47 protein-coding genes and 1 tRNA gene (2 of these 48 running past the window's edge) are annotated in these 57,671 nt (G+C 74.8%); 27 read left to right on the top strand and 21 right to left on the bottom strand.

Annotated elements, in window-relative coordinates; all coding sequences use genetic code 11:
* A protein-coding gene (gene eccCb / locus GV155_RS05745; RefSeq protein WP_236554051.1) for a type VII secretion protein EccCb crosses the window boundary here: on the bottom strand, nucleotides 1–3,353 show its 5' portion. The gene continues 463 nt to the left of window position 1, outside the view; only the first 3,353 of its 3,816 coding nucleotides appear in the window; it begins with the start codon at nucleotides 3,351–3,353; its stop codon lies off the left edge, out of view.
* A 226-nt stretch (nucleotides 3,354–3,579) separates the two neighbouring features.
* Here eccCb and GV155_RS05750 point away from each other — a divergent pair, with 226 nt between their 5' ends.
* The 14 genes from GV155_RS05750 (at nucleotide 3,580) to lepB (ending at nucleotide 22,477) form a co-directional block, all read left to right on the top strand.
* Nucleotides 3,580–3,900 carry a WXG100 family type VII secretion target gene (locus GV155_RS05750; RefSeq protein WP_160006070.1) on the top strand — a complete coding sequence of 107 codons (321 nt, stop codon included), beginning with the start codon at nucleotides 3,580–3,582 and terminating at the stop codon, nucleotides 3,898–3,900.
* Nucleotides 3,901–3,976: 76 nt separating this feature from the next.
* A complete protein-coding gene (locus tag GV155_RS05755) occupies nucleotides 3,977–4,285 on the top strand; it encodes a WXG100 family type VII secretion target (protein ID WP_160006072.1) in 309 nt (102 codons plus the stop codon).
* A 22-nt stretch (nucleotides 4,286–4,307) separates the two neighbouring features.
* On the top strand, nucleotides 4,308–5,651 hold the full coding sequence (locus tag GV155_RS05760) for an EsaB/YukD family protein (protein WP_160006074.1): 1,344 nt from the start codon (nucleotides 4,308–4,310) through the stop codon (nucleotides 5,649–5,651).
* Entirely contained in the window at nucleotides 5,648–6,796 is a 1,149-nt protein-coding gene (locus GV155_RS05765; protein ID WP_160006076.1) for a type VII secretion protein EccB, read from the top strand. Before GV155_RS05760 ends, GV155_RS05765 begins: the two co-directional genes overlap by 4 nt.
* A gap of 122 nt (nucleotides 6,797–6,918) precedes the next feature.
* On the top strand, nucleotides 6,919–10,188 hold the full coding sequence (locus GV155_RS05770; protein ID WP_201300074.1) for a M14 family metallopeptidase: 3,270 nt from the start codon (nucleotides 6,919–6,921) through the stop codon (nucleotides 10,186–10,188).
* A 100-nt stretch (nucleotides 10,189–10,288) separates the two neighbouring features.
* Nucleotides 10,289–11,959, top strand: coding sequence for an alpha/beta-hydrolase family protein (locus GV155_RS05775; RefSeq protein ID WP_160006078.1), 1,671 nt, complete (start codon nucleotides 10,289–10,291; stop codon nucleotides 11,957–11,959).
* A 1,123-nt stretch (nucleotides 11,960–13,082) separates the two neighbouring features.
* On the top strand, nucleotides 13,083–14,132 hold the full coding sequence (locus GV155_RS05795; RefSeq protein WP_160006082.1) for a YlbL family protein: 1,050 nt from the start codon (nucleotides 13,083–13,085) through the stop codon (nucleotides 14,130–14,132).
* Entirely contained in the window at nucleotides 14,129–14,794 is a 666-nt protein-coding gene (locus GV155_RS05800; protein ID WP_201300076.1) for a PPA1309 family protein, read from the top strand. Before GV155_RS05795 ends, GV155_RS05800 begins: the two co-directional genes overlap by 4 nt.
* Before the next feature lie 96 nt (nucleotides 14,795–14,890).
* The gene (locus GV155_RS05805; protein ID WP_160006084.1) at nucleotides 14,891–17,968 is read left to right on the top strand and encodes a UPF0182 family membrane protein; all 3,078 of its coding nucleotides are present in this window, start codon (nucleotides 14,891–14,893) and stop codon (nucleotides 17,966–17,968) included.
* A gap of 139 nt (nucleotides 17,969–18,107) precedes the next feature.
* Nucleotides 18,108–18,181, top strand: a tRNA-Met gene (locus GV155_RS05810).
* A 481-nt stretch (nucleotides 18,182–18,662) separates the two neighbouring features.
* Nucleotides 18,663–19,166: an anthrone oxygenase family protein gene (locus GV155_RS05815; RefSeq protein ID WP_160006086.1), complete on the top strand. Its 504-nt coding sequence runs from the start codon at nucleotides 18,663–18,665 to the stop codon at nucleotides 19,164–19,166.
* Between the two features lie 85 nt (nucleotides 19,167–19,251).
* The gene (locus tag GV155_RS05820) at nucleotides 19,252–20,196 is read left to right on the top strand and encodes an AraC family transcriptional regulator (protein WP_160006088.1); all 945 of its coding nucleotides are present in this window, start codon (nucleotides 19,252–19,254) and stop codon (nucleotides 20,194–20,196) included.
* A gap of 92 nt (nucleotides 20,197–20,288) precedes the next feature.
* Entirely contained in the window at nucleotides 20,289–21,995 is a 1,707-nt protein-coding gene (locus tag GV155_RS05825) for a multicopper oxidase family protein (RefSeq protein ID WP_160006090.1), read from the top strand.
* 77 nt (nucleotides 21,996–22,072) lie between these two features.
* Nucleotides 22,073–22,477 carry a signal peptidase I gene (lepB, locus tag GV155_RS05830; protein WP_236554453.1) on the top strand — a complete coding sequence of 135 codons (405 nt, stop codon included), beginning with the start codon at nucleotides 22,073–22,075 and terminating at the stop codon, nucleotides 22,475–22,477.
* On the opposite strand, the gene GV155_RS05835 is transcribed toward lepB, so the two are convergent.
* Nucleotides 22,423–24,336 carry a cytochrome c oxidase assembly protein gene (locus GV155_RS05835; RefSeq protein WP_160006094.1) on the bottom strand — a complete coding sequence of 638 codons (1,914 nt, stop codon included), beginning with the start codon at nucleotides 24,334–24,336 and terminating at the stop codon, nucleotides 22,423–22,425. The two genes, lepB and GV155_RS05835, sit on opposite strands and share 55 nt — an antisense overlap.
* 132 nt (nucleotides 24,337–24,468) lie before the next feature.
* Here GV155_RS05835 and GV155_RS05840 point away from each other — a divergent pair, with 132 nt between their 5' ends.
* The 8 genes from GV155_RS05840 to GV155_RS05875 all read left to right on the top strand — a co-directional run bounded on the left by GV155_RS05840 (nucleotide 24,469) and on the right by GV155_RS05875 (nucleotide 33,856).
* On the top strand, nucleotides 24,469–26,745 hold the full coding sequence (locus tag GV155_RS05840) for a PKD domain-containing protein (RefSeq protein ID WP_236554053.1): 2,277 nt from the start codon (nucleotides 24,469–24,471) through the stop codon (nucleotides 26,743–26,745).
* 170 nt (nucleotides 26,746–26,915) lie between these two features.
* The gene (locus GV155_RS05845; protein WP_160006098.1) at nucleotides 26,916–27,818 is read left to right on the top strand and encodes an AfsR/SARP family transcriptional regulator; all 903 of its coding nucleotides are present in this window, start codon (nucleotides 26,916–26,918) and stop codon (nucleotides 27,816–27,818) included.
* A 113-nt stretch (nucleotides 27,819–27,931) separates the two neighbouring features.
* Complete coding sequence (locus GV155_RS05850; protein WP_160006100.1) at nucleotides 27,932–28,663, top strand: response regulator transcription factor; 732 nt, start codon at nucleotides 27,932–27,934, stop codon at nucleotides 28,661–28,663.
* 133 nt (nucleotides 28,664–28,796) lie between these two features.
* Nucleotides 28,797–29,342, top strand: a complete 546-nt coding sequence (locus GV155_RS05855) for a copper resistance CopC family protein (RefSeq protein ID WP_160006102.1) — start codon at nucleotides 28,797–28,799, stop codon at nucleotides 29,340–29,342.
* A 127-nt stretch (nucleotides 29,343–29,469) separates the two neighbouring features.
* Nucleotides 29,470–30,942, top strand: a complete 1,473-nt coding sequence (locus GV155_RS05860) for a sensor histidine kinase (protein ID WP_160006104.1) — start codon at nucleotides 29,470–29,472, stop codon at nucleotides 30,940–30,942.
* Nucleotides 30,943–31,057: 115 nt separating this feature from the next.
* Nucleotides 31,058–31,714 (top strand): response regulator transcription factor, encoded by a 657-nt coding sequence (locus GV155_RS05865; RefSeq protein ID WP_160006106.1) that lies wholly within the window; start codon nucleotides 31,058–31,060, stop codon nucleotides 31,712–31,714.
* A gap of 335 nt (nucleotides 31,715–32,049) precedes the next feature.
* Entirely contained in the window at nucleotides 32,050–32,772 is a 723-nt protein-coding gene (locus GV155_RS05870) for an AfsR/SARP family transcriptional regulator (protein WP_160006108.1), read from the top strand.
* Between the two features lie 109 nt (nucleotides 32,773–32,881).
* Nucleotides 32,882–33,856 carry a LysR family transcriptional regulator gene (locus tag GV155_RS05875; protein ID WP_160006110.1) on the top strand — a complete coding sequence of 325 codons (975 nt, stop codon included), beginning with the start codon at nucleotides 32,882–32,884 and terminating at the stop codon, nucleotides 33,854–33,856.
* Here GV155_RS05875 and GV155_RS05880 read toward each other — a convergent pair.
* From GV155_RS05880 to GV155_RS05925, 10 genes are all read right to left on the bottom strand, one after another.
* A complete protein-coding gene (locus GV155_RS05880; RefSeq protein ID WP_201300077.1) occupies nucleotides 33,840–35,045 on the bottom strand; it encodes a vWA domain-containing protein in 1,206 nt (401 codons plus the stop codon). The two genes, GV155_RS05875 and GV155_RS05880, sit on opposite strands and share 17 nt — an antisense overlap.
* Nucleotides 35,046–35,063: 18 nt before the next feature.
* Nucleotides 35,064–35,930 carry an AAA family ATPase gene (locus GV155_RS05885; protein WP_160006112.1) on the bottom strand — a complete coding sequence of 289 codons (867 nt, stop codon included), beginning with the start codon at nucleotides 35,928–35,930 and terminating at the stop codon, nucleotides 35,064–35,066.
* Nucleotides 35,930–36,829 (bottom strand): XdhC family protein, encoded by a 900-nt coding sequence (locus GV155_RS05890; protein WP_160006114.1) that lies wholly within the window; start codon nucleotides 36,827–36,829, stop codon nucleotides 35,930–35,932. Before GV155_RS05890 ends, GV155_RS05885 begins: the two co-directional genes overlap by 1 nt.
* 6 nt (nucleotides 36,830–36,835) lie before the next feature.
* A complete protein-coding gene (locus GV155_RS05895; RefSeq protein WP_160006116.1) occupies nucleotides 36,836–39,244 on the bottom strand; it encodes an aerobic carbon-monoxide dehydrogenase large subunit in 2,409 nt (802 codons plus the stop codon).
* Complete coding sequence (locus tag GV155_RS05900) at nucleotides 39,241–39,729, bottom strand: (2Fe-2S)-binding protein (protein WP_160006118.1); 489 nt, start codon at nucleotides 39,727–39,729, stop codon at nucleotides 39,241–39,243. Before GV155_RS05900 ends, GV155_RS05895 begins: the two co-directional genes overlap by 4 nt.
* The gene (locus GV155_RS05905) at nucleotides 39,729–40,628 is read right to left on the bottom strand and encodes an FAD binding domain-containing protein (protein ID WP_160006120.1); all 900 of its coding nucleotides are present in this window, start codon (nucleotides 40,626–40,628) and stop codon (nucleotides 39,729–39,731) included. Before GV155_RS05905 ends, GV155_RS05900 begins: the two co-directional genes overlap by 1 nt.
* Nucleotides 40,629–40,723: 95 nt before the next feature.
* Nucleotides 40,724–41,245 (bottom strand): DUF5134 domain-containing protein, encoded by a 522-nt coding sequence (locus GV155_RS05910; RefSeq protein WP_160006122.1) that lies wholly within the window; start codon nucleotides 41,243–41,245, stop codon nucleotides 40,724–40,726.
* 81 nt (nucleotides 41,246–41,326) lie between these two features.
* The gene (locus GV155_RS05915; RefSeq protein WP_160006124.1) at nucleotides 41,327–41,974 is read right to left on the bottom strand and encodes a response regulator; all 648 of its coding nucleotides are present in this window, start codon (nucleotides 41,972–41,974) and stop codon (nucleotides 41,327–41,329) included.
* Nucleotides 41,971–43,266, bottom strand: a complete 1,296-nt coding sequence (locus tag GV155_RS05920) for a sensor histidine kinase (RefSeq protein WP_160006126.1) — start codon at nucleotides 43,264–43,266, stop codon at nucleotides 41,971–41,973. Before GV155_RS05920 ends, GV155_RS05915 begins: the two co-directional genes overlap by 4 nt.
* 37 nt (nucleotides 43,267–43,303) lie before the next feature.
* Nucleotides 43,304–43,705 carry a hypothetical protein gene (locus GV155_RS05925; RefSeq protein WP_160006128.1) on the bottom strand — a complete coding sequence of 134 codons (402 nt, stop codon included), beginning with the start codon at nucleotides 43,703–43,705 and terminating at the stop codon, nucleotides 43,304–43,306.
* A 179-nt stretch (nucleotides 43,706–43,884) separates the two neighbouring features.
* Between GV155_RS05925 and GV155_RS05930 the strand changes: the two genes are divergently transcribed.
* The gene (locus GV155_RS05930; RefSeq protein WP_160006130.1) at nucleotides 43,885–44,901 is read left to right on the top strand and encodes an alcohol dehydrogenase; all 1,017 of its coding nucleotides are present in this window, start codon (nucleotides 43,885–43,887) and stop codon (nucleotides 44,899–44,901) included.
* A gap of 32 nt (nucleotides 44,902–44,933) precedes the next feature.
* Here the strand turns inward: GV155_RS05930 and GV155_RS05935 are convergent, their stop codons facing one another.
* The 5 genes from GV155_RS05935 to GV155_RS05955 form a co-directional block, all read right to left on the bottom strand.
* On the bottom strand, nucleotides 44,934–45,299 hold the full coding sequence (locus GV155_RS05935; RefSeq protein WP_160006132.1) for a hypothetical protein: 366 nt from the start codon (nucleotides 45,297–45,299) through the stop codon (nucleotides 44,934–44,936).
* A 45-nt stretch (nucleotides 45,300–45,344) separates the two neighbouring features.
* Nucleotides 45,345–46,781 (bottom strand): sensor histidine kinase, encoded by a 1,437-nt coding sequence (locus GV155_RS05940; protein ID WP_160006134.1) that lies wholly within the window; start codon nucleotides 46,779–46,781, stop codon nucleotides 45,345–45,347.
* A gap of 141 nt (nucleotides 46,782–46,922) precedes the next feature.
* Nucleotides 46,923–47,906, bottom strand: a complete 984-nt coding sequence (locus tag GV155_RS05945) for an NAD-dependent epimerase/dehydratase family protein (protein WP_160006136.1) — start codon at nucleotides 47,904–47,906, stop codon at nucleotides 46,923–46,925.
* A gap of 7 nt (nucleotides 47,907–47,913) precedes the next feature.
* Entirely contained in the window at nucleotides 47,914–50,478 is a 2,565-nt protein-coding gene (locus tag GV155_RS05950; RefSeq protein WP_236554056.1) for an alpha/beta fold hydrolase, read from the bottom strand.
* 41 nt (nucleotides 50,479–50,519) lie between these two features.
* A complete protein-coding gene (locus GV155_RS05955) occupies nucleotides 50,520–51,545 on the bottom strand; it encodes a 3-oxoacyl-ACP synthase III (RefSeq protein ID WP_160006140.1) in 1,026 nt (341 codons plus the stop codon).
* A 174-nt stretch (nucleotides 51,546–51,719) separates the two neighbouring features.
* On the opposite strand from GV155_RS05955, the gene GV155_RS05960 reads away from it, so the two are divergent.
* Entirely contained in the window at nucleotides 51,720–52,175 is a 456-nt protein-coding gene (locus GV155_RS05960; protein WP_160006142.1) for a DUF309 domain-containing protein, read from the top strand.
* On the opposite strand, the gene GV155_RS05965 is transcribed toward GV155_RS05960, so the two are convergent.
* Nucleotides 52,167–52,424 carry a hypothetical protein gene (locus GV155_RS05965; RefSeq protein ID WP_160006144.1) on the bottom strand — a complete coding sequence of 86 codons (258 nt, stop codon included), beginning with the start codon at nucleotides 52,422–52,424 and terminating at the stop codon, nucleotides 52,167–52,169. The two genes, GV155_RS05960 and GV155_RS05965, sit on opposite strands and share 9 nt — an antisense overlap.
* A 61-nt stretch (nucleotides 52,425–52,485) precedes the next feature.
* Between GV155_RS05965 and GV155_RS05970 the strand changes: the two genes are divergently transcribed.
* Nucleotides 52,486–52,968, top strand: coding sequence for a nucleoside deaminase (locus tag GV155_RS05970; protein WP_160006146.1), 483 nt, complete (start codon nucleotides 52,486–52,488; stop codon nucleotides 52,966–52,968).
* 91 nt (nucleotides 52,969–53,059) lie between these two features.
* Here GV155_RS05970 and GV155_RS05975 read toward each other — a convergent pair whose 3' ends face one another.
* The 3 genes from GV155_RS05975 to GV155_RS05985 all read right to left on the bottom strand — a co-directional run bounded on the left by GV155_RS05975 (nucleotide 53,060) and on the right by GV155_RS05985 (nucleotide 56,031).
* Nucleotides 53,060–54,793 carry a CapA family protein gene (locus GV155_RS05975; RefSeq protein WP_160006148.1) on the bottom strand — a complete coding sequence of 578 codons (1,734 nt, stop codon included), beginning with the start codon at nucleotides 54,791–54,793 and terminating at the stop codon, nucleotides 53,060–53,062.
* A 120-nt stretch (nucleotides 54,794–54,913) separates the two neighbouring features.
* Nucleotides 54,914–55,753, bottom strand: a complete 840-nt coding sequence (locus GV155_RS05980; protein WP_160006150.1) for an FHA domain-containing protein — start codon at nucleotides 55,751–55,753, stop codon at nucleotides 54,914–54,916.
* A gap of 5 nt (nucleotides 55,754–55,758) precedes the next feature.
* Nucleotides 55,759–56,031: a hypothetical protein gene (locus tag GV155_RS05985; protein WP_160006152.1), complete on the bottom strand. Its 273-nt coding sequence runs from the start codon at nucleotides 56,029–56,031 to the stop codon at nucleotides 55,759–55,761.
* 100 nt (nucleotides 56,032–56,131) lie between these two features.
* Between GV155_RS05985 and GV155_RS05990 the strand changes: the two genes are divergently transcribed.
* Together GV155_RS05990 and fdhF are read left to right on the top strand one after the other, a co-directional pair.
* Nucleotides 56,132–57,025: a DICT sensory domain-containing protein gene (locus GV155_RS05990; RefSeq protein ID WP_201300078.1), complete on the top strand. Its 894-nt coding sequence runs from the start codon at nucleotides 56,132–56,134 to the stop codon at nucleotides 57,023–57,025.
* A gap of 72 nt (nucleotides 57,026–57,097) precedes the next feature.
* Nucleotides 57,098–57,671: the 5' portion of a formate dehydrogenase subunit alpha gene (gene fdhF, locus GV155_RS05995; protein ID WP_201300079.1), read on the top strand. The gene runs 2,795 nt beyond the window's last position; the window shows 574 of its 3,369 coding nt (coding positions 1–574); it begins with the start codon at nucleotides 57,098–57,100; the stop codon falls past the right edge of the window.

Below are 57,671 nucleotides of genomic sequence, written 5' to 3' on the forward strand. Positions count from 1 at the left end.
GCGACGTGGTCGAGCAGGTGCGCCCCGGGCAGGGCACCGAGCAGGGTGCGGCGTGGGTCGAGGACGAGCAGCTGCGCCTGCGACGCCGGCCGGGTCCGGACGACCTCGAGCGCGAGCGTGCGGAGCACGCCGGTGCGCCCCGACCCCCCGTCGCCGAGGACGAGCAGGTGCGGCTCGGTCGCGGGGTCGAGGCCGACCGGTGCCAGCCGCTCCTCGCCGACCCCCAGCCAGAGCCGCTCCGTCCCGGGGGCGGCCGCCCGGCGTACCTCCGTCAGCAGGACCCGGGCGGGCAGGAGGCGCAGGGCGGGGGCGGTCACCCCGGGCGATGCCGCGGCGACGCGACGGCGCAGTGCCTCCTCCGCGGCCTCCCGGGTCGTCGCCCCGACCTCGCGGGCCGAGGCCACGGGGAGCGCGACCAGCAGGCGGTGACCGCTCGCGGCGAGCCCGTGCCCGGGCCGGCCGGCTGGTACCCGTGCGGCGGCGCGGCGGTCGACCTCGGAGTCGAGCGGGTCGCCCAGGCGGAGCTCGACCCGGTGGCCGAACAGGTCGCGCGCGGCCGCCCGGAGGTCGGCCCACCGCGTCGCCGCGGCCAGGACGTGCAGGCCCAAACCGGGTCCGCGTGCCGTCAGGGCGGTCACCTCCTGCTCCCACTCGCCGTCGCGCAGCGCACCCCACCCGTCGACCACGAGCACCAGCCGCGGGGCCGTGGCGCCGGGCCCCGCGGCCTCGCGCTCGTCCAGGGTGCGGCGCAGCTCCGCGAGGAGACGCCGGACCACCTCGGGCTCCGCGCGGGTGACGACGGCGGCCACGTGCGGGAGCGTGGCCAGGGGCGCCAGCGCGCCGCCGCCGAGGTCGAGCACGTGGACGTGGGTCTGCGTCGGGTCGGTGGTCAGCGCCAGCGCGGTCACCGCGGTGCGCAGCAGCGTGCTGGTGCCGCTGCGGGGTCCGCCGACGACCACGAGGTGCCCCCCGGCCACGGCCAGGTCGACGAGGAGGGGCTCCCGCCGCTGCTCGCGCGGCCGGTCCAGCAGGCCCAGCGGGACCAGGACGGGTCCGGCGTCGTCGGGGCGGTCGAGGAGGAGCTCGCCGAGCGCCGGTGACGCGAGGAGCGGCGGCAGCCAGACCTGGTGCGCGGGCGGACCCTGGCCGGCCAGGCGGTCGACGACGGACTCCAGCAGCGTCGGCCCGGTCCGGTTCCGTGCCGCCGGGGTGGTGACCCGGGCCGGGATCGAGGGGGCGACCGCCGGGCGGCCGAACGGCCCGGTGAAGGCCACGACCAGGGGCGCCCGTGCGGTCCGGGGCGGCGGGACGGGGACGGGTCCGGAGACGTACGAGGCGGTGAACCGCACCAACGCCTCGGGGCCGGTGCGCAGGTAGCCGGCGCCGGGGACGGCGGGCAGCGCCGCCGCGTCGGGCACGCCGAGCACCGCGCGGGACTCGGCGGCGCTGAAGGTGCGCAGGCCGACGCGGTAGGACAGGTGTGCCTCGAGCCCGCGGAGCCGGCCCTCGTCGAGCCGCTGCGAGGCCAGCAGCAGGTGCACCCCCAGCGAGCGGCCCAGGCGGCCGATCGCCCCGAAGAGGTCGACGAAGGCGGGCTCGGCGGCCAGCAGCTCGGAGAACTCGTCGACCACCACGAGCAGCGAGGGCAGCCGGGGCAACGAGGCCGGGTCGGCCGAGGCGGCACGGGCGCGCTCGAGGTCGTGCCGGGAGGCGAAGGGCCCTGCGGCGCGGAGCACCTCCTGGCGCCGCTGCAGCTCCCCGGCCAGCGCGTCGCCCATCCGCTCGACGAGCACCGCCTCGTCGGCGAGGTTGGTGATCAGCGCCGAGGTGTGGGGCAGCGCCGCCAGCCCGGCGAACGTGGCACCGCCCTTGTAGTCGACCAGCACCAGGTTGAGGTCGCCCGGGGAGTGCGTGGCGGCCAGGCCGAGCACGAGGGTGCGCAGCAGCTCGGACTTCCCGGACCCGGTGGCCCCCACCACGAGGCCGTGCGGGCCGGTGCCGCCGTGGGCGGCCTCCTTGAGGTCGAGGTGGACCGGGCGTCCGCGCTGGTCGGTCCCGATCGCCACCCGCAGCCGGTCGGAGGCGGCCCGGGGCCGCCCGGGGTCCGCCGGGGCGTCGGGCGCCGGCAGGTCGAGCGCCGCGAGCACCGGGTCGGGCCCGCCGGGGTCGTCGGCAGCGCGGTCCGGCCCGGGACCGTACGGCGCGAGCCGGCGTGCGGCGGCCTCGGCCGAGGCCGGTCCGCACCGGTCGGCCGACCCGCGCACCTCGGCGGCGTGGACCCGCAGGTGCCGGTCGGACGCCGGCGCCCCGGGCGTGGTGGCGGGCCCGGCGAGGACGAGCCGGTCACCGGGCCACCCGGGGTCGCGCCCGACCGGGACGACCACGGTGACACCGGGAACCGGGACCGGGGGCTCCGTGGGCGACCTGCCGAGGTCGAGCACCAGCAGCAGGTGGGGGTCGTGGGGGCCTCCGCCGGCCGTGGTGGCCGTCGCGCCGACGAGGTCCGACGCCGGGTCGTCCGAGGCCGCGAGGACGAGCGGGAGCGGCCCGGTCGCGTCGCGGGCCGTGGGGTCCGCGGCGTGCGGGAGCCACTTGACCCACTCCCACGCGGCGAGCCGTCCGGGGTCGGCGAGGACCACCAGGCGCAGCCGTCCGGGCGGCAGGGCGTGGACCGACGAGACGACGATCGCGGTGACCACCGACGTGGCCTCGGCCCCGACCACGCAGAGCCGCGGGGTCGCGGCGAGGTCCAGCAGCAGCGGGAGCGCGGGCACCTCGCGGTGGGCTGCGAGCAGGCGCCGCAGGGCGTCGCCGGCGACGGGGTCGACGTCGCCCTCCGGCTCGGGGGGCGCGACCGGCACGAGGTCGGGCTCGCCCCGGCCCCACCCCCAGCGCACCAGGAGCGGGTCGCCCGGCCCCGCGGCGGTCCACCCGACCGGCCGGCGGCCACCGGCCGCGACCAGCGCCGCCATCCGCCCCGCCACCTGGGCCGGGTGCGGGTGCACGGTGCAGGACCGTTCCCGCTGGCGCGCGGCCGCGCCCTGCAGCAGGTCGCGCACCTGGGCCAGGTGACGCAGGTACGCCGTGCGCGCCCCACGGCGCTGGTGGTCCCGCTGGGTGCGCTGCCGGTCGACCTGGACGGCGACGAACCCCAGCGTGGTGAGCACGAACATGCCGCCCGCGACCAGCCGCAGCAGGCCGGAACCACCGGCGGACGTCGAGGTGACCAGCACGACCGAGCCCACGCTGCCCAGCATCGGCAGCGCGTTCATCGCCACGCCCGCGGCGCCGTCGGCCGGGGCGACCAACGGCGGTGGACGCGGCACGACCTGCTCCTGCGCGCTGCTCGTCACGTCGCCCTCCTCCCTCCACCGGGCCGGGCGGGACCAGGCCGGGCCGGGCCGTGAGCGTAGGGCGGGTGCCCCCGTCCGTGCCGGGCTCCTCCACAGGTCCTGGGGACAACGTCGGACCTGGTTTGGAACGGCTCCCGGTGGGTATCCCGACAGGTGGGTCCGGCACCGGACCGGCCCACCGTCCGCAGGTCACACGACACGGCGCCCCGCGCCGGGAGGAGCAGACATGTCCGTCGAAGGAGAGATGAGCCAGGGCGAGGGCACCCTCGCCACCGCCGCCGAGCGGGTCGGCGCGTGCCGCGCCGACGTCGACCGGCTGAGCGCCCAGCTCACCGACCAGCTCGCCGCCCTCCAGGGCCAGTGGCTCGGTCGGGGCGCCGGGGCGTTCGTGGCGCTGCACCAGACCTGGACCGACCGGCAACGCGTGGTGGTCTCCGCCCTCGACCGGTTCGACGCCTCCCTGCGGGTCACCCAGCGCGACGTCGTCGGCGCCGACGAGCAGCAGGGCTCGACCTACACCGCGCTGGCCGGCCGCCTCGGCGGCTGAGCCGGGTCCCGCCCGCACACCGTCACCCGTCCCACCGCACACTCCACCGCGATCCACGACACGACAGGAGCATCAGATGACCCTCGGAGACGGCACGATCCGCGTCAACCACGCCGCGCTGGACCAGGCGGCCGCCGACCTCGGTCGGCAGGTCCGCCAGATCGACGCCCGGCTCGACCAGCTGGAGAGCGAGCTGGCCCCGCTGCGTGCCGGCTGGACCGGGGAGGCCCGCGAGTCCTACGACACCGCCAAGCGGCAGTGGGACGCCGCCATGCTCGACATGCGCACCGTGCTCGACGAGGCCGGACGCGCGGTGTCGCAGTCCAACGCCGAGTACGCCGCCCGCGACCGCGCCGGAGCGGCCCGGTTCGACGGCGGCCGCTGAGGTGCGTGCCGATCCCCTGCGGGTGACCGTGCTCGTGGGGGGTCGGCGTACCGACCTCGCCGTCCCGGCCGGGCTCCCGGTGGCCGAGCTCCTGCCGGTGCTCGTGGGGTCCGTCGACGCTCCGGCCCCGGACGCCACCGGGCACCTCGCGCTGGCCGGTGGGCGACCGCTGGACCCGGAGGTCCCACTGGAGGACCAGGGGGTACGTCCGGGGGCGGTGCTCGTCGTGACCCCGGCAGCTCCAGCGCCCCTGGTGCGCGACGACCGGGCGGAGGCGCTCGGGGCCGAGGTCGCCCGCGCCGCGTCCTGGACGAGCCGCCAGCGCGACGCCGCGAGGCCGCTGGTCGCGGCGGTGCTCGGTCTGCTGGCGGCGGCCGGGGTCGTGGGCCTCCCCGACGCCGCAGCGGGTGGTGTCGTCGGGACGGTCGGCGTCCTGACGCTGCTGGTCCTGGCGGCGTGGTCGTCGCGCACCGGGCCGGAGGGAGCGACGCCCACCGCCGTGCTGTCCGCCGTGCTGGCCGTCGTGCTGGCCTGCCTGCTCGCCGCCGCGGCGGCCGCGGCCCTGGTCGGTGCGCCCGGCCCGGGTCCTGCCTGGCTCGTCACGGCGGGCCCGCCCGTCGGCGCAGCCGTCGTCGCGACGGCGCTGGTGGGGGCCGCCGCCCTGACGCGGCGCCGTGGCCTGCTGCTGGTCGCGGTCCTGCCCGGCGCGACCCTGACCGTCCTCGGGCTGCTGGCCCGGGCCCCCGCGGCACCGGAGGCGCTGCTCGCGGGTGCGGTCGTCGGGCTCGTCCTGCTCGGGGGTGTCGCGCCCGAACTCGCGCTCGCCGTGGTCGGGCGGGGCGGCGACGGGCTGGTCGACCCCTGGGCCGGTCCCGCCGCGGACGCCGCGCTCGCTGCGAGCCCCGGCGGCGGCGCCCCGGTCGATCACGGCGGCCTCGACGTCGACGCCGCCCGCGCCGCCGACCTGCTGGCCGGGACGGCGGGCGGGGTGGGTGTCCTGCTCGTCGTCGCGGCGCCGCTGCTCGCCGTCGTCGGCCGGTCGGCCGCGGCGCTGGGGGCGGTGCTGGCCCTCCACCTGGTCCTGCGCTCCCGCCGTTCCCACAGCGCGCTGCTCGTCGCCGCCGACCTCGGCTGCGGGGCGGTGGCCCTCGCGGGGATCGCCGGGGTGCTCCTGGTGAACGACCCGGCGGCGCGGGAGGTGCTGACGCCGGCGCTCGTCCTCCTGGTGCCGCTCCCGCTGCTCGTCGGCCCGGTGACCTCCGTCGGCGCGCGTCGGATCGGGGACCTGGCGGAGACCGCGACCGCGGTGGCACTGCTCCCGCTGCTGGCGGTCGTGACCGGCCTCCTCGACCTCGTCGGCGGGTGAGCGTGGTCGCGACCCGGGAGCTCGCGGAGGCGCAGGCGTGGTCCCGGCGCCGCCTGGCGCACGTGCTGGTCGCCGGTCCGGCCGGGGTGCGCGGCGAGGAGCCCCGCCGGCCCGGGCGAGCCGCCCTCGGCGGGGCGCTGCTGGCCGCGCTGCTGGTCGGCGGGGTCGGGGTGGTCGGCCTGGTCCGGGGCGCGGGCGCGGGCGCGGACCCGGCCGTGACCGAGGACCCCGTCCTGGACGTCGGCGTGGCGGTCGCGGCGGAGTCGGGCGCGGCCTACGTCGTCCTCGACGACGCCGGGCCACGAGCAGCCGGAGGTCTCGTGGCGCGCGCCGTGCTCAACCCCGTCTCGGCCCGGCTGCTGCTCCCCGACGGCGGCGAGGACGGGATGCCGCAGACCGCCCCGGCGGCCGAGCTGGCCGCCCTCGCGGCGCAGGTGCCGGGGCCGGCGGTGGGGATCCCCGACGCGCCCGCGGTCGTCCCGGGCGCCACGGACCTCACGACGACCGCCTGGACGGCCTGCCCGGACGCGCCCGTACCCGTCCTCCCGGGCCGTCCTCCCGACCCGCTCGGGGCCGCGACGGCCGTGCTCGTCACCGCCGGCGGCTCGTCCTGGCTGGTCGTCGACACCGGTGACGGCGCCCGTCGCTACCCGCTCCCGGCCGACCCAGGCGCCGCCGAGACGGCCCTCGCCGCGCTGGGAGGCCCCCCGCTCGCGACCGCCGCGCCGGTGCCGGCGACCTGGCTGGTGCTGGTGCCGCCCGGTACGGCCACCACGCTGCCGCCCCTGGCCGTACGCAGCGGCCCCACCTGCCTGCTGCTCGAGCCGGGCGCCGCCGGGCCCCGGCGCGCCCTCCCCTCGACGGCCCCGGTCACCCGGCTGGCCGCGCCGCCGACCGACGCGTCCGCCGGCACCCCGCCGGGAGCAGGCGCGCTCGTCACGACCCCGGAACGGCCGCGGGCCCGCTGGTTCGTCGACGACCGGGGGCGCGCGCTGCCGGTCGTCGGTGCCGAGTCCCGCGCCCGCCTGGGATGGGCCGGGACCGTGCCGGTCGTGGTGCCGGAGTCGTGGCTGGGCCTGCTGGCGCCCGGCCCCGTGCTGTCGGTGCGGGCGGCCGCGCGGCCCGTCCGCGCACCTGCCTCGTAAACGTTTCGTTACGGAACGGTGCGGGACGCGCATCGTCAGGCACCCTGACCACCCGGGGGGTCCGCCACGTCGTCGACGAGGTGGCCTCCTGCGTCCTCCACCCTGACGAAACGAGTCCCTCAGTGAGAAGAACACGCGCCCTCGTCGGCGTGACCGGGGTGGCGCTCGCCGCCACCTCCGCGTTGGTCAGCACCGGCACCACCGCCTCCGCGGAACCCTCGGGACCCGGGGCCGTCGGCTCCGCGGACCCCTCCGCCGCCACCGACGGCGGCCGCGGCGCGGGCACCGCGACGCGGGTGGAGGAACCGACCCGCGCGCAGGTCGTGCAGAAGGCGGCCGAGTCGGCCGTGGCCGGCGACCCGATCGCCATGCCGAGCTCGTACCCGTACCAGCCCGAGCTGCGGTTCTACCGCGACAACGCCGACGACGCCGCCGCGACGGCCGAGCTGATCACGCACCCCCAGATCGCGCCGCGCCTGACCGAGCTGATGCAGCGCAGCGACCGGGTCTCGGTGCAGGTGGTCGGGCAGTCCACCGAGGGGCGCGACCTCTACCTGGTGACGCTTACCGCGCCGGAGTCCGCCGAGGAGACCGCGCAGCAGACCGCGTGGAAGATCCAGATGAAGGCCGACCCGGAGGCCGCCGCGGCCGACGCCGCGCTGCTGCGCGACTACAAGACCCCGATCTGGATCAGCAACAACATCCACGGCAACGAGTGGGAGGGCACCGACGCGGCGATGGACTACATCGAGCACCTCGCCACCGCGCCCCTGAGCGAGGTCGGCGGGATCCTGGCCAACAACCGGGTCTACTTCTCGCCCTCGCTGAACCCCGACGGCCGGACGAACGCCACCCGCGCCACCGCCCTGGGCCTCGACCCGAACCGGGACATGATCACCAACTCCACCCCGGAGACCCGGTCCTTCATCCGCCAGGCGCAGGCCATCCAGCCGATCTACGCCGCCGACTTCCACGGCTACACCAACGTCCTGCAGATGGAGCCCTGCGGCCCGCCGCACGGCTCCAACTACGAGTACGACCTGACGATGCCGCACAACTACGCGCTGGCGCTCAAGGTCGAGAAGGACGTCGTCGCGGCCGACATCCCGGGCAACACCTACTACGACACCACCACCGGCGCGGTCGTGCCGGCCAACACTGGGCCCGACACCGCCCACATCAAGATCCCCTACCGCGACACCCCCGACGGCTGGGACGACTTCCCGCCGATCTTCACCGCGCAGTACGCCGCGTTCTTCGGCGCCGCCTCGGCGACCGTCGAGCTGCCGCTGACCCGCGGTGCCGCCGGCGGGCGCCAGACGCCCGAGCGGGCCGTGGTCAACACCGACGTGGCCTACCAGACGATGGAGAGCATCGTCGGCTACATGAACGTCGGCACCACCGCGCGCGACATGATCTCGAACCAGATCGAGACCTTCCGCCGCGGCGTGGCCGGCGAGGCCAAGGACAACCTGACCACCGAGGACGTCGCGGCGGTGCCCGGGCCGAGCCAGTGGAAGCCGCTGTGGGACGTCGTCGACGACCAGGACCCGATCGAGGTCCCCCGCGCCTACGTCATCCCCGTCGGCGCGGGGCAGCGCTCCGAGAGCGACGCCGACCGGCTCGTCGACCAGCTGCTGACCCACGACGTCGAGGTCGGCACGCTGACCTCCGCGACGACCGTGGACGGCACGGACTACCCGGCGGGCTCGTACGTCGTCGACATGCACCAGCCGATGCGCGGGCTGGCGAACTCGCTGCTCGACCTCGGGGAGGACATCTCCGAGAAGGTCCCCTCGATGTACGACATCTCCGCCTGGAGCTACTCCTACACGTGGGGCGCGACGGTCGACAAGGTCGGCCTGACCCAGGACCCCGCCCCCGTCGGTGACGTCGAGCCGATCGACGCGGTCCCGGCCGACTCGACCGTGCCGGACACGGCGACCTACACGACCTTCGACGTCGCGGGCGTGGCCGACCACCGGCTGCTCAACGAGGTGCTGGAGCAGGACGTCCCCGTCGCCATGCTCGAGGACGGGTCGGTCGTCGTGGACGTCGCCGGCTTCGACGTCGCGACCGCGGCGGCCGAGGACCTCGGGATCACCCTCGAGGCCGCCTCCGCGGAGGAGCTCGACGCCCTCGCGGCCGAGACCACCAAGGCGCTCAGCGACCTGACCGTCGGCTACGTCGGCACCCAGGACGACCGCCTCTCGCTGACCGAGCTCGGCTTCGACGACCTCGTCGCACTGAGCGTCACCAGCCTGAACGCCGACCCGACGCTGCTCGACGGCGTCGACGTCCTCTGGATCGGCGGCACCTTCGCCCCGGCGATCGGCTCCGCGGCGGAGGACGCGGTGGAGGCCTTCGTGGCCGACGGCGGGTCCGTCACCGGGCGGGACGCCTCGAACGGCGTCTTCACCTTCGCCAAGCGGATCGGTCTGCTCGACGGGACCGTGACACCCGGCAACCGGTCGGGCAACGGCATCGTGGACGTGGAGACGCCGGAGGACTCGGTGCTCGCGCCCCACGCCCAGGACTCGGCGTTCATCTACCCGGCGTTCTCCTACTCCGGTCTCGGCGGGACGACGACGGCCGCGCAGACCTACGGCGCCGACCCGCTGCTCGCGGGCCACTGGCGGGCCACGGACGCCGCCAACGGTCCGGCCGGCGCGGCCGGCGCGGCCTCGGCCGTCTCGGCGGTCGACGAGGAGACGGGGTCGCGCACCTTCGTCTTCGGCACCTCGCCGTTCTTCCGCACGCACCCCAAGGGTGGCCTGTCCCAGGCGGCGCAGGCCCTGCAGTGGGCCGGTCCCGAGGGCGAGCCGGTGGTGGCCCCCGGGGACAGCAGCGTCGCGATCACCCCGGTCGAGCGCGTGGTCTACCCGGGTGCAGCCACCGTCGAGGTGACCACCTCCGGGGACGACGGGACCCCGGCGGACGGGACCGTCGACCTCCTCGTGGGCGACGAGGTCGTCGCCTCCGGCCCGGCGACGGACGGCGCGGCCACCCTGACCGTCGAGGGCCTGGAGCCGGGGACCACCACGGTCGTCGCCCGGTTCACCCCGGCGGCCCCGGGCTCGCCGACGGTGCGCAGCGCCCCGGCCGACGTCCGGGTGGCCAAGGCGCGCTCGGAGCTCGACCTCGACGCCACCGCGGCCGGGGGCGAGCGGGCCCGCGTGGTCCTCGACCTGGAGGTCCCCGGGGTCCCGACCACGGGACGGGTGGTCCTGCGTGAGGGCCGCGAGCTGCTGAGGAGCGTGCGCGTCACCGCCGGTGAGCCGGCGGTCCTCCGGGTGGCGCTCGGCCGCGGGCGGCACCTGCTGAAGGCCCGCTTCACCGGCACGGACCTGGTCCGGGGCAGCACGGACCGGGACCGGGTGCGGATCGGCTGACCTCGCCGCACCGGGCCCGAGGCAGGACCTCGGGCCCGGTGCGCCGGGCCGGCGACCGGGCCACACTGGAGCCACGACGCGTCGGGCGGGGAGGTGACCGGTGGAGGCAGGCCCGGATCCCGACCGCACCCCGCCCCGCCGGGCCCGGCGCAGCGCCACCGGCGCCGTGCTGGCCGTGCTGATGCTGGGCGCCTCGCTGGACCCCTCCCTGCTCGCCCGGACCTGGGTCTTCCAGGGCGTCCTGAGCGGCGTCGGGGTGGCGGTCGGCTACGCCCTCGGTGCCGGCGTCGGCGCGCTCGGCCGGCGCCTGGCCGACCGCCTGGGGTGGCGGGGGCCGCGGATGGGTCGCCGAGGCGCCCTGGTGCTGGCGGTCATGGCCGGCGCCTGGACCACCTGGGTCGTCGTCGCGGCCGTCGACCAGCACCGCTGGACCTGGGACCGGCTGGGCTACTCGCCGACGCTGACCACGACGGCGTACGCCGGGGCGCTCCTGCTCGCGGTGGCCGTGGCCGTCGTGCTCTCCGCGGTCGGCCTGCTGGTCCGGCTGCTCTGGTCGCAGGTGGCCCGGCTCGGTGCGCGGTGGCTCCCCGGCGCGGTGGCCGCCGTCCTGGCCGCGGCGCTGGTCGGCTGGGCGGTGCTGTCCGCGGCGAACACCTGGGTCCTGCAGCGCACCCTCGACGGCATGAACGCGGCCTTCGAGGCCGACGACCTCGAGGTCGACGCCTCCGCCCCGGCCCCGCCACCGCCCGACGCGTCGCGCTCGGGCACCTCGGCCTCCGCGGTGTCCTGGGCCGACCTCGGCGACCAGGGCCGCCGCTTCCTCTCCCGCGGGCCCGACGCCGCGGAGGTCGACGACCTCGCCCCGGCCGGTGCCCCGGCCGCGGTGGACCCGGCCCGTGTCTTCGTCGGCCGCGCCTCCGCCGGGACCGTGGAGGGCCGGGCGGAGCTCGCGCTCGCCGAGCTCGACCGGCTCGACGCCTTCGAGCGGCGCGCGGTGCTGGTCGTCGTGCCGACCGGCACCGGGTGGGTCAACGAGCAGGTCGTGGCGCCGGTCGAGCACCTCCTCGGCGGTGACGTCGCCACGGTGGCCGTCCAGTACTCCCACCTCCCGAGCCCGTTGGCCTACCTGGCCGAGCACGACGCGGCGAGCCGGACCGGTGCGGCGGTGATCGAGGCCGTGCGCGAACGGGTCGCCGCGCTGCCGGCCGCCGAGCGTCCGATGGTGCTGGTGGCCGGGGAGAGCCTGGGCAGCTTCGGCGGGGCGCAGGCCTTCGACGACCTCGACGAGATGGTCGCCGACGTCGACCGCTCGCTGTGGATCGGTGCCCCCGAGTTCATGCACCTGCGGCGGCAGGCCGAGGCCGTGCGCGAGCCGGGCTCGACCCAGGTCCGGCCCGTGGTCGGGGACGGCGAGGACGTCGTCGTGGCCAACCGCCGCTCCGACCTCGACGGCACCAGCCCCCGCTCGGTCTTCCTGCAGCAGGCCGACGACCCGATCGTGTGGTGGGACTGGGGCACCGCCGTACGCCGCCCCGACTGGCTCGCCGAGCCCCTCGACCCGGCGGTCAACCCCGCGATGACCTGGCGACCGTTCTCCACCTTCGCCAACCTCACCGTCGACATGGCCGTCGGCAACGACTTCGACGAGGACCACGGCCACCTCTACGGCACCCAGCCGCTGGCGGCGTGGGAGGCGATGCTGGCGCCGGCCGGGTGGGAGCCGGCCGACGTGGAGCGCCTGCGCGAGCACCTGGCCCGGCTCCCGCGGTGAGCGGCCTCAGCCGGTCGGGGGACGGCCCGCCCGCGGTGGTCCCGGGGGCGGGAGCAGGGGGACCTCCAGCCGGCGCAGCCCGGCCGGCAGCGCCGAGACGGCGACCAGGGCCACGAACCCGCTGATCAGCTTGTCCCCGACCGACACCAGGAGGTTGGCAGCCCAGGTCCCGACCGCCGCGGTGCTGGTCAGGGCGGTCACCGTGGCCGCCAGCGTCTCCTGCCCGTGGCCGGTGCCACCGCTGAGCAGCATCAGGATCGGGACGGCCAGCAGGGTGCAGACCGCGGCGACGAGCAGGTTGAGGCCGAGGAAGCGGGGCAGGGTCCGGCCGAGGCCCAGCCGGCGCACGCCGTACCCCCAGACGAGGGCGCCGGCCACGTTGACCAGGGCGAAGGGCAGGGACACCGGTCCGCTCTCGGCGACCCCGAGGACGTTGGTGGCCAGCCCGACCCCGGCACCGTGCCACGGGCCGAGGGCGATCGCGGCGAGGGCCGTGCCGACCATGTCGAGGTGCACCGGGAGGTCGAGGAGCTCGACGAGACCGCGACCGGCGAGGTTGAGCAGGACGCAGGCCGTCAGCAGCGCGAGCACGTGGGTGCGCGGGGACCGGGGTGCGGGCGGCGGGGGCGCGCAGCAGGCCGGCCATGTCCTTGATGGCGAGCACGTGCGCACCGGCCCGACGATCCGCTCGGCCAGGCGCAGGTAGTAGTCGAGGGTGTAGAGCCGCTCGCCGGGGTCGGACAGGTCGCCGGTGTAACAGAGCGCCACCTCGGCCACCGACGTGCCGGTGGCACGCACCGCGTCGATCGCCGGACGCATCTGGTCGACGTCGTTGAGCGCGTNGGGTCGTGGTGACCGTGCTGGCGATGCTCTGGGTCGGCTGGCTCGGCCGCGAGGGTCGCGGCGAGGTCGACCGCGAGACCGCCGTCCGCCGGATGGGCGAGGCGCTGTCGTCCCCGAGCCGCACCCCGGGGTACGCCGTGGCGCCCCCGGAGGCCGACCGCAGCACCGGCGTCGCCGTTCGCCCGTCCCGCCGCGCCTCCTGACCACCGCCTCCTGACCAGCGCCTCCTGACCAGCGCCTCCCTGCCGGACCGGGTTGGGCGGGATGAGACAGTGGGGCCGTGAACCAGCGACTGATCGCCGCCCTCCTCGCGGCGCCGCTGGTCGTGGTCCTCGTGCTGGTGGCCGCCCTCGTGCCGCTGCCGTTCGCGACCTACGAGCCCGGTGACACCTTCGACGTGCTCGCCGAGAACGGCGGCTCCGAGATCATCCAGGTCGACGGGGCGAAGGTCTACCGCGACGACGGCCAGCTGCGGATGACGACCGTGCTGGTCTCCGTGCCCGGCCAGCGCAAGAGCCTCTTCGACGTGGTCGGCACCTGGTGGGACGAGGACGACGCGGTCTACCCCTACGACGCGATCTACGGCGAGGAGGACACCGCCGAGGAGAGCGACATCGAGGGTCAGGTCGAGATGGTCTCCTCCCAGGACACCGCCACCGCGGTCGCGCTGCGCGAGCTCGGCTACGACGTGCCGACCCGGATCCAGGTCAGCTACGTCGACGCCGACACCCCCGCCGACGGGGTGCTGAAGGCGCGCGACGTCGTGCTGCAGGCGGCGGGGGAGCGCGTACGCACCGGCGACGACATCGTCGAGGCCGTCCAGGCCACGCCGACCGGCGACCCGCTGAGCCTGACGGTCGAGCGCGGTGACGAGGAGCGCCAGGTCGAGGTCACCCCCGAGCAGGTCGACGGCGAGCAGCGGATCGGCGTCCGGATCGGGCTCGGCTTCGAGCTGCCCGTCAACGTCCAGGTCAACATCCCGCCGGCCATCGGCGGGCCCAGCGCCGGGCTGATGTTCTCCCTGGCCATCTACGACACCCTGACCCCGGGCTCGCTGACCGACGGCCGCTCGATCGCCGGCACCGGCACGATCGGCCCCGACGGGGCCGTCGGCCCGATCGGCGGCATCGCCCAGAAGGTCGCCGGCGCGCGCGCCGACGGCGCCGGGCTCTTCCTGGTCCCCCCGGCGAACTGCGAGGACGCCCTCGCCGCCGACAACGGCGCGATGCGGCTCGCCCGCGCCGACACCTTCGAGGCCGGCCTGGAGGCGGTCCAGGACTGGACCGCGGACCCCGACGCCGACCTCCCGTCCTGCGAGGACGCCGGATGACCGACGACGCACCCGACCACCCCGCCGACTCCCCGACGGGCGACCCGAGCGGCGCCCCGGGCGGCCCCACCCCGCCCGGCGAGCTCGAGGCGGACGTCGACCCGGCCCTGGCCTCGGCCGTGCTGGAGATCGAGCAGCACGTCGCCACCGCCGGCTGGGACCAGCCGGCCCGCCTCTACGCCCTGGTCGAGACCGCCCGGCTGGTGGCCGGCGAGCCCGAGCTGGCCGCGGCGATGGGTCTGGACGAGTCCGCCGCGGCCGGGTCGCTGACGCCGGTCGAGCAGGAGGACCTGCGCGCCGACCTGCCCCTGGAGCAGCAGCTGGAGCAGATCGGCTGGCCCGACGGCGTCGCCGGCTGCGCGGCGGTCGTCGAGCGCTTCGTGCTGCCCCCGGGCGTCGACGACGACCTCCCGGACGACCCGGCCGCGCAGGCCGAGTTCGCCCGCACCCACCCCGACCGCCAGGAGCTGCGGATGGTGGCCGGGGCGACCCGCCACGGGGCGTCGTACTGCGTGCTGAGGTTCCGCTCCCACGACGACGACGCCGCGGTCGTCGGCGGCACCGACCTCGTCCCGGGGCTGCTGGCGCTGGTGCGCGAGACCCTGGCTGACGACGGGGCCGACCACGAGGCCCCGGAGGGATCCGGGGACCTCTCAGGGTGACCCCGGCATCATGAGTACCACCGACCCCACCAGTCGCCGGGTCCTCCGCGCGACGCAGTCCCGCCCCCTGCCGCACCCCGCAAGGAGAACACCCACGTGAGCGAGCTCTTCGACGACGAGGACCCGCGCCGGACCGCGCCGCCCCCTCCGCCCGGCCCCTCCCGCCGCGCCAAGGCGCTGCTGGCCACCGCCGGCATCCTGGTGGTGCTCTTCTTCGCGCTGACCGCTTTCGCCGCGCTCTACACCGACCGGCTGTGGTTCTCCTCGGTCGGCTACACCGAGGTCTTCACGACCCTGCTGTGGACCCGCGTCGGACTGTTCGCGGTCTTCGGCATCCTGATGGCCGTCGTGGTCGGGCTCAACATGGCCCTGGCCTTCCGGTTCCGCCCCACCACGCGGATCGCGACCCCGGACCAGAACAACCTGGAGCGCTACCGCCAGACCATCGCGCCCGTACGCCGGGTGCTGCTGGTCGGCGTGGCCGCGGTGATCGGCATCTTCGCCGGCACCTCCGCGCTGGGGCAGTGGCGCGAGTACCTGCTGTGGCGCAACGGCACCGACTTCGGCAGCACCGACGCCTACTTCGACCGCGACATCGGGTTCTTCGTCTTCGACCTGCCGTGGCTGCACTTCATCACCGACTTCGCGATGGCCCTGATGGTGGTCTCGGCGCTCGCCGCCGGCCTCGTGCACTACCTGTACGGCGGGATCCGCCTCCAGGCCAAGCGCGACAAGATCTCCGGCGCCGCGCAGGTCCAGCTCTCGGTGCTGCTCGGCATCTTCGTGCTGGCCAAGGCCGCCGACTACTTCCTGGACCGCTACGACCTGGTCCTGCAGGACGGCAACCTCTTCACCGGCATGCACAACACCGACTTCAACGCGGTGCTGCCGGCGCGCAACATCCTGGCCGGCATCGCGCTGGTCTGCGCGCTGCTGTTCTTCGTCAACGTGTGGCGCCGCACCTGGCAGCTGCCGGCCGTCGGTCTCGCGCTGCTGGTGCTGTCCTCGATCCTGATGGGGATGATCTGGCCGGCCGTGGTCCAGCAGTTCCAGGTCAAGCCCTCGGAGGCCGACCAGGAGGCCGAGTTCATCGCCGCCAACATCCAGGCCACGCGGCAGGCCTACGACCTGGAGGACGTCGAGCCGCAGGAGTACGTCTCCGAGGCCGACGTCACCGCGACCGCCGCCCAGGGCGTCGCCGGGTCCATCTCGTCCGTGCCGCTGGTCGACCCGCAGCTGGTGCGCCGCACCTTCGAGCAGCGCCAGCAGGCCCGCAACTACTACTCCGTGGCCCCGGTCCTCGACGTCGACCGCTACATCATCGACGGGGTCGACCGGGCGCTCGTGCTCGGTGCCCGCGAGCTCGACCAGACCGGCATCCCGGAGGCGGACCAGAACTGGTCCAACCTCCACACCGTCTACACCCACGGCGACGGCATCATCGCCGCCTACGCCAACCAGCGCCCCAAGAACAACAGCACCGAGCAGACGGTCGCGACCGACGCGGACCCGGAGGCGTCATCGAGCTCCGACAGCGCCGACGGTGCCGTGTGGGCCGAGGGCATCGAGACCAACCAGGACGACCTGACCGAGCTCAACGAGGGCTACGAGAGCCGGATCTACTTCGGCGAGCAGTCGCCGTCGTACTCGATCGTCGGCAAGGCCGAGGAGGGCGACGAGGACGTCGAGCTCGGCCTGGCCGGCACGACCGCCGACCAGACCACGACCTACGACGGCGAGGGCGGCGTCGAGATCGGCGGCCTCTTCAACCAGCTGCTCTACGCGGTGAAGTTCGGCGAGCCCAACTTCCTGCTGTCGGGGCGCGTCAACGAGAACTCCAAGCTGCTCTACGACCGGGCGCCCAGCGAGCGCATCCAGAAGGTCGCCCCCTGGCTGACCCTGGACAGCGACGCCTACCCCGCGATCGTGGACGGCCGGGTGCTGTGGATCGTGGACGGCTACACCACGACCGACCAGTTCCCCAACTCCCAGCGCGAGTCCTTCGACACGATGACCGACGACTCGCTGCAGGACGCGACACCGGGCTTCCAGACGGTGCCGACCGACGAGATCAACTACATGCGCCAGGCAGTGAAGGCCACCGTCGACGCCTACGACGGCACGGTCACGCTCTACGCCTGGGACGAGGAGGACCCGATCCTCCAGGCCTGGACCTCGATCTTCCCCGACAGCGTCGAGCCCAGGTCGGCGATCTCCGACGAGCTGCTCGAGCACCTGCGCTACCCCGAGGACCTGTTCAAGGCGCAGCGCTACCAGTACGCCCGCTACCACGTCACCGACCCGGTCGACTTCTACCAGGGCAACAACCGCTGGGCGGTGCCGGACGACCCGAACGTCGAGGGTGCGCTGCAGCCGCCGTACCGCCTCTTCACCGGCCTCCCCGCCGCGGAGGGCGAGGAGGTCGAGGGTGCCGACGAGCCCGACCCGAACGAGGCCGTCGCCGAGCAGACGTGGTCCCTGACCTCGACGTTCGTGCCGTTCGAGCGCGAGGTCCTGGCGTCCTTCGTCTCGGTCAACTCGGACGCGACCTCGGAGGAGTTCGGCCAGATGTCGGTGCTGGAGCTCCGGGACCTGAACACCCCGGGCCCGGGCATCATCGCCAACGAGTTCAGCCAGGACCCGGGGGTCGTGTCACGACTGCTGCCCTACCGCGACACCGCGGAGCCTGCGTTCGGCAACCTGCTGACGCTGCCGGTGCAGAACGGCCTGATCTACATCGAGCCGATCTACGCCCAGCGCTCGGCCTCGGAGTCGGCGTACCCGATCCTGCAGTTCGTCACGGTGTCGTACGGCGGTGAGGTCGGCATCGACACGACGCTGACCGGCGCGCTCGCCAACGCCTTCGGCGTCGACGACATCGGCACCACCACCCAGGACCCGGGCACCGGGACCGGCGGCGGGGCCGGCGGCAACGGGAACGGCAACGGCGGCGGGAACGGTGGCCAGACCGACCCCGGCTCCCTCGACGAGCAGATCCTCGACACGCTGCGCCAGGCCCAGCAGGCGTTCGACGACGCCGACGCCGCGGCCGCCGAGGGCGACCAGGTCGAGTACGCCCGGCTGGTCGTCGAGGCGCAGCAGCTGATCTCGGACGCCACCGCCCTGGCCGACGAGCGTGACGCGGCCGCGGGCGACCCGGCCGCCGGGGAGTGAGGCACGCTGCCGCACGTTCGTGTGCCTGATGGGGCTTCCGGCCCCCACGAACGTGTGGCAGCGGCGGGTCGCATGACCCAGGCCACACCCACCCGATTTGGCCGCGGCACCCCCCGTCCCGTAATGTTCGATTCACCGACGCGGGGTGGAGCAGCTCGGTAGCTCGCTGGGCTCATAACCCAGAGGTCGCAGGTTCAAATCCTGCCCCCGCTACAAGAGAACCGAATGGTTCGCAGCCTGGCCCCCACGTCTCGTGGGGGCCATTGCTGTCTCCCGGCACCGCGGGTGCGGAGCCGCGCCAGGACGTTGCAGGACGTCGTCGTCCGCCCGGTCCCGGGCCGGGCCCTTCTCAAGGTGAGACACGTCACACCACCCGTTCTCGCTCGAATGGGCGGCGGCACGAACAGCCACGAGCGAGAGCTCGACGCGGCACCGAGACCCGCGTGCTCCCCGGCGGGTCGCGCCTTGTCCCGACGAGCGCGACCGCGCGTCGGATCACCTCGACGAAGGAACACGCACATGACTCCGAGACTGAAAGCCCTGCTGCCGCTCAGCGTCGCCGCAGGCCTGCTGGCCTTCCTCTGGCTGGAGGTGTCGCTCAACGACGCGGCGGGGGTGCCGCTGAGCGTCTGACGCATGCCGTCGAGCGGGGCAGCCATGGTCGGGCGCCCGCTCCGGGCTGTCGTATGGGGGCATGACCACCGCCACCACCACCGCCGGGACTGCGTCCCTGCTGGGCGCCACCCTCGCGACCGCCATGGTCGCCGGGCTGCTGTTCTCGTTCGCGCACTCGGTGATGCCCGGGCTGGGCACGCTCGACGACCGCGGCTTCCTGACGTCGTTCCAGCGGATCGACGCCGCGATCTCGAACCCGTGGATGATGCTGACGTTCCTGGGCAGCCCGGTCCTGACGCTGGCTGCGCTGCTCCTGCACCTGCCCGGTCGGAGCCCCGCGGTCCCGTGGCTCGTCGTGGCGCTCGTGCTGGTCGTGGCGACCGTCGTCATCACCGGCGCGATCCACCTGCCGCTGAACGCGGCGGTCCAGGACGCCGCCCCGGACCTCGTCGACAGCGCTGGTCTGCGGGCCCGCTTCGAGGAGCGCTGGATCCGCTGGAACGTCCTGCGCACGGTCACCTCCACCGGGTCGCTGGCCTGCTTGGCCTGGGCCCTGTTCGTCGCCGGCCGCGCGGCCGGCTGATCGTGTGCCACCGACGGTCGGAGCAGGTCCGGGAGGCGGACCTGGACTGCACCTCGCGGGGATCTCGATCGCTAGCCTGACCGGCATGGACGTGCTGGAGGCGTTGCTGGACGGCCCCCGGGCGCGGCGGGCCTTCCTGCTCCGCGCCCTGCTCGACCCGCCCTGGTCCCTGCGGATCGAGGACGAGGCGCCGCTGTGCGTCCTCGCCGCGCTGCGCGGCGACGCCTGGCTCTGCCCCGACGGCGAGCAGCCGGTCCGGCTTCCGGAGGGCCACGTGGCCGTCGTCCGCGGACCGGAGCACTACACGCTCGCGGACCGGCCGGACACCGCCCCGGACGTGGTGATCCACCCGGGTGGCCGGTGCACCAGCGTCGAGGACGGACGCGGGCTGGGGGACGAGTGGTCGCTCGGAATCCGTACCTGGGGGCGGGACGCGGCGGGGGAGTGCGTGCTGCTCGTCGGCACCTACGAGGGAGAGGGGGAGGCGAGCAGGCCTCTCCTGTCAGCCCTGCCCCGGGTCGTGCTGCTCGACCCGGACGATGCCGGGTCCGGCCTGCTCCGCGTGCTGGTGACCGAGATGCAGGTCGAGGCGCCCGGCCAGCGGGCGCTGCTGGACCGGTTGCTGGACGTCGTGCTCATCTCCGCGCTCCGCACCTGGTTCACCGGCCGGGAGGCGCAGGCGCCCGGATGGTTCCGTGCCCAGGACGACCCCGCCGTCGGCGCCGCCCTGGCGCTGCTGCACCAGCAGGTGGCCCACCCGTGGACGGTGGCCGAGCTCGCCCACCGGGTGGGCGTGTCCCGGGCCGCCCTGGGGCGGCGGTTCACGGCCCTGCTCGGCGAGCCGCCGATGGCGTACCTGACCGGCTGGCGCCTGGCCCTGGCAGCGGACCTGCTGTGCGCCTCGGACGCGACCGTCGCCTCGATCGCCGGTCAGGTCGGGTACGGCACACCGTTCTCGCTGAGCGCGGCGTTCAAGCGGCACTACGGCCTGAGCCCGCAGCAGTACCGGTCGGGGCGCGCCAGCGCCTGAGTCGGCGGCCCAAGGTCGGCACAAGGCAGGCACGTCATCGTCGGTGCTGAGAGACCAGGCGCGCAGACGGTGCGCCGGGAGGAGGAGCCCCGATGACATCCCTCAGCCGCCGTGACGTGCTCAAGATCAGTGTTTCGGGGATCGGGGTCGCCGCGCTCGGCCTGACGCTGCCGCTCGGGGAGTCCGCGAGCACCGCCGACTGGATCAGCACGGCGCCCAAGCCGGCGAGGTTCGCCCGGAGGCTCCCGCTGCCGCCGGTCCTGGTGCCGACCCCGATGAGCGACGAGCACGGCGACTTCCTGCACTTCGACCTGACCGAGCGCTCGGCGTCAGCCCAGGTGCTCGACCCGGGTTCGCCGTCGACCACGGTCTTCGGGTACGCGGCCCCGGGCGCGGCACCCACCGTGCCTGGCCCGCTGATCAGGGTCGACCAGGACACCCGGGTACGCCTCCGGGTCTCCAACGAGCTCCCTCCGGTCCACCCCACCTTCGGCCACCAGGTCGCGACGTCGGTCCACCTGCACGGGTCGGCCTCGCTCCCGCAGTACGACGGGTACGGCGACGACGTCTCGCGGCCGGGACAGGTCAAGGACTACTGGTACCCGAACCACCAGGGTCCGCGGACGCTCTGGTACCACGACCACGGAGTCCATCAGACCGCCTGGAACGTCTACAGCGGGATGGTCGCGCAGTACCACCTGAAGAACGCATGGGAGACCGAGAACCTCCCCCAGGGGGCCTACGACGTCCCGCTGGTGATCAGTGACGCGATCTTCGCCAAGGACGGCTCCCTGGCCTACCTGGACCGGGACCACTCCGGCCTGTACGGCGACGTGATCACCGTCAACGGGGTGCCGTGGCCCTACGTCGACGTCCAGCGCCGGTTCTACCGGTTCCGGGTCCTGATGGCCACGCTCTCCCGCTCCATGACGCTGCGCTTCGTCAACACCCGGACCGGTGCCACCCTGCCGACCTGGGTGGTGGCGACCGACGGCGGCCTGACGATCCCGCAGAAGGTCACGAGCTGGCGGCACGGCGGCGCCGAGCGCTACGAGGTGATGGTGGACCTCGGCACGTGCCGGGTCGGGGACCGGGTCGAGCTGCAGAACGCCAGCAACAAGAACAACCGCGACTACCTCTACACCGGCAAGGTGCTGCAGCTGAGGGTCACTGCCGAGTCGACCGACTCCCGGTGGAACGCGGTGCCCACACCACCGGCCGGCGAGCTGCACCCGGTCATGTCGATCCCGGTCACGGCCTCGCGGCGGACCCGGGACATCGACCTCGAGCACGACGACCTCACCAACGAGTTCATGATCAACGGCCGCACGTGGGAGGACGTCGTCGCCTCCGACTGGAACGTCTTCGCCGACGACAGCGGCGACCCGCCGAGACCGGGGGAGGTGGAGATCTGGCGGATCGAGAACAAGTCCGGCGGGTGGTTCCACCCCCTGCACATCCACCTGGTCGACTTCCGCATCCTCAGCCGCCGGGGTGGCGCCGGTCGGGTCCAGCCGTGGGAGCGGGGGCCGAAGGACGTCGTCTACGTCGGGGAGGGCGAGATCGTCGAGGTGCTGGTGCTGTACGGCATGGCACCGGCCACCTACCGGGACGGGCGCTCGACCGGTCCGGCCGGAGCGACCGGCGACCAGGGCGGTCGCTACATGATCCACTGCCACAACCTCGCGCACGAGGACCACGACATGATGAGCCAGTTCCTCGTCGCCGCGCAGGACGGGTCCGTCGACCTGTCGCCCACGCACCCCAACCACCCCGTCTTCGCGGCCCCTCCGCAGTGAGACCGGGGGCGGCGGCCCTGGCGCTGACGCTCGTGGTCGGAGGCTCGACCGGCGTGGTGTGGGTCGTGCGGACGTCCGTGGTCACCCCTGTCCGCATCGACTCGGCGAGCATGGCGCCCACGCTCGAGGCCGGGGACGTCGTCCTGGTCTCGCGGTGGGCGCCCGAGGTGGAGGACCTCGCGCACGGCGACCTGGTCGTGTTCGTCGACCCGCGCCAGGGCCGGCGCACGATCAAGCGCGTCGTCGGGCTCCCGGGGGAGGCCGTCGTGGTCCTCGACGGGGTGCTGCACGTCGACGGGGCGCCCGTCGAGGAACCGTGGGTGGACCCCGCCACGGTCGACGGCTACTACAGCCGGACCTTCGAGGTCCCCGACCACCACGTGTTCGTGCTCGGCGACAACCGGGGCAACTCCGTGGACTCCCGCGACTACGGGGCCGTGGACGAGGAGGCACTGACCGGCAGGGTGCTCCTCGGGTCCTGACCCCGAGGCTGGTCCGGAGCAGTGGCGTCCGGCCGGGCGGGCCGCGACCGGGCAGCGAGCACCCAGGTCACCACGGCGACGCCGGCCAGCGCCAACGCCGCCAGCCCAGCGATCGTGCCTGCGAGCCGCTGGTCCTCGACGGGGTCCACCCATCCCAGACGCAGCTCGAGGAACCAGGCGGAGGCCAGCAGGTCGTCGGCGCCCCGCAGCTGGATCGCCAGCACCGCGAGGCACGCCACCACCGGGAGCAGCCAGCCGGCCCACTCGGTCGAGGGTCGGCGTTCCGGCGCCTCTGCGGCGAGCACGGGCCACCACAGCGCGAGGCCGCACGCCAGGGTGAGGGCCACCACCACCAGGTGCCACCAGGAGGAGCCCAACGACTGGCTCACCACCGGGGTGCGGTGGACCACCGTCAGCAGGACGCACGTCGCGAGCGCACCGGTCAGCGGCACGGCCAGGAGGTGGCGTACCCCGGCGGGCAGGTCCCGGGCGCCGGCGCCCCGGGCGAGGTCGACGGGACGCCCCAGCAGCAGCAGCGGCGGCACGACGAGCAGCAGCACCAGCTGCTGCGCCAAGTGCACGCTCAGCAGGAGCGGGGCGTACGTCGCGATCCCCGAGCACAGCGTCACGGCCGCCACGGCGGTGCCCGTGACGAAGCACCGGGTCCGGTGCCGGGGCCAGTCCCGAGCCTCGGCGGATCGCCGGCGTCGGGTCGTGAGATAGGCCGCGAGGCCCGCCCCGAGCACGAGCAGCACCACCGCGTCAGGTCGCCAGGCACCCAGCAACGAGGTCAGTGACAGCGGGTCGACCGTCGCGATCTCGTGGACCACGACCCCGGGGTCCGGGTCCGGCGGCGGGGTGCGGGAGAGCGCGGTCGCCAGACCCGCGGCGGCGGCCATCAGGAGCAGCTCCGCGGCCGCCAGCCGCAGGAAGGCCCCCGGCTCCTGCGCCACCACCCGCGGCACCGTCACCCGACGGTGTCGTGCCCCGACCACGCCGAGGGCGACGAGCACCACCGTCTTCGCTGCCACCACCGCCGCGTACCCGCTGACCCAGGCCGTCTGCCAGCCGGCACCGCTCAGGGGGAGCGTGGCGGACACAGCGACGAGCCCGGACCCGGCGAGGGCGGTGTAGGCGACGAGCGCGAGCGCGCTGAAGCGCGGCACCGCGACGGCGAGACCGCCGGGGTCCGTGCGCAGGTGCAGCACCAGGCCGGCCAGCCCACCGGCCCAGACGAGGGAGGCGGCGACGTGGACGACGAGCCCGCCCAGGGAGAGCCCCCCGTCGTCGGACGAGGCCAGGTGGCCGGCCACGGGCGATGCCAGGGCAGCCGCCAGGGCGAGTGGCACCAGCGCGGCGGCGCGGCGACGGGTGGCCGAGGCGCCCGAGGCCGCCGCCACGAGGGCGGCGAGCGCGGCGGTGGCCAGGGTCGGGGTCGTCTCGCCGGTGGCCGACCACGGCAGCAACCGACCCGCGGGCACCGTCGTCAGGGTGGCCCCCACCGTGTCGCACACGACGAGGACGTGCCCGAGGACCGCCGTGACGGTCCACGCCACGGCGGCCCGTCGTGCCGAGCGGACCGCCCGCGCCACGGACACCGGGTCCTGCGGCCCGAGCACGCCCGCCACGAGGAGCGAGCCGACGGTGAGGGCCGCGGCGAGCAGGCCCGCCAGCCTGACCACCGGGGTGCCCCAGCCGACCACGGGCCCGGGGTCGGCGATGCCTGAGGGGAGGTCCGGGGGCGCGCCGCCCGCGGCGAGCAGCGCCACCACCACGCTCGTGCAGGCGACCGCCAGACATCCGGCGGCGACCACGCGGACGGTCGCTGCGGGGCGGGCCACCGGGCCGGTCTGATCCATGCTCCGACCGTCGCACCGCGCGGTGGGGAAAACCTCGGGGCCGCACCGGCCCGAGGTGAGCCCAAGGTCCCACCCGCACCCTGGCCGGGTCGTAGCGCTTCCGGCCGCGACCTGACGGAGGAGATGAGCACCATGGCACCACCGATGGCCCCCAGGGCCGGCACCCTCACCCGCACCCGGCGACGAGTGACGACCGTCGTCGTCGCGGGTCTCGTCGTCGCGTCCCTCTCGGTGGGTGCGCAGGGTGCCCCGGTCGCGCCCACGGAGCCGGACGGGACCTTGAAGGCCCGCACCGGGCGCCTCGTCGAGGCCGGCCCGACCGCCGAGCACGGCTTCCCGGCCTGGTACCGCGACAGCAACGGGGTGCGCCTGGAGGCCTGCACGACCCTGGACGACCCCTTGTGCTCGACCCTGCCGGACGAGGTCCCCGACCCCGGCTCACCGGTCTCCTTCCCGGACAACTTCCCGGGGGAGTTCTTCTACCAGCTGGCCGGGGCCGAGGTCACCGGGAACGGCGTGGACATGAGCATCGGGATGGACCTCGAGGGCGCCTGGGCAGCCGAGGAGGTGGTGGACGGGGACCAGATGGTCTTCGGCCGGATCCGGATCCGGGACCGGGGCCTGACCGACGGCGAGTACCGCGTGACCCACCCGTACGGCGTCGACGTCTTCGAGGTCGCCGGTGACGGCATCAACTACACCCAGGACATCGGGACCACTCCCGGGGCCTTCGGACAGGCCCTCAGCAGCAGGGTCGGCCCCTTCCTCGTCTGGGACCCGGCGGTGGCACCTGCGGCACCCGCCGGCTACGTGGGGGACCCCGGCGTCCCCCACTCGGTGGTCGGGAGCCCGTACGGGACGAACTTCGTGTCCGTCGAGCGCCGCGACGACACCGGCGGCTGGACCGAGCTGGCACGGACCGACCAGCTCAGCGTCCAGGGGCGGCACGCCACGAACTCCGGCGTCGACGTCCGGGCGGCGACCTACAGCGTCGGTGCGGACGGGCGTGGCTTCGTCGACGTGTACGCCACGTCCGACGCGGGGCAGTCGATCCGGGTGCGCGACGCCGGGCTGGGCTTCGTCGAGACCGGCATGGAGGGTGACCGCGGTGCCTACTACGGCCGCTTCGCCGTCGACCGCGAGCCCGACGGGCGGTCACTGACGGTGGTCAACGCCGGAGACCGCCCGGTCGCGCAGAAGCAGGCAGTGCTGACCGACGTCGTGACCGTCCACCGCGCCACCTACGACGCCGACACCGACCTGCTGACGGTGTCGGCGTCCTCCAGCGACCAGGACTCGACCCCCGGTCGTCTGCGGGTGCTCGGGGAGCCACTGGTCGACGGGAGGGTGGTCATCAGCACCGTGGCGCCGACCGCGACCGTCACGGTGACCTCGGACAAGGGCGGCACCACCACCGTGCCGGTCGACACCACCGGCGCCGGGATGCAGGCGGAGAAGCCGGTGGCGGCGGCCTTCGCGAACCCCGCCGACGCCGCCCCCGGCCAGCGCGTGACCCTGACCGGGACCGGGTCGACCGGCACCATCGGGACCTACGCCTGGCGCCAGGTGCCGGGCACCGTGACCGAGGACGTCGAGGTCACCCTGCCCGACGGGTCGACCGGGACGCAGCCCTCCACCGTGGAGGTGCCGGTGACCGACCTCAACCGGGTGTCCCTCGCCGGCGCCGACTCGGCCGTCGCCACCTTCGAGGCACCGGCCGGCGCGACCGGCCCGCTCGCCTTCGAGCTCGTCGTCTCCGGGCCCGCCGGCACCAGTGAGCCGGTGGTGGTCGCCGTCAACGTGGTGGCGCCCTCCCCGACCGACCCCCTTCCTGCGCCGACGGCCGACGCGGGCCCGGACCAGGCCGTGCGGCGCGCCTCCACGGTGCAGCTCGACGGCACGCGCAGCGCGCTGGTCGACGAGATGGTCTGGACCAGGCTCAGCGGTCCGGCGGTCACGCTGACGGGGGCCACCACGCCGCGCGCCTCCTTCGTGATGCCCTCGATGCCGCTGCCCACCAGCACCACCGGGACCAACCCCGGGTACGCCCCGACGGACGAGCCGGTGGTCCTGCGGCTGACGGTGACCGGTCAACGGGGCCAGCAGTCGACCGACGAGGTGACGGTGGTCCCCGCACCGGACACCCTGGCCGTCACCGCGGCTGAGTTCAGGGCGGGCAAGGAGTGGCGCGTGGCGGGCACGTCGAGCGTCCTGGCCGGCCAGCGGGTGGCGGTCGTGCTCGGCAGCACCCTCACCGGTCGGGTGCTGGGGTTCGCGACGGTCGACGCCACCGGCGCCTGGGTCTTCCGAGGGGCAGGCGCGGTCGTGCCGCCGGCGGCGACCACGACCGTCAGCGCCGTGAGCGCCCTCGGAGGTCGGGTGACCGGGGCCGCCTTCCGACGCCGGTGACAGGCACCGCCGTGCGCCGCGCCTGCACCGGCGGCGCACGGTGGTCCCGGGTCGGAGGACACCCCTCGATTGGGGGGCGTGCCCCCACCACCTTCGGGTGCCGGCCCCGCGCCGGGGAGACGACACTGAGTCTGCTGGTCCCGGGGGGGGACGCGGGGAGGGGAACAGTCATGCAGGTCAAGATCTTCGGACAGACCAGGGTCGTCACGCCGCGCGGCGAGGCCGACGGCGGGCGGCTGGGCGGGGTCAAGTCACGTCAGATCCTCGAGATCCTCGCGGTCTCGGCCGGGAGCCCGGTCTCGAAGGAGGTGCTGGCGGACCTGCTCTGGTCGGGACACCCTCCGCGGAGCTGGACCGGGACGCTCGAGAGCTACGTCTGCCTGCTCCGGCGCCACCTCGACCCGACGTCGCCCCGGACCGGCGGCATCGTCACGGTCCGCCAGGGCTACCTCCTCGACCTCGCCTCGGTCGACGTCGACCTGACGACGTTCCGCGCCCTGGCGCGGCGGGCCGAGGCCGACCGTGATCCGGCGACCTGCCTGGCCATCGTCCTGGAGGCGCTGTCCATCGCGACCGGCGACCTGCTGGCCGACGAGATGCAGGCCCCCTGGGCCGACGAGGAGCGGGAGGTGCTGCGGCAGGAGATGGTGAGCCTGCACGGACTCGCGGCGTCCTGCGGCCTGGCACTCGAGCAGACCGGTGTCGCGATCAGGCACGCCCGCGCAGCGTTGCGTCTGGACCCGTTGGCCGAAGGAGTGTGGCGGACCCTGATGAGGTCGCTGGCCGCGGCCGGCCGGCGGGCCGAGGCGCTGCGCGCGCACTCCGAGGTCCGCCGGCACCTCGCCGACGAGCTGGGCACCGACCCGAGCCGGGAGACCACGGACCTCTACCTCGACCTGCTGCGCGGCGCGGGCGCCCCCGGGACGGCGGCCGGCACGGTCCAGCCCCGCGAGGAGGTCAGGATCCTGCTCCGGCTGCTCCACGACGCCGTGCTGGCGGTGCCGGTCGGCGAGGTCCCCGACGGGGACCCCCACTGGTGGCAGACGGCCGTCCGGCTCGGTGCCGCGTCCTGAGGTGCAGGGCCGGAGGTCCCCAAGGTGCTCCGACCCGTTGACACGTCGCGCGCGTCCGGGGTGCCATGGAGCGTCCGCTCGGGGCCTCGTTTCCACACCGCACGGAGATGCGAATGCCCACCCATGATCCGCACGGTCGACCCCCGGCCGTCGTCCGCCGGGAGCCGCGCCGCGTCCTCGTCGTCGACGACCACCGCACGTTCGCCGAGCTGGCGTCCCTCGCCCTGGGGAGCGAGGTCGACCTCGAGTGCGTCGGGACCGCCCACGACGCCCAGGAGGCCCGCGCCGACGTGGCACGCCACGACCCCGACCTGGTGCTGATGGACGTCGATCTCGGCGCCGGCGACGGGGGCGAGGACGGGCTGGGACTGGCGGCCGAGCTGACCACGAGCCGCCCTTCCCTCCTGGTGGTGGTCCTCACCGGGCACATCGACCTCGGCGTGATGCGGCGGGCGGCCTCGGCGGGCGCCTGCGCCCTCCTGACCAAGGGCGGCTCGCTGCGCGAGCTGCTGGATGTCCTGCGCGACGCCCGCCCCGGAGAGTTCTTCGTCCAGACCGACCTGCTGCGCTCCCTCGTCAGCGAGCAGGGCGAGGAGGAGCGGCGCTGGGTGCGGCACCCCGCTCTGACTCCGCGGGAGGTCCTCGTGCTGCAGCTGCTCTCCGACGGACGCTACGTCGCCGACATCGCCCGCGAGCTGGGCATCTCGGTCCACACCTGCCGCGGCTACGTCAAGACCCTGCTCGCGAAGCTGGGAGCGCACTCCCAGCTCGAGGCGGTCGCGATCGCGAGCAGGCGCGGTCTCCTGGAGACCACGCCGCGGGTGCACCGACACCGGGTCGGCTGAGCCGGCACCGTGCTGGGTCCTGGACCACCGACCGCGTGGTGCGGACGGGTCCGGAAGCGGGTGAGGCCCAGGAGGATCCAAGGTCGGGCTGCGACGGTTGCCGGACCAGCCACCGGTCCCGGGGAGGACAGCCATGACGACGACACCGAGGGCCCGCCTCCTCGCGGGGGTCCTCCTCCTCGCTGCGCTGCTGCTGGGAGTGGCGGCGCCGGCGCTGGCTCACTCCGACCTCGTCGGCAGCACCCCTCGGGACGGCGACGCGGTGCTGATCGGCACCGACCGGCTGGTCCTGGTCTTCGCCGACGACCTGCTCCCCGGTTCCGAGCAGGTGGTGGTCCAGGACCCGGCCGGTGCCGACGTCGTGGCCGGGCCGGCGTCGGTGACGGGCGAGACGCTCGAGGTCCGGATCGACCTCACGAGGTCCGGCCGACACCTCGCGACCTACCGCGTGCTCTCCGCCGACGGCCACGCCGTCGTCGGGGAGCTGACCTTCGACGTGGCGGGGTCCGGCGCGGTGCGGTCGGCGGTCGTGCCCGTCGCGACCGAGCCCCCCGGCGACGGCCCCCTGCCCCCGCCGGTCTGGTGGCTGGTCGGGGCTGCCGTGGTGTCAGGGGTGGTGCTGCTGGTGCGCCAGCGCGTGGGACGTGCTCGGGACAGACCGGTCGTCGGCCAGGAGTGAGTCGCGGTGACGCCCACCGACCAGGGTCGTCGGTGTCTCGTCCCCGACATTGCCACCACGCGGGTCCGGGCTGGTGCGATACTGGAGCCTGCAGCCCGAGGAGACGGAAGAGGCACACGTGCGGATCGTGACCGGCTCCGATCCGACGTCGGACGACCCGGTGTCGCAGGACGTGGTCGCGGCCCTCCGGGACGCGGGGGACCACCCGCTGATGGACTCCTTCCCGCAGGGTGCCATCTTCGCCTTCGACCGGGACCTGCGCTACCTGTCGGCCGGCGGGCACGGACTCGAGGACGTCGGGCTCTCCCGCAGCATGCTCGAGGGCAGGACGATCTCCGAGGTGTTCCCCGCAGAGACGGTCGGCCTGATCGAGCCCTTGTACCGGGCTGCGCTCGACGGCACGTCGACCACCTGGGACGTCCCGTTCGAAGGACGCACCTACACCCAGCGCCTGGCGCCGGTCACCGACGCCGCCGGTGCGGTCGTCGCGGGCCTCGGCTTCACCCAGGACGTGACCGAGGCGCGCGCCGCCGAGCAGGCGCTGAGGGAGTCGGCGCTGCAGAACCGGCTCACCTTCGAGCACGCGCCGATCGGCAAGGCCATCGTCGAGCTGGACGGGACGTGGCGGCAGGTGAACGCGGCGCTGTGCGAGCTGACCGGGTACACCGAGCAGCAGCTGCTGGGGATGACGTTCCAGGACATCACCCACCCCGACGACCTGGACCTCGACCTGGACCACCTGGGCCGGCTGGTCGAGGGCGAGATCAGGTCGTACCAGATCGAGAAGCGCTACGTCACGGCGTCGCACCAGGTCGTCTGGGTGCTGCTCTCGGTGGCGCTGGTCCGCTCCGAGGAGGGCGCTCCGCTCTACTTCATCTCCCAGATCGTCGACATCACCGAGACCAAGCGCCAGTACCAGGCGCTGCAGGACCTGACCGCGATGGTCGCGCACGACCTCCGGACCCCCGCGGCCGTGGTCCGTGGCTTCGCCGAGCTCCTCGAGGGCAGGGCGGCGGCGGACCCGCAGAAGGTCCGCGACTACGCCGCCCGGATCGCTGCGAGCGCCGAGGCGATGATGGTCCTCACCGACAACGCGCTCACCGCCACGGCGATCAGTGACGGACACGTGGCAGTCCGACCGGCGGCGGTGACGCTTCGCGGCGCAGTCGACGCGGCCGTCCGGGCCGCCGATCTCGGCGCCACCTCGGTCGACACCGAGGCACTGGACGACCTCGCGGCCTGGGTGGACCCCGTCCATCTCGGCCAGGTCCTGACGAACCTGCTGACGAACGCCGCAAAGTACGGAGACGGCCGGATCGTCGTGTCCTCCACCTCGGCCGAGGGCCGGGTACGGATCTCCGTCACGGACGACGGTCGAGGGGTGGAACCGGACTTCGTGCCGTACCTCTTCGAGCGCTACAGCCGCTCCGCGGCTGCTCGCGCCGGTCGTCAGCGCGGGAGCGGGCTCGGCCTCCACATCGTGTCGGACCTCGTGACCGCGAACGACGGGCACGTCACCTACGCGAGATCCGCCCTGGGCGGAGCCGACTTCGTCGTCGAGCTGCCGGCAGCGCCGCACGGGCCCCTCACCGACAGGTGACGGGCGGCGGGACGATGGTCACTCTGCCCGTGGATCGAGGCCATTGTCCTCTGGGGGGTCCCCGGGATCCGTGCGACGCTGGTGCGGCGCCACCCGCAGCACGAGGAGGTAGGTCGTGCCCGACCAGCAGCGCACCGGACCCACGACGGTGCTGATCGTCGACGACCACCGCACGCTCACCGAGCTGCTGGCCGAGGTCGTCGGGAACGACCCCCTGCTGACCTGCGTCGGGGTCGCGACGTCCGCGGCCGGGGCGATGTCACGTCTTGCCTCGGTGCATGCCGACGTCGTCGTGCTCGACGCGCGGCTCGGCGAGGACGACGGCATCGCGCTGGTCCCACGCATCCGGGCAGGCTGGCCGGCGACGGCCGTCGTCGTGCTGACCGGCTTCGTCGACCGGTCCGTCGTCGACCGGGCGTCCGCTGCCGGGGCGTCCGCCGTGATGCCGAAGGACGGGGCGCTGAGCGACCTGATGACCGTCGTCCGGTACGCCAGGCCCGGCACGTTCACCGTGCCGGAGTCGGTCCTGCGGGTCCTCGACACGTCGACCTGGGCCCGACCCACCGACCGGTTGACGCTCCGCGAGGGAGACGTCCTGCGGCAGCTCGCCGCCGGACGTGACGTGTCCGCCCTGAGCCGTGACCTCGGGATCTCCGTCCACACGGCCCGCAGCCACGTCCGCTCCATCCATGCCAAGCTGGGGGTGCACTCGCAGCTGGAGGCGGTCGCGATGGCGCATCAGGACGGCTTCGTACCGCCCACCCCCCGCTGACCGAGGGGCCGCCCCAGCACCGGCCCGGGGGGAACGGGCCGGCGGGGCGGCCCCCGGAGCCGGGAGCGATCACGCTGGTCCCGGCCCGACCACGTTGTCCGGCCGACCTTGTGGAAAGCCTGGGTCGGGTGGGTGAGTCCCCACGATTGACCAGCCGGCATCCCACGCGTGGCCGATTCCCTGACCCCGGGCTGGCCCCGAGCATGGGGGGAGGAGCTGCACGAGGTCATCGGGGACCGGGGGATGACCGGGGGGTCGACGACATGGACGACGTGTGCTTGTTCGGGACGACACGGGCGGGTCGGGGCGTACCGCCGTCGACCGACCTGGGGGGTGTGAAGGGGCGGCAGCTGCTCGAGCTGCTGGCGCTGAGCCACGGTGCGTCGGTGGAGAAGGAGACGCTCGCCGACCAGCTGTGGAACGGCTCCCCGCCACCCCGGTGGACCCCGGCCCTGGAGTGCCACGTGTCGGTCCTGCGGCGGCGCCTCGCCGCCGCGGGCCTGGTCGGTGCCGTCGTCACGGTCTCCCACGGCTACCTGCTCGACCACGCGGTCGGCGTGGACCTGACCCGCGCACGGCGCGAGCTGGCAGAGGCTCGCCGCGACCCGGGGCGCGCGGCGCTCCGGCCCGATCTCTGGGGCCCGCCGTCTCCCGGCTCGCTGCTGGCCAGCAGCACCCTGGCGCCGTTCGCCGGACCTGCGCGGGCGGTCCTGGCCGAGGAGCTCGCCGCCACCGGCCTGGTGGTGGCGGAGGCCGCGCTGCGGCTGAATCGGGCCGCCACCGCGGTCGACCTCGCCCGGCGTACGGAGGCGCTGACACCGTGGTGCGAGCAGACCCAGCAGCTCCTGCTGCGGGCCATGTCGCTCCAGGGCGACCGGGCGGGGGCGCTGACGCTCTTCGCCGACTTCCGCGACCGCCTGCACCGCGACCTCGGGGTCGAGCCGGGAGCGGCCCTCTACGCGGAGTACCTGGCGGTGCTGGCGCAGGACGCGCCCTGCGTGGCCGCGGCGCCGTTCGAGCGTCGGCTGCTGCACCGCCTCCTCGCCCAGACCGCATGACCGGCAGGGTCGCCTCCGAGCCGGCCGGCGCAGGGTCTTTGGTCATCGACCTGGCCAGTCGGCCCGCTGCGGGCGGTTCGCAGGCACGCCGCGGCCTACAGTCGAAGAGGTGACCCCGACGCAGCTCCGCGCCTTCGCCACGGTGGTCCGGCTGGGCTCGGTCAAGGCAGCGGCCCACGAGCTGGAGGTGAGCGACGCCGCGGTGTCCATGCACGTCGCGCAGCTGCGCAAGGAGCTCGGCGACGTGCTCTTCACGCGGGCCGCGACCGGGCTGGCCTTCACCCCCGGCGGCCTGCGCCTGGCCAGCCGGGCCGTGGAGATCCTCGGGCTGCAGGACCGGACGGTGCGCGAGGTCGGTCTGGCCGGGCACGGTCGGCGGGTGCTCCGGCTCGCGGCGTCGAGCCTCTTCGCCGAGCACGCGGCCCCGGGTCTGATCGACCTGTTCGCGGCCCGGGCCGACGACCTGGAGGTCGAGCTCAGCGTCCGCCCGATGCGGCAGTTCGCCGCGCTCCTGGCCTCCCGCTCCGTCGACGTGGCGATCGGGCCGGCCATGGCCGCAGGCCCGGGGTCGGGTGACGGGGGAGGTGCGGTGGTGGGCGTGCCCTTCCTCAACTACGAGGTCGTCGCGGTCGCCCGTCCCGACCACCCGGCCGTGGGTCGTCCGTTGGGCGCGGCGGGCGTCCAGCGCACGGTCTGGCACCTCGGTCCTGCCGCGGTCGGCGACAGCGGCGCGATCCCGGCGATGCTGCGACGGATGAAGGTGCCCGAGACCCACCAGCGGATCTTCCAGAGCCAGGCCGCGGCGGTCGAGGAGGTCCAGAGGTCGGACGGGGTCGCCCTGGCGGTGCGGTTCACCGTCAGCGGTGAGCTCGCCGCCCACCGCCTCGCCCTGGTCGAGGGACCGGGCCTGAGGGTGAAGGGCTCGTGGTCGGCGATGTCCCTGCCGGCCCGGGACCAGACCCCGGCCGCCGCGGAGCTGATGCGCTTCGTGACCAACCCGCGCGCGACCCAGGCGATGGTGCGGGGTGCCGGGGTCGTGCCCGGCCGGTTCCGACCCACCGTCCACGTCACCCTCTGGAGCTGACCCCGACGAGGGCGTCCAGCACCTCGGTGAGGGAGCCGACGGTGTCGGCGGCCAGGAACGCGTCGCAGTAGGGCAGCGCCGCCGCCATCGGACCCACCAGCGGCTGGTACCCGGGCTGCGCGGAGCGGGGGTTCAGCCAGACGACCCGGCGCGCACGTCGGGCGGCGCGGGCCATCGCGGCGGCGAGCGCCTCGGGCGGGTCGCTGTCCCAGCCGTCGCTGGCGATCACCAGGATGCCTCCGCGCACCCCGCCCGCGTGCCGCGACCTCAGCAGCTCGCGCAGGCAGGTGGCCAGGTGGGTGCCGCCGTACCGGTCGGGGACCTGCTCCTCGGCGTGGGCGATGGCCGCGGCCGGGGAGGCCAGCCGCAGCGAGGGGGTCAGCCGCGTGAGGGAGGTCGAGAACACGAAGGTCTCGGCGTCGCGGCCCCGGGCCAGCGCGCGCATCAGGTGGAGGTAGGCCACGGAGAACGCCTGCATCGACTCGCTGACGTCGCACAGCAGCGTCACGGGCAGCGGCCGACGGACCGGACGGTTCCGGCGGATCTCCACCGGCTCCCAGCCGGTGCGTCGCGAGGCCGCGAGGGTCTCGCGCAGTGCGACCCGCTGCCCCGTCCGGGCGACCCGCTGACGGCGGCTGCGGCGGGTGGGCCAGACCTGGGCGTGCTCCTCGAGCCAGCGGCCGAGCAGCGCGACCTCGGCCTCGTCGAGCTCGTCGAGCGGGGTGTCCGCGATCCGGGCCACGGCGCTGGCCAGCCGCTCGGGCAGGCCCAGGACGTCCTCGTCGGCTCCGCGGTCGTCGGTGGCCCGGTGGCGCGGCAGGGTGTGCCACGGCAGGCCGTCGCCGCTCTCGTCGTCCTCGCTGCGGCCGCGCACCGAGGTGAACGCGTCGTCGGAGGGGGGTGCGGCCTCGCCGGTCCGACGCCGCGCGTGCGGGTCGACCGGCAGCAGCGCGTCCTCGAAGACGGCGCGGAACACCTCGTCGAAGGCCGCCAGGTCCTGCTCCCGGTCGACGAGGGTGACCCGCACCGTCCAGTAGAGCGCGCGCAGCCGGGCCGGCGGTGCCGCCTCGAGGGCGTCGACCAGGGCGACCGACGACGTCATCCCGACCGAGACGCCGGCCGCGCGCAGCCGGTGGGTCAGGGTCGCGGCGAGGACCGCGCGGTCGACGCCGGCCAGGAGCGGCGCCACGGCGTCCACCCTGCGACCTCAGCCGTCGAGGGCGGTCATCGAGGACAGCACGAGGTCGCGGTCGTCGGGTGTCTTGACCAGGGCGCCCAGCGTCGGGACCGCCGTGGAGCGCACCAGCTCGGTGGCACCGAGCGCGGACAGCGCCGCCACCCAGTTGATCGCCTCGGCGACCCCGGGGGGCTTGTCGACGTCGAGGGAGCGGACGTGGCCCACGAACTGGGCCACCGAGGTGATCAGCGGCTCCGCGGAGGCGGGCGACGTCCGGCGCAGGATCTGCGCCACGCGGGCGACGTCGGGATACTCCAGCCAGTGGTAGAGGCAGCGTCGACGCAGCGCGTCGTGCAGCTCGCGGCTGCGGTTGGAGGTGAGCACGACGACCGGCGGTCGGGCCGCGACGAAGGTGCCCAGCTCGGGCACCGTCACCGACGCCTCGCCCAGCGACTCCAGCAGCAGCGCCTCGAACTCGTCGTCGGCCCGGTCCACCTCGTCGATGAGCAGCACCGGCGGGTTCGGACCCTGGTGGCGCACGCACTGCAGGATCGGCCGCTCGACGAGGAACTCCTCCGAGAAGAGGTCGGCATCGCTGAGGCTCTCGTGCTGCGACTCGGCGAGGCGGATCGCGAGCAGCTGGCGCTGGTAGTTCCAGTCGTAGAGCGCCTCGGCGGCGCTGAGGCCCTCGTAGCACTGCAACCGCACGAGGGGAGCGTCCAGGACCTTCGCGAGCACCCGCGCGGCCGCGGTCTTGCCGACCCCGGGCTCGCCCTCGAGCAGGAGGGGCAGCCCGAGACGCAGCGCCAGGAAGACCGCCGTGGCGATGCCCTCGTCGGCCAGGTAGTCGTGCTCGTCGAAGCGTGCGGCGACCTCGGCCGGGGATCCAGGCCCCATCAGGGGGTCCTCGCGAGGTAGCCGTCGCGGCAGCCGCTCCCGCAGAACGCCTCCTCGACCCCGTCCACGACCGCCGTGGGCGTGTCGGGACCGACGGTGACCGTCATCCCGCAGGCCGGGTCGAGCGCCGTACGGGGCGCGGGGGCAGCTGCGGGTCCGCTGCCCGCGGGCGCGGTCAGCCCGTCGAGCCGTACCGCTCCGACCACCGCGGCCAGGACCGACAGGGCCATCTCCGCGGCGGTGCGGGCACCGATCTCCACGCCGACGTGCGGGTGCACCCGGGCCCTGTCCTGCGGACCGAGCGCCAGCTCGTCCAGCAGCGCGACGCCGCGGGTCCGGCTGCACACGACCCCGACGAAGCCGACGCCGGCCGCCAGCGCGGCCCGGACGGGGCCGGCCTCGTCCCCGTGCGTCGAGACGACCACGACCGTGGCGTCCCGGGGCACCTCGTCGGGCTCGCCGCGGTCGAGCGCGAACCCCAGGGAGGGCGCCAGCGCTGCGATCGCCTCGGCCGCCGGCGAGGTGCCCACCAGGTGGAGCACCGGCGGGGGCAGCAGCGGGTGGAGGTAGACCTCCACCGCGCCCCCGGACAGGCAGGGGTTGACCACGATGCTCGCGCCGGGTGACTCCGGGAAGACGTCGTGACCGTCGGGCAGCACCCGCAGCAGCACGCTCTGTCCGGTGGTGAGCGCACCGAGGGCCGCGGTGCGCACGGAGCCCTCGGCGCAGTGCCCACCCACGAAGCCCTCGAACGTGCCGTCCGCGAGCACGATCGCCTCGTCGCCGGGATGCGCCGAGGTCGGCTCCTGGGCGCGGACCACGGTGGCCCGCACGAACGGCACCCGGGCCCGCGCCAGCTCCTCGGCGCGCGCGGAGGTGGACGTGGTGACGGTGGTCATCGGTCCTCAGATCGGCGGGGTCGGGTGGCCCTGCATGGCGTCCCAGACCCGGGACGGCGTCAGCGGCATGTCGGCGTGCCGGACGCCGAAGGGCTTGAGGGCGTCGACGACGGCGTTCACCACCGCCGGCGGTGACCCCACGGTGGCGGACTCGCCGACGCCCTTGGCGCCGATCGGGTGGTGCGGCGAGGGGGTCACGGTGTGCCCGGTCTCCCAGTGCGGCACCTCGAGCGCGGTGGGCAGCAGGTAGTCCATCAGGGAGCCGCCCAGGCAGGTGCCGTTCTCGTCGAAGGAGATCATCTCCATGAGCGCCATCCCGACCCCGTCGGTCAGGCCGCCGTGGACCTGGCCCTCGATGATCATCGGGTTGATCCTCGTGCCGCAGTCGTCGACGGCGATGAAGCGCCGCACCGTGACCACCGCGGTGCCGGGGTCGATGTCGACCACGCAGAGGTAGGCGCCGAAGGGGTAGGTGAGGTTCTCGGGGTTGTAGCAGATCTGGGCCTCGAGGCCGCCCTCCACGCCCTGGGGGAGGTCACCGGCGCCGTGCGCCCGCATCGCGATCTCCTGGATCGTCACCGAGCGCCCGGGGTCGCCCTTGACCATGAAGGAGCCCTTCTGCCACTCCAGGTCGACCACGGAGACCTCCAGCATCCCCGACGCGATGATCCGGGCCTTGTCGCGGACCTTGCGGGCGACGAGCGCCGCCGCGGCCCCGGAGACCGGGATCGAGCGGCTGCCGTAGGTGCCGAGGCCGAAGGGCGTCTGGTCGGTGTCACCGTTGACGACCTGGATGTCGTCGGGGGAGATCCCGATCTCCTCGGCCACGATCTGGGCGAAGGTCGTCTCGTGGCCCTGGCCCTGGCTCATGCAGGAGACCCGCACCACGGCCTTGCCGGTCGGGTGGATGCGGAGCTCGCAGCCGTCGGCCATGCCGAGGCCGAGGATGTCCATGTCCTTGCGGGGCCCGGCACCCACCGCCTCGGTGAAGAAGGACAGGCCGATGCCCATCAGCTCGCCGCGGGCGCGCTTCTCGGCCTGCTCGCGACGCAGCTCGTCGTAGCCGGCCATCTCCAGCGTGAGGTCGAGGGCGCGCTCGTACTCGCCCGAGTCGTAGACCCACCCGGTCTTGGTCGTGTACGGGAACTGCTCGGGCTGGATGAAGTTGCGCCGTCGCAGCGCGACGGGGTCCATCTCGAGGTCGTAGGCCAGGCAGTCCACCATCCGCTCGACCAGGTAGACCGCCTCGGTGATCCGGAAGGAGCAGGCGTACGCGACGCCGCCGGGGGCCTTGTTGGTGTAGACGGCCGTCATCGAGCAGTAGGCCGCCTCGAGGTCGTAGCTGCCGGTGAAGACGCCGAAGAAGCCGGCGGGGTACTTCACCGGGGCGGCGGTGCCGTTGAAGGCGCCGTGGTCGGCCAGCACGTGGGTACGGATGGCCAGGATCTTGCCCTCCTTGGTGGCCGCGATCTCCCCGCGCATGATGTAGTCCCGGGCGAAGCCGGTGGAGACGAGGTTCTCGGTGCGGTCCTCGACCCACTTCACCGGCTTGTTCAGCACCAGCGAGGCCACGATGGCGCACACGTAGCCGGGGTAGATCGGGACCTTGTTGCCGAAGCCGCCACCGATGTCGGGCGAGATCACCCGGATCTTGTGCTCGGGCAGCCCGGAGACCAGGGCGTAGATGGTGCGGTGCGCGTGCGGTGCCTGGCTGGTGGTCCACAAGGTGAGCTGGCCCGAGACGCGCTCGTAGTCGGCCACCGCCCCGCAGGTCTCCATCGGGGCGGGGTGCACCCGGGGATAGACCACGTCCTCGGTCACGACCACGTCGGCGCGCGCGAAGACGGCGTCGGTCGCCGCCTCGTCCCCGGTCTCCCAGTCGAAGCAGTGGTTGTCGGCCTTGCCGTCGAGGTCGGTGCGGATGACCGGGGCGTCCGGGGCGAGGGCCCTGCGGACGTCGACCACCGGCTCGAGGACGTCGTACTCGACGTCGATCAGCTCCAGGGCGTCGCGCGCGGAGTAGCGGTCCTCGGCGACCACGAAGGCCACCTCCTGGCCCTGGAAGCGCACCTTGTCGGTGGCCAGCACCGCCTGGACGTCGTTGGAGAGCGTGGGCATCCACGCCAGCCCCTTCTCGGCCAGGTCGGCGCCGGTGATCACGGCCTTGACCTTCGGGTGGGCCTGGGCGGCCGAGACGTCGATCGAGACGATGGTGGCGTGCGCGACGGGCGAGCGCAGGATCGCCAGGTGGAGCATCCCGCGCAGCTGGATGTCGTCGACGTAGGTGCCCATGCCGCGGATGAAGCGGGGGTCCTCCTTGCGCAGCATCCGTCCGTGCCCGACGGGGTGCTGGTCGTTGTCGGCGGTCTCGAGGTCCTCAGTCGTGGCGGCCACGCCCTCGTCGAGGGTGGTCATGACTCGCTCCCCACGGTGGCCTCGTCGCCGGCGTTCGCCGCGGCCCACTGGATGGAGCGGACGATCGTGGTGTACCCGGTGCAGCGGCAGATCTGGCCCGAGATGGCCTCGCGGATCTCGCCCTCGCTCGGGTCGGGCACCCGGTCGAGCAGGGCACGGGCCGTCATCAGCATCCCGGGGGTACAGAAGCCGCACTGGAGCCCGTGGCAGCGCATGAAGCCCTCCTGGACGGGGTCGAGCACGCCGTCCTGCTCGAGACCCTCGACGGTGCGGACCTCGTGGCCGTCGGCCATCGCGGCCAGCACGGTGCAGCTCTTCACCGGCTCGCCGTCCAGCCACGCCACGCAGGTGCCGCAGTTGCTGGTGTCGCACCCCCAGTGGGTGCCGGTGAGACCGAGGTGGTCGCGCAGGTAGTGCACCAGCAGGAGCCGGCCCTCGATCTCGCTCGAGACCTGCTCCCCGTTGACGTTCATGCTCACCTGCATCAGGACTGCCCCTTCATGTCGCCGGCGACGCCGGCCTCGATACGTGTCACGGCCTGCCGCAGGGTGCGGCGGGTCAGCTCTCCGGCGAGGTGCCGCTTGTACTCGGCGGTCCCGCGGTTGTCCGTGGTCGGTGAGCAGGTCGACGACGCGATGGTCGCGGCCTCGGCGTAGAGCTCCTCGGTCGGTGCGCGTCCGCGCAGCAGCGCCGAGATCTCCGGGATGCCGGTCGTGTTGGGACCGACGGCGGCCAGCCCGACCCGCGCGTCGACGATGGTCGGGCCGTCCATCCAGACCGCCGCACCGGCCGAGGTCACCGCCCAGTCGCCCGCGCGGCGCTCGACCTTGGCGTAGGCGCTCGACCCGGAGGGACGCACCGGGATCCGGATCTCGGTCAGGATCTCGTCCTGGGCCACGGCCGTCTCGTACGGACCTCGGTGGAAGTCCTCCATCGAGACCACCCGCTCCCCGGCCGAGCCCCGGATCACACAGCTGGCGTCGAGGGTGGTGCAGACCGCCGTCAGGTCCTCCGACGGGTCGGCCTGGCACAGGGAGCCGCCGATCGTCCCCCGGTTGCGGACCACGGGGTCGGCGATCACCCGCTCGGCGTCGGCGAAGATCGGGAAGAGGGCGGCGAGCTCCGGGGAGTCCAGCAGCTCGCGGTGCCGGGTCATCGCGCCGATGCGCACCTCGCCGACACCGACCCGGATGTAGCCGAGCACGTCGTGCAGGTCGTTGATGTCGATGACGTACTCGAGGTCGGTGAGCCGGAGCTTCATCATCGGGATGAGGCTGTGGCCGCCGGCGACCAGACGTGCTTCGCTGCCGAGGCGCTCGAGCAGGTCGATGGCCTCATCGACGGTGGTGGCACGTTGGTACTCCAGGGGAGCGGGGACCTGCATGGTTCCTCCAGGTGACGGGTGTCACGTGAGGGTGGACCCCGCCGCCGGGACCGGCAAGACCGACTTCAGTGCTTTGTTGATCGGCCCGCTGACGGTCAGAGGAGGGAGAGGAGCATGGCGGCCATGGCCACCGCCATCAACGCCTCGCACGCCGCGTCGACGCGGACGGTCCCCACCGTCCCCGTCCGGGCGAGGCGGAGCACGCAGGTCGCCAGGACAGCGGCGAGCGCCACCAGCAGGACCACCAGCGCCGGCGCCGGGAGGGTCGTCATGGCGTGGGCGCCGTGACCCGTGTGCGTCCCGGTCACGGCGGCGGCGGGGTCCGGCGTCAGCATCGTCGCCATCGCCGCGCTCGCGGCCGCGAGCCGCAGGTGCGAGCCGCGCGGGTGTCCCAGCGCCGCCCGGGCCAGGGCCCACCCCGCGCCGACCGCGAAGACACCGACACCGAGAGCGGGCGGGCCGGGCACCGAGGTCAGCAGCATGGCGGCCATCGCGACGGCCATCAGCAGGTGCCAGGCCCCGAGCGCGCGACCGTGCCCCGGCGCTCCTGGGGCGACCAGCCGCGCCGCGCACCAGCCCGCGATCGCGAGCATCACGGCTCCGGTGACGACCTGCACGGCCCGACCTTCGACCCGCCGCCGGGAACCGTCAACGCCGACCTCAGCGGATGCTTGCGACGGTGCCTGTGGCGTCGTGCCTCAGTCCGCGGTCCGCTGGCGCTCGACCCACAGCGCCGCCTGGGTGCGGTCGACGACCCCGATGCGTTGGAACGCCGAGGTCAGGTGGCCCTTGACCGTGCGCTCGGTGATGCCGAGCCGTCGGGCGATCTGCTTGTTGGCCAGGCCCGCGGCGACCAGGTCGAGGACCTCGCGCTCGCGGCTGGACAGCACGGGTCGGGGGGTGGTGGCTCCCTCGTCGGCCCGGCGGCCGGTGGCGCGGGAGGTGAGCAGGTGACGGGCCGCCTTCGGGTCGAGGGGGGACTCGCCGCGCGCGGCGGCCCGGATCCCGGCCACCAGGTCCTCGGGCTCGGCGTCCTTGAGCAGGTAGCCGACGGCGCCGGCGTCGACGGCGGCGAGCAGGCGGGGCCCGTCGGAGAAGGACGTCAGGATCAGCACGTCGGTGTCCGTGGCCTCCGCCGTGATGGTGCGGGTGGCGGTGACGCCGTCCATCACCGGCATCTGCAGGTCCATCAGGACGAGGTCCGGGGCGAGGGCGAGCACGAGCTCCACCGCCTCCGCGCCGTCGGCGGCCACCCCGACGACCTCGACGTCGTCGAGCTCGCCGAGCATCCCGGTGAGTCCCCGGCGCACCACGGCGTGGTCGTCGGCGATGACGAGTCGGATCACGGCAGCGGCACCTGCATCCGTACGGTGGTGCCGGCGCCCGGGGCGGACTCCACCGTCCAGGAGCCACCCGCCTCCTCGACCAGCGAGCGCACCCCGCGCAGGCCCAGGTGCCCGGCCGGCAGCGGGGCGTCGACGTCGAAGCCGCGGCCGTCGTCGCGGACGACCGCCACCACCTGGTCGGGCTCCTGCCGGACGCTGACGTCGAGGTGCGACCCGCCACCGTGGCGGACGGCGTTGCGCACCGCCTCCTGGACCGTGCGCCAGGTGAGGGCGACCAGGTGCGGGGGCAGGTCGTCGGCGACCTGGACCTCGCGCGACGTCGTGACCCCGGAGCGGCCCAGCGGAGCGAGGAGGTCGTCGAGGGCACCGCCCAGCCCGGCGACGTCGAGGTCCGGCGGGTAGATCTCGACCAGCAGGGACCGCAGCGCCCGGACGCTGCCGCGCACCGACCTGCTCGCGTCGTGCAGCTCGTCGCGCAGGGTGGTGGCCGTGCCCGGTCGCGCGGCCATGGTGGTCAGCACGTAGGACGTGCCGGCGAGCTCCTGGACGACCCCGTCGTGCAGGTCGCGCGCGATGCGGGTGCGCTCGGCGTCCGAGGCGTCGACCGCGGCCTGGAGCAACCGCTCGCGCTGCTCGGCGGCCCGACCGAGACGGCGGGTGAGCAGCAGGATCAGCGGCAGGGCCACCGCGACGAGGGCCCCGAGCCCGACCAGGGTGACGGGACGGAACCTGCTGAGGATGGCATCGGCGCGTTCGTCGACGCCGTCGGTGGAGTAGTAGGCCTCGAAGAGGAGGCGCTCGCCCTCCGGTGCCGTGACGCGCGTGTAGACCTCGAGGACGCCGCCGAGGTCGCGCTCGTACCGGTTCTCGGGGCGGCTGACGTCGGACAGCTCGGCCTCGGTGCCGCCGCCGCGCAGCACGTCGAGCTCGTCCTCGTCGAGCTCGTAGCGGCTGCCGATCAGCCGGGTCTCGTCCGAGTAGACGATGGTCCCGTCCTCGGCCCAGATCTTGATCCGTTCGAGGCCCGGGACGTCGAGGCGGTGCCGCAGGGCCCGGTCGAGGCGGTCGACGGGGCCGGCCTCGCCCGACGACAGGCGGTACGGGAGCGCCGGAGCCGCCACGCTGCGGGCGAGGACCTCGGTGGTCGCCCGGGCGTCGTCGGTCGCCTCCTCGTCCGCGGCGCTGCGGCTCAGCTGCCCGGTCACGAGCACGACCACGAGCACGGCAAGGCACCCCGCGGCAAGGAACTGCACCGCGGGGTGCCGGGCCAGACGTCTCATCCGCGGGGCCACGGGGGGAGCGTGACCCTCGGGACGGAGTGCGGCAGCGTCAGAAGTTGATGCTGCCGCGGCACGTCTGACCGTTCCTGGAGGCCGCGAAGGTGACGCGGTCGGTGCCGGAGAGATCGGTGATGTGGCGCTCGACGCTGAAGGAGCCGCTGGGTCCGCGCGTGGTGGCGGTGCCGCGGGCGGACACCGAGCCGTTGTGCAGGATGCGCCAGCTCCAGGTCTGGCCGTTGACGTTGCTGTCGACCTCGCCCTCGACCTCGAGGCCACCGTTGTCGGTCTTGACCTTGAGGTCCCAGCGCGCCGAGCCGGAGCACTGTCCGGTGCGCTCGACGCGGTCGTCGCCGCTCGCGTTCGCCGGAGCGGTCGTGGTGAGCAGGCCGAGGGCGGTGGTGCCGGCGAGCAGCGCGGCGGCGGCGGTGCGGCGGGTGGCGAGGGTGTTCATGGGGTCCTCCTGTGGTGGGTGGTGAGTCCCATCGTGGGCGCCCGGCGCGGGGCCCGACAGCCGTCTGATGGTGCCGGTACCTCAGGCCCGGCGTCCAGGGTCGTGCGACCCCTTCGCGCGTCGGTCCGTGGCGGGCTCCTCACCCTTCCGGCGGGTGGCCGCCTGCTGCCATGGGAGGCATGACGACGACACGAGTGATGCAGGTGACCACCCCCGGCGGCAGGCCCGAGCTGGCCGAGCGCGAGCTGGGGTCCCCGGGCCGCGGCGAGGTGCTGGTCCGGGTCGAGGCCTGCGGCGTGTGCCACTCCGACGCCTTCACCGTCGAGGGGTGGATGCCCGGCATCGAGTACCCCCGCGTGCCCGGCCACGAGATCGCGGGCCGGATCGAGGCCGTCGGCGATGACGTCGTGCCGTGGACGGTCGGCCAGCGGGTGGGCGTCGGCTGGTTCGGTGGCAGCTGCGGGCACTGCGAGCCCTGCCGTCGGGGCGACCTGATCAGCTGCGAGAACGGCCAGGTGCCCGGCATCGCCTTCGACGGCGGGTACGCCGACCACGTCCTCGTGCCGGCCGGGGCGCTGGCCTCGATCCCCGACGACCTGGCCGCCGTCGACGCCGCGCCGCTGCTCTGCGCCGGCATCACGACCTTCAACGCCCTGCGCGAGAGCGGGGCCCGCCCCGGCGACCTGGTGGCCGTCCTGGGCGTCGGTGGCCTGGGCCACCTCGGGGTGCAGTTCGCCCGGCGGATGGGCTTCGAGACCGTGGCCATCGCCCGGGGGACCGAGAAGGAGGACCGGGCCCGCGAGCTGGGCGCCCACCACTACGTCGACTCGACCGCCACCGACCCGGCCGAGGCGCTCCGCTCGCTCGGCGGTGCGGTCACCATCCTGGCCACGGTCACCGCCCCCGACGCGATGAGCGCGGTGGTCGGCGGCCTCAAGCCGCGTGGTCGCATGGTGGTCGTGGGTGCCTCCGAGGACCCGATGCAGATCCCTCCGTTCGCCCTGATCCCGGGGAGCACCGGCGTCGTCGGGCACGCCTCGGGCACCTCGCAGGACTCCGAGGACACGATGCGGTTCAGCGTGCTGCACGACGTGCGACCGATGGTCGAGACCTTCCCCCTGGAGCAGGCCGCGGCGGGCTACGACCGGATGATGAGCGGTGACGCCCGCTTCCGGGTCGTGCTGACCATGGAGTGACGGTCCGCCCCGGCTGGTGAACCCGCTCCGGTTCAGCCGCCGGCGGGGAACCAGAACACGCCGCGCTCCTCGACCCAGACCATCGCGACGTCCTCCAGGTGCACCCGCCACGTGCCGCCGTCGACGACCCGGCGGACCTCGCCGAGCAGGCGACCCCACTCCGCCAGGGCGGCCTCGGCCGTCTCCTCCGGGCGCTCCAGGTCGACCGGCACGCGGGCCGCCCCCTCCAGGGCGGTGCCCTCGCTCGGGTCGTCCCAGAACGTGAACCGCTCACCGCCCATGAGGGGGTCGGCGAACCGGTCGAGGTCGTGGCGTGCGAGCACCTCGGCGACCCGCTCCTGCTCGGCGGCGGAGAGGCGTGCGTCGCGCTCGAGCGAGTAGTACAGGCTGACGCTCATGCGGTCCTCCGGGGTTCGGGGACGGGGGCGTCCGTGGTCGGCAGCCTACGGCCCGGCGTCGGCCGCGGGCAGTCGTACCTCGAACACCGCGCCCGTCCCCTCGGACGGCACCCGGTGGCAGACCGTGCCGTGGTTCGCGCGGGCGAGCTCGCGCACGAGGTACAGGCCGAACCCGGTGCCGCTCACCTGGGTGGCGACCCCCGTCTCGGCCCGGGAGAACCGCTCGAACATCCGGGGGAGGAAGGCGGGCGGGACGCCCTCGCCGTGGTCCCGCAGGGACACCACGACCTCGTCGCCGTCCTCCCCGACGGCGACCGAGTAGGGCGCGCGGCCGTAGCGCGCCGCGTTGGTCAGCAGGTTGTCGAGGATGCGGGCGGCGTGCACGGGGTCCACCCACGCCCGGGCCGGGGTCCGGCTCGTCACGGTGACCGCGATCCGGGCGTGGTCGGAGGCGTCGGTGAGCAGGGCGGCGAGGTCGACGGCCTCGGGACGGGTCGTGAGGGTGGCGGACCCGATGCTGACCAGCGCGAGGATGTCGGCCAGCAGCCCCTGCGAGCGGACGCCGGTCCGCGCGGCGCGTCGCACGATCGAGCGGCGCTCGTCGGGGTCGAGGTGGTCCCACTCCTGGTCGAGGACCTCGAGGTACCCGTTCGTCGCCGTCACGGGCTGGGCCAGGTCGTGCCCCAGCATCGCGATCAGGTCGGTCAGGAGCCGGTTGGTCGTCGCCAGGTCGTCGGCCAGGCGCTGGACCTCGGTCTGGTCCTGCATGACGCCCCGCAGCAGCACCACGGCGCCGTCGGAGCCGAGGACCCGGGACGTCCGGCTGTGGACGTGCCGCACCGCCCCGTCGGGACCGAGGACGCGGTAGCCGGTCTCGTACTCCTCGCCCAGCTCGGCGCGCGAGCGGAGGGTCTGGACCCGGCCCCGGTCGTCGGGGTGCACGGCCGCGACGTACTCGTCCAGGCTCGGGCTCGGGCCGGCCGGGTCGAGGCCGAGCATCGTGAGGACCTCGGACGAGAGCCGCAGGCTGCCGGTCGCGGGCTCGAAGGTGTAGCCACCGATCCCGGCCAGGGACTGTGCCGCCGCGAGGTCCTGCCGGGCCTCCACCTGCTCGGTGATGTCGGCGACCAGGACGAAGAACCCGGCGACACCGTCCTCGGCCAGGTGCGGGATGTACTCGGCCTGCGTGTGCCGGGTCTCACCGGCCGCCGTGACCAGGGTGCGGTCGAACCGCTGGTGGTGCCCGGCCAGCGCGCCGTCGATGTAGGGCTTGTTCGCGCGGTGGACCGCCGGCCCGAGCAGGTCCCTGATGTGCATGCCCCGCACCTCCTCGGGCGTCAGGCCGAACCACCGCAGGTAGGCCGCGTTGGCCACCACGTTGCGCAGGTCGTGGTCCCAGTAGGCGACGAGCGCCGGGAGGTGGTCGACGAGCAGCCGCCAGCGCTCGACCTGCTCCTGGAGGGGATCGGCGGGGCCGCTCACCGGCGGTGCGCGCCTGCCGGGAGGGACGTGATCGGGGGGTTCACCGGGTGATCCTCGCACCGCGACGGGGTGGCGCGATCACGGACCGAAGGGCCTCCAGTCGCGGGACCTTGTGCCCGGGTACGACGGGCGGCACCGGGGTCAGACCGGGGGGCAGCCCGCGGCGTACCAGCGTCCGAGCCTGGCGAAGCCCTCCTCCAGCCCCACGACGGGGGTCCAGCGGAGGCGTTCGCGGGTACGGCGCTGGTCGAACCAGTGCGCGGTGGAGAGCTGCTCGACCAGGAACCGGGTCAGCGGCGGCTGGTCGCGGCGGCTGGTCGCGGCCCAGACGGCGTCGACGGCGGCGCCCGCGGCCAGGCCGAGCGGGACCGGGAGCCTGCGTCGCGGCGGCGGGACCCCGGCGGCGAGGCACACCCGCTCCAGGACCTCCCCGACCGGCCGCGGCTCGCCGCCGCTGACCACCAGCGCCTCACCGTGCGCGTCGGGCCCGCAGGCGTCGACCGCCGCCACGAGGGCGTCGGCGGCGTCGGTGACGTAGGTGGTGTCGATCAGCGCGGTGGCCGGGCCGAGCAGGGGGAGCCGGCCGGTCCGGGCGCGGTCGACCAGGCGGGCGACCAGCTGGGTGTCGCCGGGGCCCCACACCAGGTGCGGGCGCACCGCGAGGACCGCCAGGTCGGGGGAGTCCGCCGCCAGGACCAGCTGCTCGGCGACCGCCTTCGTCGCGGCGTAGTGACCCCGGGCGTGCGCGGGGTCGGCGGGGTCGGCCGGCGCGCCGACCAGGGGTCGACCGGCGTGGGCGACCGAGGGCGAGGAGACGTGGACGAACCGGCCGACGCCGGTCCGGCGGGCGGCCGCGAGCACGGTACGGGTCCCCGCGACGTTGGCGCGCTCGTACTCCACCAGCGGGCCGACCACGTCGACCTTGGCGGCCAGGTGCAGCACGGCGTCCTGGCCCCGCACGGCCCGCTCGACCACGACGGCGTCGGCGACGTCGCCGAGGACCTCGCGGCAGCCGGTGCCCGACGGGCGGCGCTGGAGCACCGTGACGTCGTCGCCCCGGGCGGCCAGGGCCGTCGCGGTCGTCCGACCGAGCAGGCCGGAGGCTCCGGTGACCAGGACCCTCACGCGAGGATCACCCGCGCCCGGCGAGCACGTCCGAGGCCTGGCGGGCCAGCTCGGTGCGGTCGACCTTGGAGGCGTGCCGGATGTCCAGCGGCAGCCGGTCGGCGCGCAGCACGGCGGCCAGGGGCACGCCTGCCGCGCCGCGCACCGACTCGGCGAGGTGGTGCTCGGCCAGCCGCAGGCCGAGCGAGCCGCCGCGGCGGCGCGGTGCCGGGGCGGGCGGTCCGTCCGTGGCGGGCACGACCACGGCGGCGAGCACCTGCGCGCCCTCCGGCCCGACGCCGACGAGGCCGGCGGCGTGCACGGTGGCCAGGGCCTCGACCCGCTGCTCCGGCCCGACCGGCGTCACCAGGCCGCCGGCCGTGCTGATCAGGTGGGCCGTCCGCCCCTCCACCCAGAGCCGGCCCTCGTCGTCGAGGTGCCCGACGTCGCCGGTCCGGTGCCAGCCGGGGTGGCGGGCCGAGGCGCGCTGGGTCATCCACAGGGCGTCGTAGCGGTCCTTGACGTGCGCGGCGCGCACGCAGATCTCACCGGTGACGCCCGGGTCGGTGACCGGCTGGTCCACGGAGGGCCCGGTCAGGGGCACGATCCCGACGGAGACCCCGGCCAGGGGGTGCCCGACGCAGACGCCCTCCCCGGCGCCGGCGGCGGTGATCTCCTCCAGCGAGACGTCGGTGACCGGCAGCGCCTCGGTCATGCCGTACGGCGTGTGCAGGCTCGCCGACGGCAGCACCTCGCCGACCGACCGGAGCAGGGCGGACGGCACGGGCGCACCGGCCGACATCAGCAGCCGGACGCGGCCCAGCGCCTCCTGCTGGGCAGGGCTCACCTCGTCGCGGGTGGCCACGACGCGGCGCAGGGCGGCCGGCGAGGCGAACACCACGGTGGCCCCCACCGCGGCGGCGGCGTCGGCCAGCAGCGGCGCGGTCAGGGTGTCCGGGGCGGTCACGTCGATGGCCGGCAGCGAGGACGCCAGCCCCAGCGCGGGCCCGAGCAGCGAGAACGGCGCGAACGCGGCCACGAACGAGTCGTCCGGGCCGAGGTCGTAGGTGGCGCGGACCAGGCCGACCTGGGCGGCGGCCTGGCGGTGCCGGTAGGCGACGCCCTTGGCCGGGCCGGTCGCGCCCGAGGTGAAGAGCACCGCGCAGTCGGCGTCGAGGTCGGGCTCGGGCGGCATGGCGGTGCCCCGCCCGATCCGGGCCAGCTCGTCGAGGTCGTGCTCGGCGCCGAGCAGGCGGCGTACGGCCGGGGGCCCGGCGTCGACGGCGATCCGCGAGCCCGGCAGGCCCATCGCCGCGGCGGCGGCCAGGCCGGCCCGGCCCCCGACGACGTGGTCCAGCGACGCGCCGCGCAGCGCGCGACGCATCCCGGTGAAGCCCAGGCCCTTGTCGGCGACCACGACGACCGCGCCAGCGCGCCAGGCGGCGTACACGACCGAGGTGAGGTCGGCCGAGGGCTCGACGAGGACGCCGATCCGGTCGCCGGGGCGTACCCCGGTGGCGGCCATGCCCGCGGCCAGTTCGGAGACCCGGTGCGAGAGCGCCGCCCAGCTGACGAGCCCGCCGTCGACCGCGATGACGGGGGAGCGGTCCTCGCGCCGCCGCTCCAGGACCGACCAGAGCCGGTCGGACAGACCGTCGGCGGAGGCCACCGCGGCGGCGGGGTCGGGGCCGGGGTCGACGGGGCTCGCGTCGAGGTCGGTCAGCCACGCCGCGACGAGCCCGGCGTACTCGGGTGCGTCCTCGGTGACCAGGTGCGAGGCGCCCTCGTAGCGGTGGACCTCCGCCTGGGGGAGCCGGTCCTGCAGGTCGGCCAGGTAGCGCTCGCCGAAGACGGGGTCGCGCGGGCCCCAGAAGAGCAGTGCCGGGACGTCCAGGGTGCGCACGCCCTCGGCCAGGGCGTCGACGAACGGGAAGGACGGGTGCCCCTCGGCGAAGGGGATGTCGGCCACGAAGTCGCCCACGGCGGTGCGGCGCGCCGCACCGGAGTACGGCAGCGCCAGCGCGTCCCGGACCTCGCGGGGCAGGGCCGGCCGCGACAGGTTGGAGGTGGCGCGGACGAAGATCGGGGTGGCCACGCAGCCGAACGGCCGGAAGCCGGGCAGGTGGGCGAGCCGGATCAGCGGGGGCCCGAAGTCGCCGGGGGGCTGGGCCACGGCGGTGTTGCCGGTGACGACGCCCCGCAGCTGGTCGCGGTGGGCCTGCGCCCAGCCCAGCGAGATCGCTCCGCCCCAGTCGTGCCCGAGGGTGACGACGGGGCCGTCGATCCCCAGGGCGTCGGTCAGCGTGCCGAGGTCGGCGACGCGCTGCTCGACGGTCCGCGGCTGCTCGGTGCGCGCGGACCACCCCATCCCGAGGTGGTCGGGGGCGACCACGCGCCACCCGGGCGGGGCGGCGGCGAGCATCCCGCGCCACAGGTAGGACCAGGTGGGGTTGCCGTGCACGCACAGGACCGTGCCGTGGACCGGCTCCACGCCGTTGTCGAGGTAGTGCCAGGTACGGGGCACGCCGTCGGTGTCCTCGACGGTCACGGTGCGCGACCAGGACGGGTCGAGGCCCGGGAGGTGGTGGGGCACGGGGGACCGTGAGGCGTCCGGGGCGGTCAAGGGGCTCGTCGTCACCACTGGATCTCCAGGCAGCACGCGTTGAGGCCGGAGCCGATGCCCATCAGCAGGACCCGGTCGCCGGTCTCGAGGTCGGCGCTGTGCGTGGCCAGGGTGAAGGGGACCGAGGCGGGGCCGATGTTGCCGTGCTCGGGGAAGGTGCGTGGCACCTTGTCGGGGTCGATCCCGAGCCGTTCGCAGATCGCCTCGGTGTGCACCTGGGAGACCTGGTGCAGCACGTAGCGGTCCAGCCCGGCGTCCCAGCCGAACTCGGGTGCCGCCTCGGCCCACAGGCCGGAGGACAGCTCGAGGCCGGCGTCGAGCAGACCCTTCAGGTCGGTGATCATCGTGTCGTTGTCGCCCACGCAGAGCTCGTGGTGCTGGGTGGCGGCGCGGCTGACCGCGGCCACGACGCGGTGGCCCTCGGGGTGCTCGTCGGTCCGCCCGAGCACCATGCCCGCGGCGCCCGAGCCCAGGGTCAGCGCGGCGAACTGCGACATCACGTCCTTCGACGTCACGCCGTCCTCGGAGAGCCGGGCGATCGTCGACTCCTGCACCGGCAGCGAGTCCTCCGCGTCCACCACCAGCGCGTGCCGGACCATCCCCGCGTCGATCATCGCGCCGGCGATCTCGATGCCGTTGACGAAGCCGAGGCAGGCGTTGGTGACGTCGAAGCTCTGCGCCGACGGCGGCAGCCCGAGGGCGTCGTGGATGACCACGGCCGTCGACGGCTCCAGCCAGCGGCGGCTGAGCGAGGTGTTGATCAGCAGGTCGACGTCGGCGGCGGCCACGCCGGCGGCGTCGAGCGCGGCCTGCCCGGCCGCGACGGCACCGTCGATGAAGGTCTGCTCCTCGGTCCAGCGGCGTCGCTCGCGGATGCCGACCAGGCCCTCGAGGAGTCCGGGTCGCATCCGGGTCCGGCGGTAGACGTCGGTGAGCCGGTCGTCCAGCGCGGCGGAGGTGACGACCTCGGGGGCCTCGACCCGCTCGACGGCCAGGACGGCGATCCGGGAGAAACGGTGGGTGGAGTTCAGGGTCACGGGGCTCCTGCCGGGACGGGGTTCGCGACCCGCGCGTCACGGGTCGCGGCGGGGTCGCTCGGATCTGCCCAGGGGAGCACCGGGTGACCTCACTCAACCACGGGCGCCTGAGCGGGCGGCTGACGTAGGGGTGAGGCCGGACCCGCCGGCGGGACCGGTCCCTACGATGGCGTGATGGCCACCACCCGCGACCGCGACCCCGAGGGGCGACCCCGCCAGGCCCGGCCGCGGGACGCGCTCGGCCGCCCCCTGGCCTACGGCGAGGTCGGGGTCGAGCCGGTCTCCGAGGAGCCGCTGCCGCCGTACGAGACCGTGGCGTACGCCCGCGAGCTCCTCGACGCCGGCCGCCCGTTCTCGGCCCACGAGGTGCTCGAGGCGCGGTGGAAGGACGGTCCCGACGAGGAGCGCCCGCTGTGGCAGGGCCTGGCCCAGCTGTGCGTCGGGATCACGCACCTGGCCCGGGGGAACACCGCCGGGGGCCTGCGCCTGCTCGCGCGCGGGTCGGCGGCGGTGGAGGGGTACGCCGCGGGCGGCGGTCCGACGTACGGCCTGGACCTCGCGGACGTGCTCGTCTGCGCACGCGAGCACGCCGACGGCGCGGGCGGCCCCGACGGCCCGGGCTCAGGCTGACGGCAGCCGGGCGCGCAACCAGGTCTGGGTGCCCGGCCGCAGGTGCTTGAGCTTGGGTGTCGCGGCGAGCGGCGCGACCACCAGCGAGGAGTCGTCGGGCAGCGACCACTTCAGCTCGTGGAAGACCCGCGAGAGGGTGTCGTCGCTGTCGACGAAGCCGAGCCCGGGGGCCGCGGGCCGCACCTCGCGCCACGGGCCGGGCTCGTCGGTCGGCAGGTCGACGCTGCTCCACGCGATGTAGACGGTCATCGGGGCAGTCTGGCGCGCCGGTCGGTCCCGGCCACCCCTGCGGCCGGTCCAAGATGGGGCCATGAGCATCAGCGAGCAGGACCGGACCCACCTGGAGCGCTGCGTGGCGCTGGCCGCGCAGGCCGTCGACCAGGGGGACGAGCCCTTCGGGTCGATCCTGGTCTCGGCGCGCGGGGAGGTGCTGCTCGAGGACCACAACCACGTCGGGGAGGGTGACGGCACCCGCCACCCCGAGCTCGAGATCGCCCAGTGGGCCGGGGCGCACACCGACCCCTCGGAACGCGCGTCGATGACCGTCTACACCTCCGGCGAGCACTGCCCGATGTGCTCGGCCGCGCACGCCTGGGCCGGGCTGGGGCGGATCGTCTTCGCCAGCTCGACCGCCCAGCTGACCGGCTGGCTGGCCGAGCTCGGCGTGGCCCCGTCCCCGGTCGCGCCGCTGCCGATCAGTCAGGTGGCGCCGGGCCTGGTGGCCGAGGGGCCCGTCCCCGGTCTCGACGAGCAGGTCCGTGCCCTGCACGCGCGCTTCCACGCCCCCCGCTGACGCCGAGATGACGCTCGCGGACAGCCGAGATGACGCTTGCGGCGCCTCGAGGTGACGGTTCCGGACACCGGCGACCTGCGGCTGGGAGGAGTCAGGGGCGGTAGAAGTGCTGGTAGTCCGGCTCCGAGAAGGTGCCGCCCCACTCCCAGCCGACCTCGGCGAACGCCCTGACCACCACGTCGTCGGCGTGAACGACGCCGGCCGGGGGCTGGGCGTCGGAGGTGCGGTCGAGGTCGGCGAACCGGGCGCCCGCGGGCGGCAGCACACCTCCGGTGGTGAGGTACGGGTTCTCGACCGGGTTCACGTCGATCGCACGGCCGAACGCGTGGGCGGAGAGGGTGTCGGACCCGGCCACGCGGCGGCAGTTGTAGCCCGAGGAGTTGTCGTCCGCCATCGAGCGGTCGTCGTCCCCGCCGTAGGCGTCGACCAGGCGCATCCGCCGCAGCGGCCAGCGGGCGTCGTACAGGCGCTCGAAGACCTGCACGACGTCGCGGGCCAGGGAGGCCCGCACCACCATCCGGCCGGTGCGGGGCTGCCCGTCGAAGCCGACGTGGGGCACGCTCAGCACCCGGAGCCGGTCCAGCGGCAGCGGGCAGGTGGCGGGGTCGTGGCTCGCGCCGGTCATCCGCCGTCCGAGCGCCTCGCCGATCGGCGCGACACGGGCGCGGTACGCCGGCAGCCGCTCCGGCGTGGTGCCGTCCGTCGGGGCCAGGCCGGTGCCGCGGCGGAGGTCGCGCCACCACACCTGCGCCTCGTCGCGCTCACGGCCCGTCAGCAGGCGGGGGACGCCGCCCTCGGGCGGGATGCGGGCCGGTGACCAGCGGTCGCCGACCACGACGCCGTCGCGCAGCTCGACGGTCAGCACGCCGGTCTCGGACTTGCGACCGTGGTACCAGGTGAAGTTGCCCAGGCCGTAGCCCACGTAGGTGTCGTCGAGCATCCCCGCGCCGAGGAGCACGTGCGCGTGCGACCCGACGACGACGTCGGCCCCGGCCCGGGCCAGCCGCTCAGCGAGCCCCCGCTGGGCCGTGGTCGGCGTCTGCCGCTCCTCCTCGCCCCAGTGCAGGTAGACGGCCACGACGTCGTCGGTGCGCGCCGCCCGGCGCACCGCGTCGAGCAGCCGGCCCGCGTCACCCGGGCGGGCGGCGGCGATGCCGGGTCCGCCCTCTCCGGCGGCCCAGACGGGGTCGCGGCTCTCGCGCGGGGAGGCGTCGGCGGCGAGCACGGCGACGCCGGTGCCGCGCACGTCCACGCGGTACGGCCGGTAGGCCTGCTCGGCGTCCCGACCGATCCCCACGACCGCCGGGCGCGCCCGGTCCGCGGCGGCCGTCAGGGACGCGCGCAGCCCGGCCAGGCCGTGGTCGGCGCCGTGGTTGTTGGCCAGCGGGACCACGTCGACGCCGGACCGGGCCAGCACGCCGAGCGCGGCCGGGTCGCTGCGGAACCAGTAGCGCTGGTCGGGGTCCTCGAGCTCCTTGTCCGTCGGGGTGTCCCGCGACGCCAGGGCGCTCTCCAGGTTGACCACCGCCACGTCGGCGGCGCGGAGCGGGCGCGACACCTCGCCCAGGTCTGACCCGGGCTGCTGCACGAGGTCGCCCAGGGCCTGCTCGAAGTGCACGTCCCCGGCGAAGGCGAGGGTGACGGTGGTGCCGGCCGCCTCGGCGGCGCGGGCACCCGCACGACCACCGGACCCCGGTCCGCCCTCGGCGTCGGGACCCGTCTGCGCCCGGCCGCCGCCGTCGGAGCACGCGGCTGTCAGCACCAGGGAGGCCACGAGCGCGCCGAGGACCCCGGTCCGTCGCGGCGTGCAGCGTGTCGTGGCCATGGGGCCTCCCTCGCGTCCAGGATGCGGGACCGGGACAAACGGCCCGCGTGGCACGGGGGGAAGAAAGGTGTGGGTGCGGACGACCCCTGCCAGAGCGTCCGCACCCACGATCGGGGGCCCTCAGTCCGTGGTCGGACCTCGGGGAGGCTGGCGTTCCTGGCGGCCGAGCTCGCCGCCGACGCGGCCGCCGAAGGGGCGGCCGTGGTCGGCGTGCTCGGCACGCGAGAACACCAGCAGGTGGTCGCCCACCTCGAGGCGGGCGCCGGCACGCAGCACCACGCGGTCGTCGAGCTGGGCGCCGTGCACGCGGGCGCGGCCGGCCAGGGTGGTGACGACGTACTCGTCGTCGTCGCTGTGCCGGATGACGACCTGGCGGTCGGCCAGCCCGGGCAGCACCACGTCGCAGGACGGGTCGGAACCGACAACGGTCGTCTCACCCAGCCAGAAGATGGGCTGCCGCTCGCCGGCCACCACGTCGGCCTTGAACAGGACCAGGCGGGGGCTCCCGCCCCTGCCGTGCGTCCCTCCGCGACCCACCCGCGGGTTGCGCTGGAACGTCGGTGCGATCGGCCACACCGGCATCGGCGGGACCAGGTCGTTGCTGGGGAGCACCGGCTCGGCGGCGCGGGCCCGCGAGCGCGCCGAGGTCAGGGCCCCGCGCACGCTGCCGATCCGGATCCGGCGCGAGCCGGTCGCGCGACGCTGCCACCACGGTGCCTTGACGGCTCCCAGCGAGACGAGGTGCTCACCGCCGGAGACCACCTTGACCACGACGCCGTACCGCGCCAATGTCTCCGCGACGGTGCGGATCGCGGGGGCGTCCGCGCGGCCCGCGAAGGCGCCGGGCTCGTCGACCTCGAGCTCGAGGCGGTTGCCGCTGCCCCGGAGGCGGCCGTGGACGGCGCTGCCGTCCTCCCGGCCGATCTCGAAGCGCAGGTCCGCGCCGACGACGAGGGTCATGGTGCTCAGGCCCGCCCGGAGGTCTGGCCGGAGGTCTGGCCGGGCCCGACGGGGTCGCCGGCGTCGCTGGTGGTGATGGTCAGGGTGCCGTCGAGCTTCCAGGTGGCGCGAGGGGCGTTCGACCCCGTGTCGCGGGGGACCTCGACGGTCATGTCCTCGAAGCGGTAGTGGATCGCGGCCTCGCGGCCGGTCAGGAAGGTCCACATGCGGGCGCCGAGATCGGTCCAGTCGACGACTTCCTCGTGGCCCCCGTCCAGGGACTGGCTGCTGACTGACATGGTGGGCTCCTCAGGCGGGTGGACCTCGACATCTTGTCGAAGTAGTTAGGATTAAACCATGGACGACGTGTCAAGGCCTGTGCAAGGCCTCCCCAGGGGTGTGATCTCCGACCCTCCCGCCGAGGCGGACCTGAGCATCGGAGACCTCGCCACCGCGACCGGGGTGGGCGCGGCCACCCTGCGCGCCTGGGAGCGACGGCACGGTTTCCCGGTCCCGCACCGCCTGCCCAGCGGCCACCGTCGGTACGACCAGGCGCAGGTCAGCGCGGTGCTCGACGTGGTGCGCCGCCAGCACGAGGGCGTACGCCTGGAGGCGGCGATCGCCGCCACCCTGGTCGACGCCCACGGCAGCGACGGGAACCGACCGATGGTGCCCGGCGAGCGCTCGGTCTTCGCTGCGCTCCGTCGCCGGCACCCGCAGCTGACCCCGCAACGCCTCGGCAAGCCGATGCTGCTGGCGCTGTCCTGGGCGATCGAGGACGAGTTCTGCTCGCGGGCCCTCGCCCCGCACCTGTTCGGCTCGTTCCAGCACGACTCGTACTTCCGTGCCGCGCGACGCCGCTGGGACGACCTGGCGCTCGGCGCTCGTACCTCGGCGGTCTTCGCCGACTTCAACGGCGGTGAGGACGTCGTGTCCCTCACGGGTCCGGCGCGGGTGCACCTCGACGCCGGGGCCCCGCTGCTGCGCGAGTGGGCCGTGGTCTGCGACGACGACGACCTCCCGGCGGTGCTCACGGCCTGGGAGCTGCCCGGCCAGGGGCACGTGAAGGAGGCCGACCGGCTCTTCGACGCCGTGTGGACCGTGGACCGTCGGGCCGCCCGGGACGCGGCGCGGGCCTGCACACGAGCGGCGTACGACGCCGGTGCCGCCTGGGCGCCAGGCCTGCTCCAGGACCTGGCCCCGGAGCCCCGGGCGGTCCAGGTCGACGCGGCCACCCAGACGGCGTTGTTCAACCGGGTGCTGGCCTACGTGGACCGTCAGGTGCGCCGCTGAGGCCATGTCGCTCGGCCACGCCCCATGCCCACGGGTGTGGCAGGGACCGGTCGGGGCGGCTTGCGTGAGCGTGTGACCCACGACTCGCTGGACGACCAGGTCGACCGTGACCGCCAGGCCACCTTCCGCCCGCTGTCGGAGGACGCCGCGGCCCCGCCGCCGGAGCCCGTGGTGGTGCGGGTCGACGGGTCGGAGGTCCCCGCCGACGCCCGACGGCCGCTGATCGAGGCCCTGACCGACGAGGGCCACGACGGCGACTTCCCCTCCGTCTGCTACCACCCCGCCCTCGGGGCGATCCAGACCTGCGACACCTGCCTGGTCGAGGTGGACGGCGAGGTCGTACGCGCCTGCGCCACGCCGGCCCGCGACGGCCTCGAGGTCACCACGACGGGACCGTCCGCGCCCGCCCGCGAGGAGGCCGCGCAGCGCCTGGTACGCAAGCACGTCCTGTACTGCACGGTCTGCGACCACAACGACGGTGCGTGCCCGCTCAAGCAGGGGATCGAGGCCAGCGGACTGACCCACGAGACGATCGGCTACTCCCCGAAGCCCTTCGAGATCGACGACAGCCACCCGTTCTACCGCTACGACCCCGACCAGTGCATCCTCTGCGGTCGCTGCGTGGAGGCCTGCCAGGACGTCCAGG

The organism is Nocardioides sp. AX2bis (genome assembly GCF_902506435.1).
Classification (GTDB): Bacteria; Actinomycetota; Actinomycetes; order Propionibacteriales; family Nocardioidaceae; genus Nocardioides.

Coding starts and splice junctions, on each gene's coding strand:
- GV155_RS05905 (WP_160006120.1), bottom strand. CDS start 40,628: ATGCAGGTCCCCGCTCCCCTGGAGTACCAACGTGCCACCACCGTCGAT.
- GV155_RS05800 (WP_201300076.1), top strand. CDS start 14,129: ATGACCGACGACGCACCCGACCACCCCGCCGACTCCCCGACGGGCGAC.
- GV155_RS05825 (WP_160006090.1), top strand. CDS start 20,289: ATGACATCCCTCAGCCGCCGTGACGTGCTCAAGATCAGTGTTTCGGGG.
- GV155_RS05755 (WP_160006072.1), top strand. CDS start 3,977: ATGACCCTCGGAGACGGCACGATCCGCGTCAACCACGCCGCGCTGGAC.
- GV155_RS05840 (WP_236554053.1), top strand. CDS start 24,469: ATGGCACCACCGATGGCCCCCAGGGCCGGCACCCTCACCCGCACCCGG.
- GV155_RS05965 (WP_160006144.1), bottom strand. CDS start 52,424: ATGACCGTCTACATCGCGTGGAGCAGCGTCGACCTGCCGACCGACGAG.
- GV155_RS05895 (WP_160006116.1), bottom strand. CDS start 39,244: ATGACCACCCTCGACGAGGGCGTGGCCGCCACGACTGAGGACCTCGAG.
- GV155_RS05850 (WP_160006100.1), top strand. CDS start 27,932: ATGCCCACCCATGATCCGCACGGTCGACCCCCGGCCGTCGTCCGCCGG.
- GV155_RS05750 (WP_160006070.1), top strand. CDS start 3,580: ATGTCCGTCGAAGGAGAGATGAGCCAGGGCGAGGGCACCCTCGCCACC.
- GV155_RS05925 (WP_160006128.1), bottom strand. CDS start 43,705: ATGAACACCCTCGCCACCCGCCGCACCGCCGCCGCCGCGCTGCTCGCC.
- GV155_RS05855 (WP_160006102.1), top strand. CDS start 28,797: ATGACGACGACACCGAGGGCCCGCCTCCTCGCGGGGGTCCTCCTCCTC.
- GV155_RS05820 (WP_160006088.1), top strand. CDS start 19,252: ATGGACGTGCTGGAGGCGTTGCTGGACGGCCCCCGGGCGCGGCGGGCC.
- GV155_RS05900 (WP_160006118.1), bottom strand. CDS start 39,729: ATGCAGGTGAGCATGAACGTCAACGGGGAGCAGGTCTCGAGCGAGATC.
- GV155_RS05935 (WP_160006132.1), bottom strand. CDS start 45,299: ATGAGCGTCAGCCTGTACTACTCGCTCGAGCGCGACGCACGCCTCTCC.
- GV155_RS05815 (WP_160006086.1), top strand. CDS start 18,663: ATGACCACCGCCACCACCACCGCCGGGACTGCGTCCCTGCTGGGCGCC.
- GV155_RS05835 (WP_160006094.1), bottom strand. CDS start 24,336: ATGGATCAGACCGGCCCGGTGGCCCGCCCCGCAGCGACCGTCCGCGTG.
- GV155_RS05890 (WP_160006114.1), bottom strand. CDS start 36,829: ATGACCACCGTCACCACGTCCACCTCCGCGCGCGCCGAGGAGCTGGCG.
- GV155_RS05960 (WP_160006142.1), top strand. CDS start 51,720: ATGGCCACCACCCGCGACCGCGACCCCGAGGGGCGACCCCGCCAGGCC.
- GV155_RS05930 (WP_160006130.1), top strand. CDS start 43,885: ATGACGACGACACGAGTGATGCAGGTGACCACCCCCGGCGGCAGGCCC.
- GV155_RS05970 (WP_160006146.1), top strand. CDS start 52,486: ATGAGCATCAGCGAGCAGGACCGGACCCACCTGGAGCGCTGCGTGGCG.
- GV155_RS05980 (WP_160006150.1), bottom strand. CDS start 55,753: ATGACCCTCGTCGTCGGCGCGGACCTGCGCTTCGAGATCGGCCGGGAG.
- GV155_RS05975 (WP_160006148.1), bottom strand. CDS start 54,793: ATGGCCACGACACGCTGCACGCCGCGACGGACCGGGGTCCTCGGCGCG.
- GV155_RS05885 (WP_160006112.1), bottom strand. CDS start 35,930: ATGGGGCCTGGATCCCCGGCCGAGGTCGCCGCACGCTTCGACGAGCAC.
- GV155_RS05985 (WP_160006152.1), bottom strand. CDS start 56,031: ATGTCAGTCAGCAGCCAGTCCCTGGACGGGGGCCACGAGGAAGTCGTC.
- GV155_RS05845 (WP_160006098.1), top strand. CDS start 26,916: ATGCAGGTCAAGATCTTCGGACAGACCAGGGTCGTCACGCCGCGCGGC.